General features: G+C 48.7%; 51 protein-coding genes and 1 tRNA gene (1 of these 52 running past the window's edge). 32 read left to right on the top strand and 20 right to left on the bottom strand.

Annotated elements, in window-relative coordinates; genetic code table 11:
- Nucleotides 1–93: 93 nt before the first annotated feature.
- The 5 genes from BBD38_RS04295 to BBD38_RS14920 all read right to left on the bottom strand — a co-directional run bounded on the left by BBD38_RS04295 (nucleotide 94) and on the right by BBD38_RS14920 (nucleotide 9,799).
- Complete coding sequence (locus BBD38_RS04295; protein WP_066520987.1) at nucleotides 94–1,716, bottom strand: putative polysaccharide biosynthesis protein; 1,623 nt, start codon at nucleotides 1,714–1,716, stop codon at nucleotides 94–96.
- A 116-nt stretch (nucleotides 1,717–1,832) separates the two neighbouring features.
- Complete coding sequence (locus tag BBD38_RS04300; protein ID WP_066684977.1) at nucleotides 1,833–3,707, bottom strand: putative bifunctional diguanylate cyclase/phosphodiesterase; 1,875 nt, start codon at nucleotides 3,705–3,707, stop codon at nucleotides 1,833–1,835.
- 195 nt (nucleotides 3,708–3,902) lie between these two features.
- Nucleotides 3,903–4,457, bottom strand: coding sequence for a flavodoxin family protein (locus tag BBD38_RS04305; RefSeq protein ID WP_066684979.1), 555 nt, complete (start codon nucleotides 4,455–4,457; stop codon nucleotides 3,903–3,905).
- A 183-nt stretch (nucleotides 4,458–4,640) separates the two neighbouring features.
- Entirely contained in the window at nucleotides 4,641–9,329 is a 4,689-nt protein-coding gene (locus tag BBD38_RS14655; RefSeq protein ID WP_066684981.1) for an MBG domain-containing protein, read from the bottom strand.
- Nucleotides 9,330–9,376: 47 nt separating this feature from the next.
- A complete protein-coding gene (locus BBD38_RS14920) occupies nucleotides 9,377–9,799 on the bottom strand; it encodes a hypothetical protein (protein WP_235829093.1) in 423 nt (140 codons plus the stop codon).
- A 339-nt stretch (nucleotides 9,800–10,138) separates the two neighbouring features.
- On the opposite strand from BBD38_RS14920, the gene BBD38_RS04325 reads away from it, so the two are divergent.
- The 6 genes from BBD38_RS04325 (at nucleotide 10,139) to BBD38_RS04350 (ending at nucleotide 17,150) form a co-directional block, all read left to right on the top strand.
- Nucleotides 10,139–10,354, top strand: coding sequence for a DUF6485 family protein (locus tag BBD38_RS04325; protein ID WP_066684986.1), 216 nt, complete (start codon nucleotides 10,139–10,141; stop codon nucleotides 10,352–10,354).
- 268 nt (nucleotides 10,355–10,622) lie between these two features.
- On the top strand, nucleotides 10,623–11,381 hold the full coding sequence (locus tag BBD38_RS04330) for a DeoR/GlpR family DNA-binding transcription regulator (protein ID WP_066684988.1): 759 nt from the start codon (nucleotides 10,623–10,625) through the stop codon (nucleotides 11,379–11,381).
- Between the two features lie 20 nt (nucleotides 11,382–11,401).
- Nucleotides 11,402–12,295 carry a glycyl-radical enzyme activating protein gene (locus BBD38_RS04335; RefSeq protein WP_066685410.1) on the top strand — a complete coding sequence of 298 codons (894 nt, stop codon included), beginning with the start codon at nucleotides 11,402–11,404 and terminating at the stop codon, nucleotides 12,293–12,295.
- A gap of 13 nt (nucleotides 12,296–12,308) precedes the next feature.
- Nucleotides 12,309–14,681, top strand: a complete 2,373-nt coding sequence (locus BBD38_RS04340; protein ID WP_235829094.1) for a pyruvate formate lyase family protein — start codon at nucleotides 12,309–12,311, stop codon at nucleotides 14,679–14,681.
- Nucleotides 14,682–14,696: 15 nt separating this feature from the next.
- Nucleotides 14,697–15,950: an MDR/zinc-dependent alcohol dehydrogenase-like family protein gene (locus BBD38_RS04345; protein ID WP_066684990.1), complete on the top strand. Its 1,254-nt coding sequence runs from the start codon at nucleotides 14,697–14,699 to the stop codon at nucleotides 15,948–15,950.
- The gene (locus BBD38_RS04350; protein WP_066684991.1) at nucleotides 15,951–17,150 is read left to right on the top strand and encodes a carbohydrate kinase family protein; all 1,200 of its coding nucleotides are present in this window, start codon (nucleotides 15,951–15,953) and stop codon (nucleotides 17,148–17,150) included. It begins immediately after the preceding gene.
- Between the two features lie 44 nt (nucleotides 17,151–17,194).
- Here the strand turns inward: BBD38_RS04350 and BBD38_RS04355 are convergent, their stop codons facing one another.
- The 4 genes from BBD38_RS04355 to BBD38_RS04370 all read right to left on the bottom strand — a co-directional run bounded on the left by BBD38_RS04355 (nucleotide 17,195) and on the right by BBD38_RS04370 (nucleotide 20,408).
- Nucleotides 17,195–17,692 (bottom strand): hypothetical protein, encoded by a 498-nt coding sequence (locus tag BBD38_RS04355; protein ID WP_066684993.1) that lies wholly within the window; start codon nucleotides 17,690–17,692, stop codon nucleotides 17,195–17,197.
- 241 nt (nucleotides 17,693–17,933) lie between these two features.
- Entirely contained in the window at nucleotides 17,934–19,430 is a 1,497-nt protein-coding gene (locus BBD38_RS04360) for a DNA-methyltransferase (protein WP_066684995.1), read from the bottom strand.
- Nucleotides 19,431–19,580: 150 nt separating this feature from the next.
- Complete coding sequence (locus BBD38_RS04365; protein ID WP_066684997.1) at nucleotides 19,581–20,165, bottom strand: BglII/BstYI family type II restriction endonuclease; 585 nt, start codon at nucleotides 20,163–20,165, stop codon at nucleotides 19,581–19,583.
- 24 nt (nucleotides 20,166–20,189) lie between these two features.
- A complete protein-coding gene (locus BBD38_RS04370; protein WP_066684999.1) occupies nucleotides 20,190–20,408 on the bottom strand; it encodes a helix-turn-helix domain-containing protein in 219 nt (72 codons plus the stop codon).
- Between the two features lie 643 nt (nucleotides 20,409–21,051).
- Between BBD38_RS04370 and BBD38_RS04375 the strand changes: the two genes are divergently transcribed.
- The 17 genes from BBD38_RS04375 to BBD38_RS04455 all read left to right on the top strand — a co-directional run bounded on the left by BBD38_RS04375 (nucleotide 21,052) and on the right by BBD38_RS04455 (nucleotide 40,516).
- The gene (locus BBD38_RS04375) at nucleotides 21,052–21,435 is read left to right on the top strand and encodes a hypothetical protein (protein ID WP_235829095.1); all 384 of its coding nucleotides are present in this window, start codon (nucleotides 21,052–21,054) and stop codon (nucleotides 21,433–21,435) included.
- Nucleotides 21,436–21,506: 71 nt separating this feature from the next.
- A complete protein-coding gene (locus tag BBD38_RS04380; RefSeq protein ID WP_066685008.1) occupies nucleotides 21,507–25,133 on the top strand; it encodes a SpaA isopeptide-forming pilin-related protein in 3,627 nt (1,208 codons plus the stop codon).
- A gap of 380 nt (nucleotides 25,134–25,513) precedes the next feature.
- Complete coding sequence (locus BBD38_RS04385) at nucleotides 25,514–26,326, top strand: DUF6017 domain-containing protein (RefSeq protein ID WP_066685011.1); 813 nt, start codon at nucleotides 25,514–25,516, stop codon at nucleotides 26,324–26,326.
- A gap of 85 nt (nucleotides 26,327–26,411) precedes the next feature.
- The gene (locus BBD38_RS04390; protein ID WP_066685014.1) at nucleotides 26,412–26,906 is read left to right on the top strand and encodes a PcfB family protein; all 495 of its coding nucleotides are present in this window, start codon (nucleotides 26,412–26,414) and stop codon (nucleotides 26,904–26,906) included.
- A gap of 2 nt (nucleotides 26,907–26,908) precedes the next feature.
- On the top strand, nucleotides 26,909–28,660 hold the full coding sequence (locus BBD38_RS04395) for a VirD4-like conjugal transfer protein, CD1115 family (RefSeq protein WP_147568091.1): 1,752 nt from the start codon (nucleotides 26,909–26,911) through the stop codon (nucleotides 28,658–28,660).
- Between the two features lie 44 nt (nucleotides 28,661–28,704).
- Entirely contained in the window at nucleotides 28,705–28,920 is a 216-nt protein-coding gene (locus BBD38_RS04400) for a Maff2 family mobile element protein (protein ID WP_066685024.1), read from the top strand.
- A gap of 6 nt (nucleotides 28,921–28,926) precedes the next feature.
- Nucleotides 28,927–29,796, top strand: a complete 870-nt coding sequence (locus BBD38_RS04405) for a VirB6/TrbL-like conjugal transfer protein, CD1112 family (protein ID WP_046442591.1) — start codon at nucleotides 28,927–28,929, stop codon at nucleotides 29,794–29,796.
- Between the two features lie 19 nt (nucleotides 29,797–29,815).
- Complete coding sequence (locus tag BBD38_RS04410) at nucleotides 29,816–30,217, top strand: PrgI family protein (RefSeq protein WP_066685026.1); 402 nt, start codon at nucleotides 29,816–29,818, stop codon at nucleotides 30,215–30,217.
- Nucleotides 30,120–32,627, top strand: a complete 2,508-nt coding sequence (locus BBD38_RS04415; RefSeq protein WP_082989478.1) for a VirB4-like conjugal transfer ATPase, CD1110 family — start codon at nucleotides 30,120–30,122, stop codon at nucleotides 32,625–32,627. Before BBD38_RS04410 ends, BBD38_RS04415 begins: the two co-directional genes overlap by 98 nt.
- Before the next feature lie 57 nt (nucleotides 32,628–32,684).
- Entirely contained in the window at nucleotides 32,685–33,170 is a 486-nt protein-coding gene (locus BBD38_RS04420) for a HEPN family nuclease (protein WP_066685027.1), read from the top strand.
- Between the two features lie 65 nt (nucleotides 33,171–33,235).
- Nucleotides 33,236–35,374: a C40 family peptidase gene (locus BBD38_RS04425; protein ID WP_147568077.1), complete on the top strand. Its 2,139-nt coding sequence runs from the start codon at nucleotides 33,236–33,238 to the stop codon at nucleotides 35,372–35,374.
- A gap of 14 nt (nucleotides 35,375–35,388) precedes the next feature.
- On the top strand, nucleotides 35,389–35,643 hold the full coding sequence (locus BBD38_RS04430) for a DUF4315 family protein (protein WP_066685030.1): 255 nt from the start codon (nucleotides 35,389–35,391) through the stop codon (nucleotides 35,641–35,643).
- Nucleotides 35,640–36,368 carry a CD1107 family mobile element protein gene (locus BBD38_RS04435; protein ID WP_066685033.1) on the top strand — a complete coding sequence of 243 codons (729 nt, stop codon included), beginning with the start codon at nucleotides 35,640–35,642 and terminating at the stop codon, nucleotides 36,366–36,368. Before BBD38_RS04430 ends, BBD38_RS04435 begins: the two co-directional genes overlap by 4 nt.
- Nucleotides 36,365–38,467 (top strand): type IA DNA topoisomerase, encoded by a 2,103-nt coding sequence (locus BBD38_RS04440; protein WP_066685035.1) that lies wholly within the window; start codon nucleotides 36,365–36,367, stop codon nucleotides 38,465–38,467. Before BBD38_RS04435 ends, BBD38_RS04440 begins: the two co-directional genes overlap by 4 nt.
- Before the next feature lie 141 nt (nucleotides 38,468–38,608).
- Nucleotides 38,609–39,910: an antirestriction protein ArdA gene (locus BBD38_RS04445; protein WP_066685036.1), complete on the top strand. Its 1,302-nt coding sequence runs from the start codon at nucleotides 38,609–38,611 to the stop codon at nucleotides 39,908–39,910.
- A 4-nt stretch (nucleotides 39,911–39,914) separates the two neighbouring features.
- Nucleotides 39,915–40,142 (top strand): transposon-transfer assisting family protein, encoded by a 228-nt coding sequence (locus BBD38_RS04450; RefSeq protein WP_066685039.1) that lies wholly within the window; start codon nucleotides 39,915–39,917, stop codon nucleotides 40,140–40,142.
- Nucleotides 40,139–40,516, top strand: a complete 378-nt coding sequence (locus tag BBD38_RS04455; protein ID WP_066685041.1) for a cysteine-rich VLP protein — start codon at nucleotides 40,139–40,141, stop codon at nucleotides 40,514–40,516. Before BBD38_RS04450 ends, BBD38_RS04455 begins: the two co-directional genes overlap by 4 nt.
- A 127-nt stretch (nucleotides 40,517–40,643) precedes the next feature.
- On the opposite strand, the gene BBD38_RS04460 is transcribed toward BBD38_RS04455, so the two are convergent.
- From BBD38_RS04460 to BBD38_RS04470, 3 genes are all read right to left on the bottom strand, one after another.
- Nucleotides 40,644–41,117 carry a DUF6050 family protein gene (locus BBD38_RS04460; protein ID WP_082989480.1) on the bottom strand — a complete coding sequence of 158 codons (474 nt, stop codon included), beginning with the start codon at nucleotides 41,115–41,117 and terminating at the stop codon, nucleotides 40,644–40,646.
- Between the two features lie 67 nt (nucleotides 41,118–41,184).
- Nucleotides 41,185–41,694 carry a hypothetical protein gene (locus tag BBD38_RS04465; protein ID WP_066685044.1) on the bottom strand — a complete coding sequence of 170 codons (510 nt, stop codon included), beginning with the start codon at nucleotides 41,692–41,694 and terminating at the stop codon, nucleotides 41,185–41,187.
- Between the two features lie 55 nt (nucleotides 41,695–41,749).
- Complete coding sequence (locus tag BBD38_RS04470) at nucleotides 41,750–42,691, bottom strand: hypothetical protein (RefSeq protein WP_066685046.1); 942 nt, start codon at nucleotides 42,689–42,691, stop codon at nucleotides 41,750–41,752.
- Between the two features lie 183 nt (nucleotides 42,692–42,874).
- Between BBD38_RS04470 and BBD38_RS04475 the strand changes: the two genes are divergently transcribed.
- Both BBD38_RS04475 and BBD38_RS04480 read left to right on the top strand, forming a co-directional pair.
- Nucleotides 42,875–43,189, top strand: a complete 315-nt coding sequence (locus BBD38_RS04475) for a helix-turn-helix domain-containing protein (protein ID WP_066685049.1) — start codon at nucleotides 42,875–42,877, stop codon at nucleotides 43,187–43,189.
- A gap of 423 nt (nucleotides 43,190–43,612) precedes the next feature.
- Nucleotides 43,613–44,023, top strand: a complete 411-nt coding sequence (locus BBD38_RS04480; protein ID WP_066685051.1) for a helix-turn-helix transcriptional regulator — start codon at nucleotides 43,613–43,615, stop codon at nucleotides 44,021–44,023.
- Between the two features lie 28 nt (nucleotides 44,024–44,051).
- On the opposite strand, the gene BBD38_RS04485 is transcribed toward BBD38_RS04480, so the two are convergent.
- The 3 genes from BBD38_RS04485 to BBD38_RS04495 all read right to left on the bottom strand — a co-directional run bounded on the left by BBD38_RS04485 (nucleotide 44,052) and on the right by BBD38_RS04495 (nucleotide 46,548).
- On the bottom strand, nucleotides 44,052–45,386 hold the full coding sequence (locus BBD38_RS04485) for a relaxase/mobilization nuclease domain-containing protein (RefSeq protein ID WP_066685055.1): 1,335 nt from the start codon (nucleotides 45,384–45,386) through the stop codon (nucleotides 44,052–44,054).
- On the bottom strand, nucleotides 45,347–45,679 hold the full coding sequence (locus tag BBD38_RS04490; protein WP_066685058.1) for a plasmid mobilization protein: 333 nt from the start codon (nucleotides 45,677–45,679) through the stop codon (nucleotides 45,347–45,349). Before BBD38_RS04490 ends, BBD38_RS04485 begins: the two co-directional genes overlap by 40 nt.
- 251 nt (nucleotides 45,680–45,930) lie before the next feature.
- Nucleotides 45,931–46,548, bottom strand: coding sequence for a hypothetical protein (locus BBD38_RS04495; protein WP_066685059.1), 618 nt, complete (start codon nucleotides 46,546–46,548; stop codon nucleotides 45,931–45,933).
- A 785-nt stretch (nucleotides 46,549–47,333) separates the two neighbouring features.
- Here BBD38_RS04495 and BBD38_RS04505 point away from each other — a divergent pair.
- From BBD38_RS04505 to BBD38_RS04530, 7 genes are all read left to right on the top strand, one after another.
- A complete protein-coding gene (locus tag BBD38_RS04505) occupies nucleotides 47,334–47,930 on the top strand; it encodes an RNA polymerase sigma factor (RefSeq protein ID WP_147568079.1) in 597 nt (198 codons plus the stop codon).
- 5 nt (nucleotides 47,931–47,935) lie between these two features.
- Nucleotides 47,936–48,646, top strand: a complete 711-nt coding sequence (locus BBD38_RS04510; RefSeq protein ID WP_066685063.1) for a DUF4367 domain-containing protein — start codon at nucleotides 47,936–47,938, stop codon at nucleotides 48,644–48,646.
- Nucleotides 48,647–48,727: 81 nt separating this feature from the next.
- Nucleotides 48,728–49,225 carry a hypothetical protein gene (locus BBD38_RS14450; protein WP_147568080.1) on the top strand — a complete coding sequence of 166 codons (498 nt, stop codon included), beginning with the start codon at nucleotides 48,728–48,730 and terminating at the stop codon, nucleotides 49,223–49,225.
- A 169-nt stretch (nucleotides 49,226–49,394) separates the two neighbouring features.
- The gene (locus tag BBD38_RS04515) at nucleotides 49,395–49,832 is read left to right on the top strand and encodes an RNA polymerase sigma factor (RefSeq protein ID WP_066685065.1); all 438 of its coding nucleotides are present in this window, start codon (nucleotides 49,395–49,397) and stop codon (nucleotides 49,830–49,832) included.
- A complete protein-coding gene (locus tag BBD38_RS04520) occupies nucleotides 49,816–50,049 on the top strand; it encodes a helix-turn-helix domain-containing protein (protein ID WP_066685069.1) in 234 nt (77 codons plus the stop codon). The genes BBD38_RS04515 and BBD38_RS04520 overlap by 17 nt, the downstream gene beginning before the upstream one ends.
- A 403-nt stretch (nucleotides 50,050–50,452) precedes the next feature.
- Nucleotides 50,453–50,683 carry a DNA-binding protein gene (locus BBD38_RS04525; protein ID WP_066685072.1) on the top strand — a complete coding sequence of 77 codons (231 nt, stop codon included), beginning with the start codon at nucleotides 50,453–50,455 and terminating at the stop codon, nucleotides 50,681–50,683.
- Entirely contained in the window at nucleotides 50,684–51,964 is a 1,281-nt protein-coding gene (locus BBD38_RS04530) for a tyrosine-type recombinase/integrase (protein WP_066685075.1), read from the top strand.
- Nucleotides 51,965–52,189: 225 nt separating this feature from the next.
- Here the strand turns inward: BBD38_RS04530 and BBD38_RS04535 are convergent.
- The 5 genes from BBD38_RS04535 to BBD38_RS04555 form a co-directional block, all read right to left on the bottom strand.
- Nucleotides 52,190–52,281: transfer RNA gene (locus BBD38_RS04535), tRNA-Ser, on the bottom strand.
- 322 nt (nucleotides 52,282–52,603) lie between these two features.
- On the bottom strand, nucleotides 52,604–55,072 hold the full coding sequence (gene leuS, locus BBD38_RS04540; RefSeq protein ID WP_082989482.1) for a leucine--tRNA ligase: 2,469 nt from the start codon (nucleotides 55,070–55,072) through the stop codon (nucleotides 52,604–52,606).
- Between the two features lie 149 nt (nucleotides 55,073–55,221).
- Nucleotides 55,222–56,298, bottom strand: a complete 1,077-nt coding sequence (locus BBD38_RS04545) for a M23 family metallopeptidase (protein ID WP_066685080.1) — start codon at nucleotides 56,296–56,298, stop codon at nucleotides 55,222–55,224.
- A gap of 19 nt (nucleotides 56,299–56,317) precedes the next feature.
- Nucleotides 56,318–56,926, bottom strand: coding sequence for a metallopeptidase family protein (locus BBD38_RS14240; RefSeq protein WP_082989484.1), 609 nt, complete (start codon nucleotides 56,924–56,926; stop codon nucleotides 56,318–56,320).
- Nucleotides 56,927–56,929: 3 nt separating this feature from the next.
- A protein-coding gene (locus BBD38_RS04555; protein ID WP_235829096.1) for an endonuclease/exonuclease/phosphatase family protein crosses the window boundary here: on the bottom strand, nucleotides 56,930–57,671 show its 3' portion. It continues 308 nt past the right edge of the window; the window shows 742 of its 1,050 coding nt (coding positions 309–1,050); the start codon falls outside the window, past its right edge; the stop codon is at nucleotides 56,930–56,932.

Consider the following 57,671-nt stretch of genomic DNA (forward strand, 5'->3'; position numbering starts at 1 on the left):
ACTCTATTCGATTAACTACAGTATAACATATCGTATTTTTTTGTCAAGAATTAACCCGGAAAATATTTATGCGGGCCGGTTCTTCCCGGCGAACTACCGCCATACATGGATTTTTTTCAGGACTCTCGTCAGCTTTTTCCCGCCGCGAATCTGTTCCAGCTCGCGCTCGTTTACTGCTTTCACAAGCACCAGCATGAAGAAATAAACCAGCAGTCCTACGACCGCGCATACGATCACGCCGACCGCATTGGAATACGGCGCGATCAGCGAATACACCAAATAGGCGACTGCCGCCATCACCGCCGTCGCGGCAATGGGTTTTAAGAGATGTTCCCCCCATTTGATCCGCACACCCGTATATTTTCGCACGTACAAATAGTTCATGACCGCGGCAATCACATAGCACATCACCGTTCCGATGACCGCGCCGTAGATGTTGATCTGCGGAATACTCATCAAAAACAGGCTCAGCCCAACCTTGACCACCGCGCCGACCGCAAGGGCGATGGGCGGCAGGTTTTGCTTGCCGATGCCCTGCAAAACGCCCGTCATGGTCTGCATGAAGGGCAGGAATACCGCGACCGAGCACATTGTCATCAAAAGCCCTGTCGCGAGCGCATGCTGTTCGGGCGTGGAGCTCGGATACAAAAACGAAAAAATCGGCGAGGCAAAAATGAAAAACGCGGCCGTCACGGGTACGCCTTCCAAAAACGCAAACTTGATGCCGTGCAGCACGTTCGCCCTGACGCGCTCATTGTCCTTTAGCTTGATCGCTTCGCTGATCGCGGGGACGACGCTCATTTGCAGCGCCTGCGAGACGATGGCCGCCAGGTTGATGATCGTGATAACGCCGCCCGAAAGCGTTCCATACATGCTGCGCACGGCGGTATCCGCATAGCCGATGGAGAACAGGCTGCGCGGGATGATGACGGAGTCAACAAACGAAACGATGGGCATGACCAGCCCCGCCACCGTGATTGGCAGCGCAAGCACGAGTACCTTGCCCAGCAGCGGCTTTACTTCCGCCCATGAAAGGCGGTGTTTATAGGCCGCCATCATATCCGTCGTCATTTGCCTCTTTTGCCTGCCATACGCGCCCATCGTATACAAAAGCGCGGCGGCTTCGGAAATCGATATTCCCAAAAGCGCGCCCATCGCGCCCAGTTCCATGCGTCCCGTCCACTTCAGGAGGAAATACGCGAGCGCGAGACCCGCGCCCACCTTGACGAACTGCTCGATGATCTGCGAAAGCGCGGTCGGCTTCATGTTCTGGAGGCCCTGGAAATAGCCGCGGTACGCGCACATTACGGAAACAAAGAACAGCGCAGGCGCAAGCGCCATCAGCGAATATTGCCCGCCCGGAAGCGCCTGGAGCCGCGTGATCGGCCCCGCGAGGCAGAACATGGCCACGGACGTGATCACACCGACGAGCACCAAAAAAGCGCGCGACGTTTTAAAAACGGCGTACGCCCCTTTATAATCCCCGGTGGTAACACGCTCGGAAACGAGCTTTGAAATCGCGATGGGAAGCCCCACCGTAGAAATGATGAGCAGGGCCGAATAGACCGGGAACGCCTGCTGGTAATAGCTCATCCCCTCGAGCGAGATGAAATCCGCAAGGACAATCCTGTAAAGCGCGCCGACGATTTTGACAATCACGCCGGCCGCGCCGAGGATCAATGTGCTTTTAATCAGGCTTTTCGTCGTATTGGACATACAAAACTCCAATCAAAATTCAATGTAATAGGCATGCCGGGCAAAAAGCAAACGCTCTTCCCCGGCATGCCTATTATTATACCACATCTTACAAAAATGAAAAGACGGTTAAATTTTTATTCGTTGCCTTCCGGCCCGGCGGATTCCTGCCCGTCAATCAGCGCTTCAAAATCCGCGACAGGCATGGGCCGGTAAAAATAAAAGCCCTGGACAAAATCGCAGCCTTCCGCCCGCAGGAAATCTACCTGGTCCTTATATTCTACCCCTTCGGCAACCGTTTTGATCTGCAGGGCACGCGCGATCGATATAATTCCCTTGAGCACGGTGTAGGTCCGGCTCTTTTCCGATTTGGCCCGGAAGAAAACCGCATCCAGCTTCAGGACGTCAATCGACAGGTCCTTTAATATTCCAAGGGAGGAATAGCCCGTTCCAAAATCATCCAGCGAGCAAAGGAAGCCGTGCCTGCGCATATGCTCTACATTCTGTATCATATAATCCTGGTTTTCAAAGGCGACCGATTCCGTGAATTCAATTTCCATCAGGCCGTCCGGGATTTTATAGCGGTCCTTGATTTTTGCATAGGTGGACACAAAATCCGAGTTGTAAAACTGGATACGGGAGACGTTTACTGAGATGGGAAGCACTTTAAGGCCGGCCGCAATGCGGTCGTGCAGCCAGATACAAATTTTTTCAAACACATACTGGTCGAGTGCGCCGATCACCTGGTGCTGCTCGAAAATAGGGATAAACGCATTTGGCGGCAGGACTCCCCTGCCGGGCATATCCCAGCGCACAAGCGCCTCCGCACGCTCGACCTGGCCGCTTTTGAGGCCCACCTTTGGCTGCAGGTACACCAGGAATTCGTTTTTTTGGAGCGCATCCTGCATCCTGCTTTTGATGGTTACTTCCTCGATCATCTTCTCCCGGATGCTCTCGTTATAAAACGCATAATGCCTTCCGCCCGAGGAATTTTTAACTGTTTTCTGCGCAAAATTCGCCCGGTCCAGCAGGGTCGCCATATCGCGCATGTCCCCGACGTCCTCCACGCAGCAGATTCCGTATACCAGGGTAATCATATATTTATTTTTGAGCGCGGTTGTCTGCTCGGTCAGGGCGTGCGCAATCCGCTCCTGCCGGTAGACCAGGTCTCCCTTTTCCTTGTAACGGTAAAGGGCCGCGAACTGGTCGGCCGTATTCCTGCCGAAAACCTCATTTCCGCCGAGGTCGTCCATTGCCAGCCGGGCATAAATCCGCAGGATATCGTCGCCGTACTCATAGCCAAAAACGTCGTTGACATATTTGAAATTTTCAAAATCGACGAAAACAACCGCAAACTTCTCCGCCGGGCTGCGGTCCATGACCGCCGCGGCCTCCTGCTTGAATTTCTCCATGTTATACGCGCCCGTAAGCTCATCCCGGAACGCCATATCTTCCAGCGTCTCGTTTTTACGCTTGAGGTCGAGCATTTTTTTGACATAGACTACGATTACAACGGCACACGCAACGATGCAGGCGGCCGTCATGATAAAAATCAGCTTGGATAAATCCGCCGTCTGCCGATTGGAATAATCTTCAATCGCAAATACGGTATCGTTGGCAACCTGGAACAGCTTTTCGCTTTCCGAAAGCAACGTCTCCGTATCCCCGCCGTTCCTGACTTTTTCTATTTCGTTTTTAACGACGGCCCATTGGCCCCCGAGATTGGACAAATCCGTTTGATATACGGTATCTGCCGGGATTACGAGGCCATACTGCCCCTTCCCCGTTCTCAGCTCGTCTATGATTCCGTCAATATAAGCAAGGAGCCCGTCATTGGGCAAGCGGTTGGTTTCGAGCTTAACCTCCCGCTGCGACGCCCCCCGCACAATGCCAACATAATTAATCAGCCTTCCGTAATTGCTGATATCCGAAACCAGCTTCACGGCAGACAGGCTGATTACGACAAGCAACGCACAAAGAATCAGGATCAAAAATTTTGCAGTCTTCTTCATACCGCCTACTCCCCTAGTATTCCCACCATTATATCACACTTTATTATATTATACTTTATTGGTTTTGTATTTTTTATAATATATACCCCGAAAATACCCTGTTTATATAAAAATTCCACGGTCTTCCTGAAAAAACCGTGGAATGGGAAGCATGCGTAAAATTTCGCCCGCCGCCGGATATACCGGACTTCCTGGCTAGATTTCCCTGCCGAATTCCTCCACCCGGCGAAGCGCATCCGTATTCAGGACGTCGTCGGCTTTTCCGAGGCCCCCCTGGACAATTACGCCCCGGTTATCCCAGCCAAGATAATCGCACATCAAACGGAACGCCTCCACCGCGGGCTTATATTCTATGTGCCCGGTTTCGAGTTCGCCGATCAGGATAAACGCCGCCTCCCTGATTGCCAGCGGCTTCGGGCCGCCGCTGCCGCCATAGGCGTACAGCCTGTCGATCGCGCCTTTGACCTGCGCGGGCAGGGCGCCCCAATAAAGCGGGGATACGAGCAGCAGTACATCGCTCGATTCATAATATGGCTCCAGCTTTTTAAAATCGTCTTCAATGACGCATGCCTCTCCCTTACTCCAGCACCGGTCACAGGCGGTGCAGCCCCCGATGTCCATGAAGGCGGCGTCAAAGCGGGTCACTTCGTTTCCTTTTTGCTGGGCCCCGGCTGTGAATGCCTGCGCAATTTTATCGCTGTTTCCATGCCGGCGCGGACTCGCGTTCAGCAGCATAATTTTCTTTCCCATAACAGCAGCCTCCTTTGGGATTTCCATTCTTCTTTTGCCTTAAGCCCAATATAGTACAATATACGGCATGATACAAGCATATTCTACTGAAAAGCATTCCTTTTTTATAAACAGAAACGGCGCGGCTGGCCGCCGCGCCGTTTCCATATCCGTTTTCCATCCCTTTTGGGCGATTTGTTTTATTTACGCATGCTCTGCATGAAGTTTGTCTTCGGGTTCTTCGTCTTCCTTGTCCTTGCGGCTCTTTTTCGTGAATACCGCGACCACAACCTGCACAACCGCGATCACCGCCATCAGCAGCGTCCATTGATCCGTCCAGACCATCGGGTTCCAGATATTCTCGGTCAGGATAAAGGCAACGATCGCAACGACCGTCGGGATGATGCTGAGCAGCCGCACGAGCCCCTTGCGCTTCAGCTTGCCTTCTTCTTCCTCTTCTTCCCTGCGCACCGTACGGGACTGCACCGTTTCATCTTCTTCCTCTTCCTTTTTCTTCTTTCCGAAGAAGTAGCCGATGAGCAGCACGATCATGATAATCCCCGTCGCTATTGCGAGCAGCAGGTTGAGGAGCGCCCATGACGCCTGTCCGATTCCGCCTGCAAGCGGCGTTGGATTATCTTCTATGGTAACCGGTTCCTGCCCCGTGCCGCCATCCGGGTTTCCGGCAAGCGGCGTCTGGTTATCCGGAATGGTCACCGTATCCGCCGGAGCCGCAGGCGCTGCGGGCGTCGTATCATCGACTGCCGCCGGAGCCGCAGGCGCTGTCGGTGCCGTGGGCGCTGTAGGCGTTGTAGGCGTCGTAGGCGTCGTAGGCGTTGTGGGCGTCGTGGGCGTCGTAGGCGTTGTGGGCGTTGTAGGCGTCGTGGGCGTCGTGGGCGTTGTAGGCGTCGTGGGCGTTGTGGGCGTCGTGGGTGCCGTAACCGCCGTAATGTTGAGCACCGCATCCAGCGTTTTAACGCTGTAATTTGGGTTGTCCCCCAGCGCGACACGGATGGCGTACGTTCCTACATCTTCCCCCGCATCACGGTTCAGCGCATAATTGAGCACATCATTTCCAACGAGTCCTTCAACTGTTGCCGTCAATACCGGATCGGCGGCGCCCGCCGTCTTTGTTTTGTCTTCCGCTGTGACGGTAGCAGGTTTCGGAGTTACCGTAAGGGCGCCCGCTACAAAGCTGATCTCGTAATTACCGGAGGCCAGGCCGCCCGGCGTAATGTCGTAATCGCCAACCGGCGACAACGCGCCTGCCGCGCAATCGTATGCCAGCGTGCCCGAAAGCACCGCTTCACTTTCGTCGTTTACCAGCCCGTCATAGGACACGGTGAATGCCGGGTTATCCTGCCCGTATACCTTGCTTTTATCATCTGCCGTAATGACGAGGCCTGCTTTGCCGATGCTCACGGTTACGGTCGTGACCGCGTCGTCGTAATTATCGGCATGGGCTTTCACGTAAACGGGATAGTCCCCCGCGTCCGTGAACCGCGGCATTTCGGGCGAATAGTTTACGCCGTCCGTGCTGTAGGTGATCGCCGCGCCTTCCACCGACGGGGGGAAGCCCGTGATTCCATCCTGAGCTGCTCCGTCGTAGGTTTCCCGGTACGGCGTCGCTTCCACCGTAAGCGCCGTGCTGTCGGCTATGGTCAGCTTGCCGTTTACATAGCTTACATTGTAATTCTTTGTTTCCAACGCGCCCGAAGGTACGATGTCGTACGGGCCAACCGGGGACGTTTCGTCCGCCGCGCAGTCAAGCGCCACAACAAGGCCGATCCCCTCTATGGAATCCGTTCCTTTAAGCCCGGACGGGGTGAAGCCGAACGCCGGGTTCGCTTTGCCGTACTCGCGCGTTTCATTGTTTGCCGTGATGGTAAGGCCTGCTTTGCCGATGCTCACCGTTACGGTCGTAACTGCGTCATCGTAATTATCGGCATGGGCTTTCACATAAACGGGATAACTTCCCGCGTCCGTAAACTGCGGCATTTCGGGCGAATAGTTTACGCCGTCCGTGCTGTAGGTGATCGCCGCGCCTTCCACCGACGGGGTGAAACCCGTGATTCCGCCATGAGCTGCTCCGTCGTAGGTTCCCTGGTACGGCGTCGCTTCCACCGTAAGCGCCGTGCTGTTGGTTATGGTCAGCTTGCCGTTTACATAGCTTACATTATAATTCTTTGTTTCCAACGCGCCCGAAGGAACGATGTCGTATGGGCCCACCGGGGACGTTTCGTCCGCCGCGCAGTCAAGCGCTACAGCAAGGCCGATCCCCTCTATGGAATCCGTTCCTTTCAGCCCGGACGAAGTGAAGCCGAACGCCGGGTTCGCTTTGCCGTACTCGCGCGTTTCATTGTTTGCCGTAATGACAAGGTTCTCCTTGCCGATGGTTGCGGTTACGGTCGTGACCGCGTCGTCGTAATTGTCGGCGTGTGCCTTCACGTAAACGGGATAACTTCCCGCGTCCGTGAACCGCGGCATTTCAGGCGAATAGTTTACGCCGTCCGTGCTGTAGGTGATCGCCGCGCCTTCCACCGACGGGGTGAAGCCCGTGATTCCGCCATGGGCTGCTCCGTCGTAGGTTCCGTGATACGGCGTCGCGCTGATTCCCAGCGTACCACTGTTGCGGATGGTCAGCGTGCCGTTTACATAGCTTACATTGTAATTCTTTGTTTCCAACGCGCCCGAAGGAACGATGTCGTACGGGCCCACCGTGGACGTTTCGTCCGCCGCGCAGTCAAGCGCCACCGCAAGGCCGATCCCCTCTACGGAATCCGTTCCTTTCAGCTCGGACGGGGTGAAGCCGAACGCCGGGTTCGCTTCGCCGTACTCGCGCGTTTCATTGTTTGCCGTGATGACAAGGCCTGCCTTGCCGATGACGGCGTTGACCTGCGTGATCGCCGGATTATAGTTCGGCGCTTCCGCTTTCACGTAAACGGGATAACTTCCCGCGTCCGTGAACTGCGGCATTTCAGGCGAATAGTTTACGCCGTCCGTGCTGTAGGTAATCGCCGCGCCTTCCACCGACGGGGTGGAGCCCGTGATTCCGTCATGAGCTGCTCCGTCGTAGGTTTCCCGGTACGGCGTCGCTTCCACCGTAAGCGCCGTGCTGTTGGTTATAGTCAGCGTGCCGTTTACATAGCTTACATTATAATTCTTTGTTTCCAACGCGCCCGTGGGTACGATATTGTACGGGCCAACCGGGGACGTTTCGTCCGCCGCGCAGTCAAGCGCCACAGCAAGGCCGATCCCCTCCACAGAATCCGTTCCTTTCAGCCCGGACGAAGTGAAGCCGAACGCCGGGTTCGCTTTGCCGTACTCGCGCGTTTCATTGTTTGCCGTAATGACAAGGTTCTCCTTGCCGATGGTCAGCGTTCCCGGAATATATATAACTTCATATTGGCCGGTTACGTTTTTACCGTTTGCATTTTTGATAACCGGGGCCTTTTTGGTAAACGTTACATTATAGGTTCCGGCATTCGTCCCGCTTCCCTGCGCCTGGACGCCGGTTATGGTCAGGCCTTCGGGTACGCCCGTATATCCGGTTACCGTTTGTACCGCGCCGTTATAGACTTTAGTATCGTCGCTGTTTGCCGTTAATGTGATTTTTGTGACCGGAACAATTTTTGCATATACGTCGAAGCTGGAGGAAACGCGTTCAAAGGAGGCGGAAACCACTTCCTTATCCGTCTTGGTACCGTCTTCCAGCAAATACCAGCCGTCGAACGCATAGCCCTCCGGAACATTGTAGGCATATTCCGTGACCGGGGCCTTATCTTCCACAGTTTTGGAATCGAGCAGCGAGGAACCGTCCGTATCATAGAACCGGACCGTATGCTCCACGGTTGTTTTATAAACCACGCCGTCTACATGGTAGCCGTCTGTGCCGTCGTACTTCACAACATACCAGCGCACCGCTTCGTTTTCGCCGACGAACCCCGAATAATCCGGGATATTCACCAGGTATTCCGCAACGCCGTCCCCGGAATTGTTATACACCGGGATTGGAGTAGATTTAAGAATCGTGCCCTTGCCGACCTTTTTATAATTCGCCGGCTTGTCCGGTTTTGCACTTCCGGGCGGGGTAAGGCCGTCTTTCAGGATATAATAGGTTGCGGGACGTGTTTCCACGGCTACCGTCGGGTCCGGGTTGATTTCCGGGAGCGAGGCCAGGCCAAACACCGCGTGGAAGGTCACATCGCTGTTTCCCATGATATAAGTATAGCCGCCGCGATAGAACCGTTCCGAAGCCACCAACTCCTGGTATTGATCGGACGTATTGACTATTTTATCCTTGTCGCTGGTGCTCCAGCCGATGAAAATATGCTTGCCGCTTTGGTCGTGCGTCGCCGTTTTATCGCCGTCCAGCACGGTTACTTTAACTCCCTGCGCATAGGTTTGGGAATCGCTGGGCGCGGTAAAATATCCGTCCGAATCATAGGTCACCGCATATTCCGCGGGCGCGGGGCCGCTTTGTCCCAGCAAATTCATCGCCGGGGGTTCCGCTCCGGCCGCAACGGCGGATTCCGTCGGGCCTGCTTCGTTTTGTGGTTCCTGCGTTTCCTGCGGCTCGGTCGGCTGCGGTTCTATGGTTTGTTCCGCCTCTGCTGTCGGTTCCGCAGACAATTCCGCCGTTGGTTCCGCGCTTTCGGATACGGACGGCTCTGCCGACTGCCCTGTCCCTGCCGCCGGGTCAACGGACGGCTCAATGGATGGTTCAACGGACGGTTCCGCATTTACCGCCGTTCCTGCCGCCGCGTCTTGTTCCGTAGCAAACGCTGAAATGTTAAGCGCCGATACGAAAAACACTACAGCCAGCGCAACCACCAGCATCTTTTTCCAATTAATTTTATATTTTTTCGACCTCTCTGACCTCTTTGCCCTCATCTTTGGCTCCTTTCCCATCGGTACACTGGCATGGTTCCCGATTATTGCTACAGGTTGCTCTCTTCCGCCGCGCTGTCTATCAGCTTAATCAGCTCGAGTGCACTCCGGAACTGTCTCGTTTCATTCTTTTCAGACCATACAACCTGCCCTTGCCAGGTTGCGTTCTGCCGGTACATGACCTGCACGATAAACGTGGCTTTTTTCCCTGTTGGATTGGTGTCCGTTATCTTATCCTGGTTCATCGTTTGCTCCGTTTCCTTTTTCGCGGCATTTCCCCAACTTTTCTTTCCGAACACACGGAATTGTGTAGAAGCGGCGGGATACTTGATTTTTTCAAACACATTTTCCAGGCTGGAGCACAGCTGATTGACATCTGAAAAGTGTACTCCCTGCCGGAGGGCCATATTGTAGGTTCTTCCTTCCAACGCGCCGCGGCCCCATGCGTCAATACAAACCCGAATTTTTTTCACTGCTGCTTCTAGCACGATGTAATACCTTACCTTTCTTATATGATTTATTTTAAGAACCGCCGGTCTCAAAACCGGTCTCAATTTCTACAAATTTTTCTTTTTTTTGACAATTTGCATGAAAAACCCGCAGAAAGCTTTCTTTCCGCGGGTTCCCGTCCTCAAATTCCGGATTTGCTTTTTTGAAAAAGGCAGGCGCCGGGGGGAAATGTACCCGGCTGTATTTTACCATTGAACCGAAGGGAAGCTTGCGATAGGATAGGGTATAGAAGTATTTCGGGAAATCCAGGGACCCGGCAAGGCCCCGGCAAACCGTTCCCGTACAACCTATGGAGGATAACGATGCGTAATTTAAGTGAATTTTGTACCTGCCGCGATATTGCCTGCAAGCTGCATCCAACCCGGCACGATAAAGGATGCGCGCCATGCATCCGTAAGAATCTTAATTCAAGGGAAATCCCTTCCTGTTTTTTTAATTTGCTGGATCATGCGGGACATCCGGACGGATATTCTTTTGAAGAGTTTGCGAACCTTGTATCGGCCGAACGTGCAAAATAGCCCGCCCGGTTCCGGGCGGCGAATTCCGGGCCTCTCTCCGCTATTGCGACGCTTATTGTGTTACATGGATTTCCAGAGCCAGAAAGGTATCATTTCTATGATGCCTTTCTTTTTTGTACACGACTCCTGTTTTCAGCCGGATAACTTTATTCCATAGTAATTTCTTTTCCCTTTTGCAAAATATTTCTTTTATTTTATTGTAATTATGCTATACTATAAAAAATAAATCAAATAAAATACACTTTTTTCGATTGGAATTTATTGTATTATGAAAAAAACAGCTTTGAACCGCAGAGACGAAATTGCAAAAGCGCTGATGCAGGACGGCGAGATCGGCACACAGGCCCTCGCGCAAAAATATGGGGTATCCGTGGAGACGATCCGCAAGGACCTTTTATACCTGCAGGAAAACGGCATCGCCAAAAAGGGATATGGCGGCGCGGTGGTCTGTTCGGAGTGGAACGAACAGAGCTTCGGGCAGAAGGCCGTCGAGCACCAGGCGGAAAAGGCCCGGATTGCCGGACGGGCGCTTGACTTCGTCTGCGACGGCGATATTGTCATACTGGATTCCGGCAGCACGGTGGCCGCGCTTGCAAAACAATTGTTTACCAGGAAGCGGCTTACTGTCTTTACCAATTCGCTGCATGCCGTCCAGGCCCTTTCTTCGGCGGACGCCAGGATTTATTTGCTCGGCGGCGCTTTGCAGCCTACGAGCAATGCATCAACCGGCCACTGGGCGCTGCAGGCGTTGGCGGAAATCAGGGCAAACGTCGCCTTCCTCGGCACGAGCGGCTTTTACGACAGGCGTGGCCCGTGCGTGGAAAACTTTGGTGAAAGCGAAGTGAAAAAGGCGATGATTCGTTCCGCAAACAAATCCATATTGCTTGCCGATTCCAGCAAGGCGCAGCAGGGGGCGATGATCCAGTTTGCCGGTTGGGAAGAGGTCGGCCTCTGGATCACGGACGAGGGCGTTGAACGGGAAACGCTGGACGAAATCAGCAAGGAAACCGAGGTAATCGTCATTTGAGCGGAAACCAATTACACGGAATGATTTTCGGGATACAGCGATTTTCAATCGACGACGGCCCCGGCATTCGTACCGCCGTTTTCCTCAAGGGCTGCAACATGCGCTGCGCCTGGTGCCACAACCCGGAAAGCCTGCGCGGCGGGCCGGAACTGCTGTACCAGGAATCGAGGTGCGGCCAGTGCGGCGCCTGCATGGCGGTATGCCCGCAAAAGGCGCACCTGGTGCAGAACGGCAAGCACACCTTTGACCGGAGCCTGTGCGTCGGCTGCGCAAAATGCGCCGCTGCCTGCACGGCAGGCGCGCTTGTTTTGGCGGGAACCATGGCCTCCCCTTCCGAGGTTGTTTCCGAGGCGCTGCGGGACATGCGCTATTACAGGACGTCGGGCGGCGGGCTGACCATTTCGGGCGGAGAGCCGATGTGCCAGCCCGCGTTTACCCTCGCGGTTGCAAGGCTGGCCAAAAAAGCGGGGCTGGACGTGGCCATCGAGACCAACGCAAGCGCCCCTTTTTCCGGCTATTCGGGGCTCCTGCCCTATACCGATTTATTCCTTGTGGATTATAAAATGACGGACGAGGAAATGCATTTGCGGTATACGGGCGTTCCGGCCGGGGCCGTGCTGGAAACCATACAAAAACTGGACAGGGCCGGGGCGAGAATGGTGCTGCGCTGCCCCGTGATCCCCACCCTGAACGATACCGACGCCCATTTCCGGGCGATTGCCGCGCTGACGGCAACGCACCAAAATATATTGGGATTTGAGCTGATGCCCTATCATAGCATGGGGCGGTCCAAGGCAAGGCGGCTGGGGGCCGCCGCGCCGGAATTTACAGTGCCGGACGGGGAAACGGTTGATTTTTGGAGAAGCAGGGTCCTTGCGTTCGGCGGAAAGGAATGGAACGGGGCTTATGAATGAACGAATCGAGGCTATGAGGAAAAACGTTGAGGCGCTGAACCATGCGGGCGTGAGAAAGACCTTTTTCTATGAGCTGGCTTACAGGTCTCTCGCCGCGACCCGCGGGGAAAGCATCCAGCTGCGGCGCGCCAAGGCGCAGGCATATATCCTGGACAACGCGCCGCTGGCCGTGCTGCCGTATGAGCTGATTGCCGGAAGCATGACGGGGCTGTGCCCTGTTTCCGGGGAAGAAATTCCTTACCCGGAGCAGCGCGCCATGGCCGCCGGTATCATCGAAAAATACCTCGCCGGGAAAAAGCAGGCGGAACGGGAACCGGCGGCAAAAAGGAACCGGGTAAAGACCTTTGAAGAGGAGTTTACCACCAAAAAGAGCCGCTGGACGCTTATGGGCCGCGTTTACCATGACGGCTGCATCACGTTTGAGGACCTGCAAAAGCTGATTGCCGATATGCAGGAGGAATTCCGGGACGCGGATATCGAAAAATATGAAATCGGGCGCGAGCTGGAACGGGGGTTCAAAATCGATTACGGCGAGGACGTGCGCCGGGAGATCGATTCCCTTCCGTGGTTTGCCGCCAACCACCTCAGCCTGAATTACGGGCGCATCATAAAGCAGGGCTTCGGCGCTCTGCTGTCGGAGATCGACAGGCTTACGCAGCGGGATACGCTAAGCGGGGAGCAGCGGGAATATTACCTTTGCGCAAAAACAGTTGCGGAGGCCGCCAGCCGCTTTATCGGGCGTTATGCCGCCGAGCTGCGGAAATGCAGCGGGCAGGAGCAGCAGCCGCGGAAACGGGAGCTTGCGGAAATGGCGGATATTGCGGACGCGATCACGCTCCGTCCGGCCCGTTCCTTCCGCGAGGCCGTCCAGTTTGTCTGGCTGCTGCACATCATGGCCAGTTTCTGCTGGAGCTCCGCGCTGTCGTTCGGGCGGTTCGACCAATATATGCGGGATTATTACGAAAACGATATTGCAAAGGGCGTAATCAGCGAGGACGAGGCAAAGGAATTGTTATGCTGCCTGTGGCTGAAAATCAACGAGCCCAAAATGCAGACCGTGCAAAGCATGACCCTGGGCGGCGTTACGGCGGACGGTGCTAACGCCGTAAGCAGCCTGACGGCGCTGTGCCTCGAGGTGACGCGCGAAATGCGGCTGCCCTACCCCAACATCGGGCTGCGCATCCACAGCCAAAACCCGGAATGGCTCTATGATTTGGCGATTGAGTCCATCAAGGCGGGCAGCGGCCAGCCGATGATCCTCAACGACGCCGTATGGATTGAAAACCTTAAGAAACTCGGCTATGCGGACAAATACGCCAACGATTACTACAACATGGGCTGCGTGGAGATCATGGTCCCCGGGAAGCAGCCAAACTGGGGCGTAACCGACCCGATTGCCTTTCCCATGCTGTTTGAAGAAGTATTTTCAAAGTACCGCGCCGGGGAAACGGCGCTTGCGGACTTCGATTCCTTCCGCCGCGAATACAACCGCGTGCTGGAAAAAGCCGTGCTTGCGGACAAATCCGAAGCCGACAGCAAAATTTCACAGATTCCCGGCCGCTGTTATGACCCGCTGGCTTCCCTGATGATAGACGGCTGCCTCGAAAATGGCCGTGATATGTTCCAGGGTGGCAGCGAGCTTGGCGCCCATTGGTCTTTTTACGCCTACGGGCTTGGAACCGCGGCGGATGCGATGGCCGCCATCAAAAAGCACGTATACGACGACGGGCGTTTTTCCATCGGCCAGATGGCGGATATTTTGGAAAGCAACTTTGCCGGGAACGAGGAAATCCGCCTGTTCCTGGAAAACAGGACGTCCCATTACGGCAACGACCAGAACGATGTGGACGCCATTGCCAGGGGCATCCTTTCGGAAATGAGCGACACGACGCTGCGGCTGAACTCCGCCTCCCAAAGGGATAAATATGTCAGCACGCTGTTCGGTTATTTTTTCCATATTTACCACGGGGAAATCACGGGAGCGACCGCAAACGGCCGGCGGAGGGGCGAGCCGCTCAGCGACAGCATGGGACCGTCGCAGGGGAAGGACGTGAACGGGCCGACCAACCTGCTTAACTCCGTCCTCAAGCTGGACCACGGAAACATTACGGGCGGGTATGCCCTGAACCTGAAGCTGAGCCCCGCGATCATCAAAAACGAGGCCGGAACCCGCGCCTTGAAGGCGCTTTTGCAGGCCTATATTGCGGACGGCGGCCCCCAGCTGCAGGCTTATCTTGTCGACGCGGAAGCGCTCAAACAGGCAAAGCGGGAGCCGGAGAAATACCGGAATTTGATTGTCAGGGTCGGCGGGTACTGCGAATATTTCGTGAACCTCGACGCCGCCCTGCAGGACGAGATCATTACGCGCACAGCCTACGGCTTTTAAAAAAGGAGCGGACAGATGAGAGTAAAAGCGGTTCGGTTATATGGGAAGGAAGATTTGCGGTTTGAAGAATTCGAGCTCGGGGAAATCCGCGACGATGAAATCCTTGCGCAGGTCATGACGGACAGTTTGTGTATGTCGAGTTATAAGGCGATGCTTATGGGCAGCGACCACCGGTGCATCCCGGAGGATATCGGCGAAAACCCGGTTATTATGGGGCACGAGCTGTGCGCGCGCATTTTGCGGACGGGAGGTAAGGTAAGCAAGGATTATAAGCCCGGCGGCGTATTTGCGGTGCAGGCAAAAATGTTTTTCGGCGACGCAATCAAATCGCCCGGATATTGCTATCCGGCCTACGGCGGCAACGCGACCAGCGTGATCGTTCCCGCCGAGGTGATCGGGGGCGGGTATATCCTGCCCTTCGGGGGCGACGCTTACTTTAAGGCGTCGATGGCCGAACCGATTTCCTGCCTTGTTTCGGCGCTGCGTTCCGCTTTTCACCTTGCCCCCAACAACAAGGACCACATTATGGGCCTAAAGCCCGGCGGCAGCATGGCGATTCTGGCGGGCTGCGGGCCGATGGGCCTAGGCGCGGCCGAGGTTGCCATGTCTATGGAAAACCGTCCGGCAAGGATCGTTTTAACGGATATCGACGAAAAACGTGTTGCCCGCGCAAAAGCTTTGCTGAAAAGCAAAAACGGCGTAGAACTGGAAATTGTGAATACGGAGGGCGCGGCGGATATTTCCGCGTTCCTCGGCAACGGGCGCAACCGGTTTGACGACATCCTCGTGATGGCCCCGGTTCCCGGCGTGATCGGTCAGGCCGATTCCCTTTCGGGGACCGACGCCTGTATCAATTTCTTCGCGGGCCCTACCCGGAAGGATTTTTATGCGCCCGTTAATTTTTACGACGTGCATTACAATTACAAGCATATTATCGGTACGTCCGGCGGGGACGTCGACGATATGAGGGAAGCCCTGCGGCTGATAGAAACCGGGCAGATCGACGTATCCGTCCTGATTTCGCACATTGGCGGGCTGAACTGCGCCGCCGAAGCCACAAAAAACCTTCCCCGCATTCCCGGGGCGAAAAAGCTGATTTACTGCAACGCCGACCTGCCGCTTACGGCCATCGACGAGTTCGCCGAAAGGGGCCGTACCGACCCGTTTTTTGCGGATTTGCACGATATCTGCGCCCAAAACAACATGCTGTGGTGCAGGGAGGCGGAGGAGTATCTTCTGGAGCATGCCACACCCATTTTGGAGGACTGAATGATGTGCGACATTATATGCGCGGGCCATATCTGCCTCGACCTTACCCCCGTGCTGCCACCCAAATTTGACCGCGCCGACAGGGTTTTCCTTCCCGGGAAGCTGCTGGAAACGAGCGAGCTTGTGTTATCGACCGGCGGAAGCGTGGCGAACACCGGGCTTGCCCTGGTTAAGCTGGGAATCAAAACCGCGTTGATGGGAAGGGTGGGAGACGATATTCCCGGGGATATTGTGAAAAGGCTGGTGGAAGAGCAGGGCGGGCAGCCGCAGTATTTCTCCACCGGCAAGGGCGAGCTTACATCTTACAGCGTTGTGCTTGCCCCGCCCGGATTTGACCGCATGTTCCTCCATAACCCGGCGGCCAACCATACCTTCGGGTTCGGCGATATCGATTTTGATTTGGTGCGGCGGGCAAAGATACTGCATATCGGCTACCCCACCTGCATGAAAACGCTTGCGCGGGAAAACGGGGCGGAGCTGCGGAAAATTCTGGAAAAGGGAAAGGAACTCGGCGTCACGACCTCCCTCGATACCTCTTATCCCGATGAAAATTCAAGTGAAAGCGCCGCAGACTGGGAAAAGCTGTTTGAAAATGTCCTGCCCTTTACGGATATTTTTATGCCCAGCGTTGAGGAAGCGCTGTTTATGTTTGACCGGGACGAATTTTCCCGCCTGAAAACGATGGGCGGGGATATTTTGGAAAACCTCGAGGTTGATTACCTCCCCCGCCTCGGCAAAAGGCTTTTGGCGATGGGCGCAAAAATTGTCGTGATTAAATGCGGCACCCGGGGATATTACGCAGTGACGCAGGGCCGGGAGGCATTCTCCGGCATGGGGCGCGGCGTTCCCGCCGATCCCGGTCAATGGGCCGGAAGGGAAATTTTTACCGGAATTTACCGCATTGACCATGTGAAATCCGCGGCCGGGGCCGGGGACACCAGCATCGCCGGATTCCTTGCGGCGCTGGTGAGCGGATATTCGCTTGCCGATTCTGTTGATATCGCCTGCGCGACCGGGGCCGCGTGCGTCACGGATTATTCCGCGACCGGAGGAATCGGGCCGCTCGATGAAATAATTGAAAAAAGCCGGAAGGAATGGAAAAAGGAACCGCTCGGGTATGCGGGGCAGTATTTTTGCATGGATGCGGAGCGGAATGTGTTAATCCGGAGGCAGCCGGAAACAGCGCGGAACGGGCGATAATGCGGCGTTACGGCAAAAGCGAGGGCTTTGAAACCGCGCTTTACTTATTCCGGCTGCCCCGCCGAGGCGAAAACAAAATCCATTTTTTTGTTTACCTCTTCCTGTGTTCCGTCCGGCAGTGTTCCCTCGCCATAGAAAGTGATCGCCATGCCCGTTTCCGAGAACGAATCGATCGAGCATTTTATTGCTTTTTGGCCGGGATACGTTTTTTCAAACCCATTCACTGTTTGATCTATTGTATCTATTGCTGTTTCGTAGCTGTCGAATATTTCCGGGTGTTTCTCCGCAAAATCTTCGCTTTCAAAATAAGCAAACGAGGAAAACTCAACAGTATTACTGCTGTCTTCGCTCTGCGTAAGTCCGACCGAAACAATACACTGCCCGCCGCTTTCGTCTAAAATAAATGAATTTTCATTTTGCCGCAAAAATCCATTTATCCTTTGCTGCCTGACCGCGGCTGGAACAACGATTGCCAGAACGACAACCGCGGCGGCAATTGCGCACACAATGAATATGGGCTTCTTTTTTCCGGTAGAAAGCATATTACTCCTTTCGCCCGCGCGGGAGCTTCCTGTGATAAAATGTTGTTGTCAGCTGCTGATATTATTATAATAATAGCGTGTTTGGATGTTTTTGAACACACCTTACCAATTTAACCACGTTTATGCCGTCTGCCGGACAAGCCTTGCAAAGCCCGGCCAACCCCGAATAGGATGCGTCGCGCGGAGTTGGCAGAACCTAAAATTCCACGGGTACGCAGCGACGCGCGCCATTGTTTGCTTCTCATACAAATCCATCATGAACAGTAATAGAATTCAAAACCATATCTATCCGGCGCAGCAACCCCTCTGAATAAACATCCCTATAACCTGCTTTTTTATACTCTTCCGCCGGCAATAACTCATAGTCGGCAGAATGTATTTTTATGTTCGATAATACAGGGCAAACATTTTTCTCTTTCAATTCGGATAATATACTATTATTTATCATATTTTCAAACTCAGCAGCGGATTCGATTTCTTTAAAATAATTATTGAAACTTGAACCGCTGTATAGGTATTGAGGAAATTTTAAGCTGTTAAGATGTTTTGAGAATTCATTATAGGGATAAACTTCAAAATTAGAAAGCACTCCATATTTTGTAAAAGGAGCCTTGGATAAAATCTCATTGATTTTCTGAGACAATATACTTATTTCCGCAATATCGTTTGTATCGACAAACAATTTGTAATTTACTTTTGCCAAGGTATATGCATCAATTTTATCATTTCCGCTGATGGGCTCGCTGTTTGCGATTACTATCTTAAAAATGTCGTATTCTTTTTGCTTTTTCATCAATGCGTAGGGATATTTCAAAGCTCGCAGTTTCGCAATATTTATTGCCATTAATTGCTTTAGCTTTTCCTGAATCTCGTAGTGGCGTTCAATATCATCCCACACGGAATCAACTAAAGGAATCGTAACTTTTTCAAATACTTCTTTATAAGTCTCGTTAATATCGAAAGCAATAAATTTCCTGTTTAATTTCCGGGCAACCGCTAATAAAACGCCGGTTCCTGCGAACGAATCAAATACAATATCCCCCGGATCACTCAACAATTTAATAACTCTTGCCATTAACTCAGGAGGAAATGGACAGGCATGCCGAAATTCTTTTTCCCCAAAATTTTGCTTACTCCCCCAGCTACCTTGGGTAGGTATTAAAAATTCCCAGATATTTTCAGGAACTTTCCCCTTGGGATTATATCGTTCAGGGTACCCGATCCACCATTCTTTCATATCCTCTACAACGCGTATTGAATCCATATTATATTTATATCTTTTTGTTTTGCTAAATATTAAAATATATTCAAAAACATTTCTCATCTGCCCTTTTCTTGACCAAGGCAATGTTTTAACTTTATCCCAAATAATTGTGTCTTGATGAATCCAGCCGATTTCCTCTAATTGCCGTGCGATATCATCAGGCAATCGAACCATCCGACCACCCTTTTTCAATGTATCAACTATTAAAACCAAGCTTGCCGTGGACTTGCTTATATCAAATACATTCTGAAAGGATTGTTTTACATCATGAAGATATTCATCATACGTTTGTCCAAAACCTATCTGTTCTTTGTTATTCTCATAATTTTTCATGTTCCAATAGGGCGGTGATGTGACTATCAGATCAATAAATGGTTCAACATTTTGGAAATATTTATCGATTGATTTCGAATTTCCAATCAAATATTTATTTATGTAATCCCTACTTAATGCTTGTTTCTTCTTTTTTCCCATAATTTCTCCTTACATCCAACTGTAATTATAGTTTAGAGTAACCATACTTTCAACAAAATAATGACCATGCCGATTAATTGTGCAGTTTGAAAAAGCCAACTCTTTCGTTGGCTTTTCATTGGTGGATTATAAATTCCTTTTTCTCAGTCCTTATGAATCTATACCAATCAGTAAAACAGGGATATCCAGGTTAGAGGCTCCCCGATTTTCTAAATCCCAAACTATCTGCTCAAAATAAGATACTCCCGTCGACATGGATTTTGACATTCTACGAACGGGCACGATCTCTACACCGGCATTAATAATCCTCCGATTATGTAAAATGACCATCTTCCCTAAAATATCATAGGCCATAAATGCATATTTCCCAAACTGGACTTCGACGCCAAGATCGCCTTTTACAAAATCTATTTCCCTTGTGGCTCCGCTAAATTTCGGTATTGACGATCCGTATTTATCTATATATGATTTTGTGTACAGGGCTGTAGGGTATTCGCATTTTAATTTGAAAGGTATCCAACCACCAGGATTTAATTTGTTTTTGATGGAGGTGTTTAATTCCTTTGGATTATACAGTAATTTATCTGTATTGGTTTTTTCTCTCCCTTTTTTGGTTTTAAGTTTTTCAGCGTCAATACTGAGGATTGCTGTATATAGCTCCTGTAAAAGCGAATCGTATTCGGATTCCATTATGTTATTCTTGTCGTTAAAAAAATATTTTGCTGCTATTATCATAAATATTACCCCCTCTGACAGTCCCTATTTTTTCGGGTATTGTTTTTTGCAATTTGTTAACCCAAGTAAATAGTCCGTGCTGACTTTGTGGTATTTTGCTAATTTAATTAAAATTGCAGTAGGAATATCAACATCGCCTCTTTCATAGTTGCTATATATTCGCTGACTGCAATTCAATATTTCCGCCATCTGTACTTGTGTCAGATCACTATCTTCCCTTAAATTTCTAATCTGTGGATACATAAAAATCCCTCCTTTAGCAATTGTAGAACAGCGAATAATTCGCTATTAGTTTTTAGCGAATTATTCGCTAATGCGATAATTATGTTCTCCGGCTCGAACCCCGTCTGGTACAAAAAATGGATTTGCGGCAAAAGGGGCCCCCGCTGAACTCGAATGACGCGCAGCATAATGAGTTCAGTGGGGATAAGGAGCGGCAGCGGAGCATGAAAAAGCCCTCGCAAAAGCGAGGGCTTTGAAATCGCGGAACTTGCTGTAACGTGTGTCGTTTATACAAAATAGATACATAAAACGGGGCCCCGACAAAGCCCAACGAAGAGAAGCGGAGTGGGTTTGTCGGGGAAAGGAGGAGGAATCGAAGCGACTAAAAATCCCGTCCTAAAAGGGCGGGATTATGGTCGCGGAGTTTCCTCCGACGTGGCGGAGCAGAGAGGATTCGAACCTCCGTAGCGCTATTAACGCTAACACGATTTCCAATCGCGATTGTTGCACATAAATCATTATAACTTCTTATATCTCTATACAAAAAAGCAGCAGATAAAGCGTTTTTTTCGTTTTTCCTGTATTTTTTCACGTAACCCTATTTATCCCCTATTAACTACTTTGGCACCATTTTGGCACCACGGGCACCATTTTGTTTACCCATTTGAAAGGAGCAAAAGCAATGCAAGAAAACCCCTTAACTACTAAAGGCATTATACAGCAAAACGGCGAGATTAGCAAAGACAAGATCAATCTTATATCCGGGGCGATTACCCCGCCATTTGCTGAAACAGTTTGGATATTCACCAACGGCGATATGGACACGATCAACCGCTTAACTCATGTATTTTTAGATATGGACACGGACAAAGACCGGGAGCAGCTTTTTAACCTCATACGCGCTTTATACGGTCTTACAGGTTTGCGGTTTTCAGATGAAGCCGTCCCGATAGCTTCCCACCCGCAAGCACTGGAATATTTCATATTCTCATTTCTTGCAGATTTTGGCGAAGTCATACAGGAATTACGCAACGAGGAAACCGCATAGCCCATATCTCCCCCGGCACCTGTTTTTTACAGGTGTCTTTTTTTTACCCAAAAACGAAAGGAATAGAATCAATGAAAAATGGAAAAAGGATAATTGCGTTTATCGTTATGCTGGTAATGGTGATCGTGGCGTTTCCGCTTTCGGCTTTCGCGCTGGACAGCGGGGCAACATTCCACTACACGCACCATAGCCAGTATGAATATACGTTCGGCCCCAGCTTCCCGCCCCCGTTTAACGTGACGGACGGATATTATAAAGAATGGTCTACATTCCATATGACAACGGACGCAGGAGACACGAAAATAGCATATTGCTTACAATATGGCGTAACGGTCGCGCAAGGCAGTAAATACGAATGTACGGCAGATTATGACGACCTTGCAGATTGGCAAAAGGAACTTATACGGCGAACGCTGGTTTTAGGATATAACGACCATACGGGCGCACTTTACGGCGGCGATTGGTTGGATAACGCAATGGCGACACAGGGCCTTATTTGGATTATTGCGTCAAGCCAGATCGACGACCCCAACGAAGAGAGGATTATTGATGCCCTTTTAGGTTGTAACCCGACAGCACGGGGCATATATGACGATCTGAAAAGCAATGTCGAAAATTACGACACTAAGCCCAGCTTTGACGGAAACGAAATAGAGTTGAAATATAACCCGGTCAACAAGCGTTTTGAAACGACGATCAACGACGCAAACGGCGTGTTGCGGTATTATGATTTTTCGGCGGGTGGCGTGAGTTTTACGCGCAGCGGAAACACGCTGCATATTTCCACGGCGAATATGTTTGACAATGTAGAAGCCACGGCGACAAAAACGCTCCCTACCGACGAATTACCCACGATCATAAACGGAAGCCCGGAGTATTGGATTCACAACAAGTACCAGAACCTTGTTTCCCTTTCCCCGGTATCAGAGGGCGGCGAAACAATGTCCGTGACTTCATCCTTTAAGCTAAAAACGGAAAAGGTCGGAAATATTCGAGTTGTGAAGCGTTCCGAGGACGGCGCGGTTGCTGGAATGCGGTTTCGCATTACCGGGAATGGTGTTGATCGGACAGTCACGACCGCGAATGACGGTACAATTACGACCGAGGGCCTTTTGGCAAACTTAGATTATACTGTTACCGAAGTTGGCACGGCTAACCGCTACGTCCAGCCCGCCGCGCAAACCGTCCGAGTATTGCCGGGACAAACAAGCAGCGTTACATTTTCCAATGTCTTAAAGAAATTTAATATTGTTGTGACTAAATCGGACGCAGAAACGGGAACCCCAAAGGACACGGACGCTACGCTTAACGGCGCGGAATATGCCCTATACGATAGCGCGGGGCGGCTTATAGATTACATTGTCGCCAACGGACGCACGGCGACCAGTAAACTAATTCCCCTGCAAACGGTCAAAGTCGTGGAGAAAAAGCCGCCGACCGGGTATAATCTCAATTCAAGCCCCTACACGGTAACGCCGAACTTTGCGGGCCAAACGATTGAGATCGGCAGGGCCGATGTGGGCGTGACTGATACGGTTATCAAGGGACAGGCGGCTTTTGTAAAATTTGCGGACGTTCCGCTTACCGGGGACAGCGACGACGGCGGTATAAAGCAGCCGCTTCCAAACGTCGAATTTAAGCTGTCCCTTGTTTCCACGGGGAAAGAGATTTGCAGGGTCAAGACTGACGAAAACGGTTATGCGATCACGCCCATGCTGAACTACGGGCGGTACTTGTGCGAAGAAATCCCCAGCGACGCAAACGCAGGGTATAAGCTGATAGACCCGTTTGAAATCGAGATCACGACGCAGGGCAAAATATACCGTTACATTTTGGAAGATGAAGCCTACAACAGCGAGGTTAAAATCATTAAGCGGGACGCAGAGACGGGCCAGCCCGTACAAGCTGAAACGAAATTTAAAATCATGGACAGTACGGATAATTGGGTCGTCCAGAAAATCAATTATCCTACGCCGACCGAGATTGACACATTCACGACGGCTCTTGACGGTTCGCTTGTGCTCCCGGAACCCTTGCGGCCCGGTGATTTTGAATTGTACGAGGTCGAAGCCCCCCACGGGTACACGATTAGTCCCGACCCCATACCCTTTACGATCACAGCAGAAAACCACGCCGCAGTTTTGGAAGTAGAAAGCCATAACGAACCCGTGAAAGGCACGATCACAGTTTTAAAACAAGGTGAAAGCCTAACGGGTTTCGCAGAAACCGAGGACGAGGAATACGGCACGGTATATAACCCGGTTTATTCCCTTGCAGGGATTCCCGGCACGGTGTATGACGTTGTTGCGGCGACGGATATTGTGACCCCGGACGGTACGACAAGGGCAAATGCCGGGGACGTACTGGACACGATCACGACGGGCGAGGATGGACGGGCCACGTCAAGCGACGATTGTTTATTATATATTGGCAGCTACCAGCTTATTGAAAAATCCGTCCCGGCCCCACTGGTGCTAGACCCTACCCCGATACCGTTTGAGGTCACATATGAAGATCAGGACACGCAGATTGTAGCGACAAAAGCGGAAACCACGAACGCACGGCAGAAGGCGGTTATTACCCTGAAAAAAGAGTGCGAAACCACACTGAACCAGACTTATGACCCTTACCCGGATATTACGCTGGGGCTTTTTAGCCGTGACGAGATCACGGGCGCGGACGGTGCGGTTTTACTTCCGAAAGACGCGCTTTTAGAAGTGGTAACGCTGGACGAAAACGGAGCCGCCACGATCAACACGGATTTACCTTGCGGCTATAAGTGGTATATCAAAGAATTACAGGCGGGTAAAGGTTATATTTTAAACGGACTGGAATATGATTTCTCGTTTGATTATGCGGGCATGGAAACGCCTACGGTAGAAATCGCGGTCAATGACGGCGACCCTATCCCGAATGATTTAATGCACGGCAGCATTAAGATTACAAAGGCCGCCGAGGACGGCAAGATCGAGAGTATACCGTTCAAGATCACGGGCGTATCGCTTACGGGCGTACCATATGAGGGCGTTTTTGAAACGGACGAAAAAGGCGAAATCAAAATCCCGGTGCTTCTCGCGGGCCGCTACAAAATAACCGAGGTACGCAACGAACGCACGGCAGGATATATTGAACCGGGAAGTCAAACCGTCGAAGTGACGCACGACGGGACGGCAGCGGCAAATTTTGAAAATATCCTGCTACATGGGAATGTTAAGATCATCAAAACGGACGAAGCGGACAACAGGCTTAACGGCGCGGTGTTTGGTCTTTTTAAGATCGAGGACACAGCCGAGCAACCCGAAGCCGAGCCTACGGCGACAGGGACAGCGGAGCCGACCAACGCACCAACCCCGGAAGCGTCCCCCACAGGAAGCAGCGGCGAACTGATTCAAGAATTTACGATCACGGAAAACGGGGAATATACGATCACGGGCCTACCTTACGCGCATTATTACATCAAGGAATTGCAGCCCCCGGACGAAAGCTACCAGCTTAACGAAGTGGAATATAAATTCGCTCCTGTTCAAGACGGCGAAACGGTGGAAATTACGGTCGTAAATGAGAAGATACCGCCGCACTCCAGCAATCCCCCTAAAACGGGCGACGACACAAATATTTTGTTATATATCCTGCTTGCGGTGATCGGCGGCGGTGCAATCGTAATCCTTATCGTAAAGAATAGAAAGCGCCGTGTTTAAGTGATATAATGTGCTTAAAAGATGCCGTAGGGAGAAAGTACGCAATGTCGGACAGGTTAGATTTACATAGCTATTATTTTACTTGGGATGAATTATCATTTAAGCTATTTAGGAAAAAACGTTGCCCTGCTTGCGGCGAAAAGTTGAAGTATTTGTATAAAGAACGGTATATCGGAAAAGGGAGCAGGAACCCGTGGGTGATTAAAGATGAACGAGATAATTATACACGGGATTCATGGTATCGTTGCGAAAGATGCAACAAGGAATATTCTTTGCAAGAACTAATGCGTGTTGCTTCCCAAAAAGAAAAATAAATCGTAATAAGCAGTTAAGGGTGTTTCAGTTGAAACGCTCTTTTTTGTTGGAAAGGAGTTGATAAGTTGGCAGTATACCGGGTCGAACGGACACGGGACTACACCGTTATGGCAAACTACCATTTGAGGGACACGGCCCTATCCCTCAAAGCAAAGGGCCTTTTGTCTCTCATGCTGTCATTGCCCGATAGCTGGGATTATACGACACGGGGCCTTGCGGCTATATGCCGCGACGGTGTGGACGCGATCAGGGCCACGGTGCGGGAGTTGGAGCGCAACGGGTATGTTATTCGCCGCCGTATCAGGAACGCGCAGGGGCAGCTAACAGTTACGGAATATACGATATTAGAGCGGCCCCAGCCTAAACGGGAAAATCCAGTCTTGGAAAATCCAGTGCAGGAAAATCCAGCATTGGGAAAACCAATACTGGAAAATCCCACACAATCAAATACTAAGAAATCAATTATACAAGAATTAAGAAATGATGAATCAAAGAAAGATCAATCTATCAATCCTACGGACGAGATCGAAACGATTGAAAAATGTCGGGCGCAGCTTTGTTCAAATATCGAATATGACACTTTATGCGAGCGATACGGCCCGGAGCAGGTAAACGAGATCGTGGAGCTTATGACTGAAACGATATGCAGCAAGAAAGACCACATACGGATTGCCGGGGAAGAAAAGCCCGCCAAGTTGGTAAAGGAACGGTTTATGCAGCTTAGATTTTCGCATATGGAATACGTCTTAAACTGCATGAAGAATAACACCACCAAGATCAGGAATATTAAGGGCTATCTTTTGACGGCTATATTTAACGCCCCGGCGACGATAGATAGCTTTTATCGGGCCGAGGTCAACCACGATCTATATTTGTAAAGGAGTGATGAAGTATGATTATGTGCATTGAATCGCTGGGAAAGGCCCAGCAGGAGCAAGCGGACACGGGCGGCGGTGATGACGATTGCAAGAATCCGTAACAGAAAAAACGATTGCGTTTATTATCCGGGGCGAACAAATGACCGCTAACCTTTTGAGAAACGCAATCCAGCAATACCAACAGAATCGCCAAATCTCAAAGGCGAATAAGGCGCGGAAGCCGATGCAGGAATATAAAGGGAAACAGAGCCTAAAGAAACTCAAAGAATCGGCAAACGGGAATATTTCAGATATTGAGATCACGGACAAAAATATAAAGGCGTTTGACCGCCACGCTCGGAAATACAAGGTTGATTACGCGCTGAAAAAGGATAAATCCGTTGACCCGCCCCGTTGGTTGGTGTTCTTCAAGGCTAAAGACGCTGATTCTCTGCAAGCTGCTTTCCGGGAGTTTACCGCCCGGAAGCTAAAGAAGCAGGAGCGGCCCTCTATCCGGGAGCAGCTACGGAAATTCAAAGAACAGGTTAAGACGTTCACAAGAAACAAGGTTTTGAAAAAGGATAGGGGGATTGACCGATGAAGATTCCCCCGGAACTGAAAAAACGGCTTTTGTTACTAATTCCGTTCGGCCTTATATTTTGGATTACAGATAAGCTGGGAATGGTCTATCGGTTGTCAGCCGGGACGGGCGCGGTCAAACTCTCAAACACGGTGCGGAATTTACCGCACCTTTTTGATTTCCCGGTAATTAGTCCGCACGGCAATGATTTATTGTTTGCGGTGATCGTTTCGGCGGTCATGCTGCTTGCGGTCTATCTCAAAAGTAAGAACGCGAAAAAGTACCGCAAAGGCGAGGAATACGGTTCGGCCCGCTGGGGAACCCCGGCAGATATTAAACCGTTTATGGACAAAGACCCACGCAAGAATGTGATATTGACACAGACCGAGGGACTAACCATGAACAGCCGCCCCAAAAACCCGAAGTATGCGCGGTCGAAAAACGTCATTGTGTACGGCGGGAGCGGGAGCGGGAAAACGCGCTTTTTCCTAAAACCCCAGCTTATGCAGCTACATTCAAGTTATGTCGTGACGGATAGCAAAGGTACTGTGATTTTGGAATGTGGCAAGCTGCTTGAACGGGCCGGGTACCGTATCAAGATTTTTAACACGATCAATTTTTCAAAATCCATGCACTATAACCCGTTTGCCTACATTCACAGCGAAAAAGATATTTTGAAGCTGGTTAATACGATCATCGAGAACACCAAAGGCGAGGGAGAAAAAGCGGGCGAGGATTTTTGGATTAAGGCCGAGCGGTTATATTACACGGCGTTGATCGGATATATCCATTACGAAGCCCCGGTGGAAGAACAAAATATGATTACCCTGCTTGAAATGATCGACGCTTCCGAGGTGCGCGAGGACGACGAGAATTTTAAAAATGCGGTTGATTTGATGTTTGATCGGTTGGAAGAAAAAGACCCGGAGCATTTCGCGGTGCGTCAGTACAAGAAATATAAACTTGCTGCGGGAAAAACCGCAAAATCAATTCTTGTATCATGCGGTGCGCGGCTGTCCCCGTTTGACATTGCGGAGCTACGCGAGATCATGGCCTACGACGAATTGGAGCTTGACACGCTGGGCGACGAAAAAACCGCCCTGTTTATTATCCTGTCCGACACAGACGGGACGTTTTCATTTTTGGCGGCCCTCATATTCTCCCAGCTATTCAACCTTTTGTGCGAAAAGGCCGACGATATATACGGCGGGCGGCTCCCGGTTCATGTGCGGTGCTTGATCGACGAGGCCGGGAACATTGGCAAAATAAACCAGCTTGAAAGGCTGGTAAGCGTCGTAAGATCGCGGGAAATCAGTATTTGCCCTATCTATCAAGCCTATTCGCAATGTAAGTCAACCTACAAAGACAATGCGGAAACGATTATTGCGAGCATGGACAGCACCCTATTTTTAGGCGGGCGGGAACCGTCCACGATAAAGGACTTAAACGAAGCACTAGGCCGTGAGACTGTTGACTTGCTCAATGAAACGGAAAACCGGGGGCGCGAGATCACGCACGGGCTTAATTATTCTAAAGTCGGAAAGGAGTTGATGAGCAAGGACGAGATTGCCGTTATGGACGGTGGAAAATGTATTTTACAAGTGCGCGGGGTACGTCCGTTTTTTTCGGATAAGTACGATATTACGAAGCACACAAATTACAAATACCTGTCCGATTACGACAAGAAAAACACATTTAGCATTGAGAAGTTTTTAAGTACAAGGTTAAGGGTCAAGCCTGATACGGTGTTTGACCTGTACGACATGGGGCCGTGAAGATCACGGCCCCTTTTCTATTTCAGGAAAGGATGATTTAATACATGGAATTTTTCAGCGAAGCGGTAAACGTACTGCAAATGCTTGTAATCGCGCTGGGCGCGGGTCTTGGGATTTGGGGCCTTGTCAATCTCTTAGAGGGCTACGGCAATGACAATCCAGCGGCGAAGTCGCAAGGGATTAAACAGCTTATGGCGGGTGGCGGTGTAATCGTTATAGGCATTACCCTTGTTCCGACGTTAGCCGGACTATTCGGGTAATCGCCTATGGGTTGGATATTTGAACAGATCGGAAACGCGATCAAGGAATTTCTAAAAGGCGTTGTTGAGGGAAACTTAACGGATATGTTCAATGACGTAAACGAGAAGGTCGCCACCATTGCCGGGGATGTTGGACAAACCCCGGTCGGCTGGAACGGTGAAATATTCGCCATGATAAAGAACATATCCGATACGGTGATTGTTCCCGTTGCGGGCATGATAATCACGTTTGTGCTGGTGTACGAATTGGTGACGATGATAACCGACCGAAACAATATGCACGATTTTGATACGTTCAGCTTTTTCAAGTATTTTCTCAAAGCCGGGATTGCGGTATTTATCGTCGCCAACACAATGACAATCGTTATGGGAATTTTTGATATTGCGCAATATGCGATCAATGCCAGCGCGGGCGCGATTGGCGAAAATACGGCAATCGACATTGCCGCCGTATTGGAGCAGATGCAAGCGGGTCTAAACGCAATGGGAATCGGTGAACTGCTGGGGCTTGTCCTTGAAACGTATATTATCAAGTTTGCAATGCTCATATTCTCATTGCTCATAACCTTAGTAATCGCGGGCCGTATGATTGAAATTTATTTGTATTGCAGCTTGGCCCCTATCCCCTTTGCGACGTTCACCAACAAAGAATGGGGCAGCATGGGCACAAACTATTTACGGGGACTTGTGGCCTTAGCATTTCAAGGGCTGTTAATCATGGTGTGCGTGGGGATTTATGCCGTCTTGATTAACACGTTGACCGTCACGGAAAACATTCATGCGTCTATCTGGATGATTGCGGGCTATACCGTGCTTTTGTGCTTTGCCCTTTTTAAGACAGGGACGCTCTCAAAGAGCATCTTTAACGCCCACTAAGGAAAGGAGTTGATTATACATGCCATACGTACCAGTACCAAAGGACTTAAACAAGGTCAAAAGCAAGGTAGCCTTTAACCTCACGAAACGGCAGCTTATATGTTTTGCGATTGCCGGGGGCGTGGGTATTCCGTTTTACCTTTTGACAAAATCCCATATTGGAACATCTCTAGCGGCTTTTATTATGATCGTGATTATGGTTCCATTTTTCTTTCTCGCCATGTACGAGAAGGACGGACAGCCGCTTGAACGGATTTTGAAAAACTATATTGGGTCGCACTTTATCCGCAAGCGCAAGCGGCCCTACCAGACACGCAATTTTTATGCGGAACTTCAAAACGAGATCGACGAACGAAAGGAGAAACAAAGTATTGTCAAACGTACAGAAAAAGCCAAAAAAGGCGCAAGCCGCAAGCACTAAAACAGGGCTTAAAATTTTGAGCGGTTCCCCAAACAAGAAACTACCCCAGCAGGAAAAGAAGCGGTTCGTTACCGCGATGAAAAAGCGCAAGGCCGCGAACCCTCAAACGGCCCAAGATACGATTCCCTATTTACGCATGTACCGGGACGGAGTTTGCCGGGTAACGGAAAGGCTCTACACAAAAATGCTTGAATTTCAAGACATCACATACCAGCTTGCGAACAATGAGGACAAGACGGTGATTTTTGAAAATTATTGTGATTTCCTAAATTACTTTGACAGCAGCATTACGGTACAGCTTACATTTATCAATCAATCCGTCAATATGAAAGACTATGAAAAGACCATTGATATACCGCCGCAGGGCGACGGATTGGACGACATACGCAACGAATATGCGGGTATGCTCAAAGATCAACTAGCTAAGGGTAACAATGGTCTGCAAAAGCATAAGTACATTACATTCGGCATTGAAGCAGACGACCCTATTATCGCAAGACAGCGGCTTGAACGTATTGAAATGGACGTAAAAAACAATTTCAAAGTGCTGGGCGTGCGGGTATCTCCCTTGAACGGGTACGACCGCCTAAAGGTACTACACGACATTTTCCATGCCGACAGCAAGGAACCATTCATCTTTAATTGGGATTTAACCTATCAAACGGGTTTATCCACAAAAGATTTTATCGCACCCACATCGTTTAGTTTCCGTGAAGATCGGACGTTTACAATAGGCCGTAAGATCGGCGCGGTATCGTATCTGCAAATACTCGCCCCGGAACTGTCAGACCGTATGCTTGCGGATTATCTCGATATTGACACGGATTTGATCGTCAATATGCACATACGGTCAATCGACCAAAGCGCCGCCGTTAAGCTGGTAAAGCGCAAGATAACGGATTTAGACAAAATGAAGATAGAGGAACAGAAAAAGGCGGTTCGCAGCGGGTACGATATGGACATAATACCATCAGACCTTTCAACCTATGGAGATGAAGCAAAAAATTTGTTGAAAGATTTACAGAGCCGCAATGAACGAATGTTCCTTGTCACTGTGCTTGTGATGAATACGGCAGACGATAAAAAGAAGCTGGACAACGCCATATTTGCGGCGGCTGGTGTCGCGCAGAAATATAACTGTACCCTAAAGCCGCTGGACTTCCAGCAGGAAAACGCACTTGCAAGCAGCTTGCCGCTGGGCCGCAACCTTATTCCGATTCAAAGGGGCCTTACCACGTCCAGTACGGCAATTTTCGTGCCGTTCACCACGCAGGAACTTTATTCTCGCAGTAAGCAAGCCCTTTATTACGGACTTAACGCCTTATCTAACAATATGATAATGGCAGACCGCAAGGAACTGAAAACGCCGAACGGCCTTATTTTGGGAACGCCCGGTGCAGGGAAAAGTTTTTCGGCAAAACGCGAGATCGTAAATGTGGTGTTGCTCACGAACGATCAAATAATGGTTTGCGACCCTGAAAGTGAATACGGCCCGTTGACCTTGAAGCTGGGCGGTCAGGTAATCGAACTATCCCCGAACAGCAAGCAGTTTATCAACCCGCTGGATATTAACCTTAATTATTCGGAGGATGATAACCCGCTTACCCTCAAAAGCGATTTTGTGCTTTCGTTCTGCGAACTCATTTGCGGCGGCAGAAACGGCCTTGAACCAATCGAAAGAACGGTGATTGACCGTTGCGTTAGTCTCATTTACCGAGACTATATTGCCAATCCGAAGCCTGAAAATGTCCCGGTCTTGGGCGACCTTTACCGGGCGTTGCGCGATCAGCCGGAGCCGGAAGCCCAGCGCGTCGCTACGGCCCTTGAAATGTACGTCACAGGAACGCTTAACGTATTCAATAACCGCACGAACATTACAGGGCTTTCTGACAAGCGCATGATTACATTTGATATTCGACGGCTAGGAAAGGCTTTAAAAAAGTTGGGTATGCTCATACTGGAAGATCAGGCGTGGAACATGGTTACGGTAAACCGTTTCGAGGGACACCGGGCAACCCGGTTTTACATCGACGAATTTCACTTGCTTTTCAAAGACCCACAAACGGCGGCCTATTCGGTTGAGATTTGGCAGCGATTCAGAAAGTGGAACGGCATACCGACCGGGATTACCCAAAATGTCAAAACGCTGCTTTTGTCCCCGGAAATTGAAAATATTTTCGACAATTCGGATTTTGTGTATATGCTCAATCAAGCCCCCGGAGATCGTAGCCGTATCAGTAAAGCTTTGGGTCTTTCCCCGCAGCAGCTTTCCTACATCACGAATAGCAACGAGGGCGAGGGCCTTTTGTATTTTGGCGATACGGTTATCCCGTTTGCCGATCACTTCCCGAAAGATACGCTGCTTTATACGACCATGACAACAAAACCCGACGAGGTAAACCAACAATAAAATACGTGACAAAAGGGAAAAGGTGGGATAAGATGAAAATAAAAAGGGGATGATAAAATGGAATATAAGAAACCGTTCGATGTGGAATTTCTAAACCGTACACAAGAATTGATTAAGGACGCAGGTAAAACAAAGTATGAAGTGACTTTTTTACTTAATTGCTTATTAGGCTTGATTTGCTTACCAATCGAAATATACAAAGAGGATATAAATAGTAGCTTTCGATTAGAAAACGATGAGGTTTTTAGTGCGCTTACTGATAAGTTAAATTGCTATGTGACGATAACCGAGGGAAAGGACTACATCACCCCGTATACGAAATTGCGGTGTTTACGCAATGGAATTGCACACCTTGCAATGGAGGCTTTCCCCAACGACGAAGGGAAAGTGGACAAAATTGAAATTAAAGGGAGTACAAGGGGAAAAAATCATTCCATAAAATGTATTTTTAATTTTTCGGTTGATTCTTTAAAAGACTTTGCGGCTTTTTCAGCAGAACAATTACAAAATTTCATTGAATCGAAAACAAAGAAGATACAGTAACTAATATCTATCAGAAACCGCCTTGATTGGCGGTTTTTTTGTACCCGAAAATCGGAGGTGAATATTTGCAAAGAAAAGAATTTGAGTTAAAGGCAAAAGATAAGGTTGTCCAAAAAATGACCCGTGACGGGCTGGTTGATGAAAACCTTGCGGACGGGACGACTAAAAAAGCAAGGCCCGGAGATCCGACCCAAGAGCAGGAAACGGGAAAAGCAACGAAGCCAACCCCGGAACCAAAGCCACGGGGCCAGCCCAAACGCCGGGCCGCGCCCCGAAAGCGTCAAACACAACTACGCACAGAACCCCAACCGCAGGGCAAAAAAGCTGCTAGGCCGGGAAAACTGGACGAAAAACAAAAAAAGGCATACAAAAGTAAGTTGCATTTTGACGATCAGGGAAAGGCCCCGAAGCTCGCGCCGGTTACAAAGCCGGCAGGAGCCGCCGCAATGTATTTTAAAAGCAAGCTGTATCAAAGGACGGATGATGATAATTTAGCGGTAAAAGCGGCGCAAAGGACGGAGCAGCAGACGGAATCGGCAGCGGTCGTAACCGGGCGCACGATCAGGAACCGCACCAGTACAGCAAAAGCCCGCCGAACGCTGGGCCTTGACCGCCGCACGGTCAGGACACAAACAAACCGCATTTACCGCTGGAAAGCGGAGAGCAACGCGGCAACCAAGAACGCCCCCGCGATCAAAAGAGCCATGCAAAAACACGCAATCAAAAAGCAATATGCAAAGGGAGCGCGTAAGGCAGCAAAGGCGGCGGCAAAAACAGGGGGAAAGGCCGCGAGGACAACGGCACGGACAGCGGGCGTATTGATGCGTCATCCCGTCGCCCTTGTCATTGCCATTGCTGTAATCGTGATCGTTATTTTCATAGCGTCTATTGTGGCAACCGTGGGGGCCATGATTACGCAGAGCAGCACGGCAATGATCGGCACGGCGTACCTTGCGGAAGACCGGGACATTAACGAAGCCGAAAACTACTATTGTCAAAAGGAAGCTGAGTTATTGCAGGACGCACACAGCTTAGAGGGCCAAAATCCCGGTTATGACGAATACCGATACAACATAGGCGAAGTGGAACACAGCCCTTACGAGCTTATGGCGTTTTTGACGGCTGTTTACAAGGATTTCATTTTTGAGGACGTAACCCCCACACTTGACGAGCTTTTCAATGAGCAATACGAGCTATGGACGGAAATTACAACCGAGACCCGCACCCGTGAGATTGAAACGACCGACCCAGCCACAGGCGAGACTGTTAAGTCAACCGAAGAATACGAAGTCAGGATTTTTAATATCAATGTGACGGTCAATATGTTTTCAGGAATTGCGGCGGGCCGCATGGACGACGAGCAGCGCAATCTGTATGACGGGTATGTAAAGAGCCGAGGGAGCCGCCAGCATTTCGGAAAGCCGATTGATTGCGATTGGACGCTATATATCACGACCCCTTACGGCTATTCGTATAATGGCGGCGTTTTCTATTCGGACGGCGCGACGCTTTCTATTCCATATGGTACAACCGTTCTTGCAGCACAACCCGGCACGGTCACGGAAGCAGGGAGCCGTCTTGTGGTCGATTGCGCGGACGGCTTGCGATATATCTATGACGGGCTTGCCAGCGTGAGCGTGTCCGAGGGGCAGGAAGTGAAAACCGGGGACGAGATCGGCACGAGCGGCGGCACACTGTACCTTGAATATTCGCAGGACGGCGAAACGCTAAACCCATATTTTTTTGTAGAGTGTGGCAGCGGCGGGTTGAACGGCGCACCGGGTGGCGGCGGTATGGGCGGTTATCCCGGCGAACCCTACGACGACGAGACCTACCAGCGGCTTTTAGCCGAAGCAACAAAGTATATCGGCTATCCGTATGTATGGGGCGGCAGCACCCCGGAAACGTCCTTTGACTGTTCGGGGTATGTTTGCTGGTGCCTTAATGCTTCCGGGGTCGCAAGCGTGGGCCGCACGAACGCGCAGGGCCTATACAATATGTGTACCCCTATTTCCCGTGAGGAAGCCCATCCCGGCGACCTTATATTTTTTACCGGAACGCACAGCGCGGGCCACCCTGTAACCCACGTCGCATTTTACGTCGGAAATGGAATGATGCTTGAAGCTGGAAAGCCCATAGGTTATTCGTCATTTGAAACGCCATACTGGACGAAGCATTTTTATTCGTTCGGTCGGCTTGCATAACGGAAAGGAGCAATATGGACAAGATACCCAAAATTGAAAAAGAAATTACCAAGACAAAAGCGCAGATTGCGGGCGCACAAAAGAAGCTAAAGGAGTTGGAGCAGCAGAAAACGCAGGAAGAAAATTTGCAGATCGTACAGGCGGTACGGGCTATAAAAATGACCCCGGACGAATTGCGGCGATTTTTGCAAAAACAGAAAGCTCCCAAGATCAAAGACGACCAGCCGGGGAACCCGGCCCATGAAGAAAGCGAGGAAAACAATATATGAGGATGAAAAGGAAACATAGAATCACGATCAGCATTTTATTGATGCTTATTGTCGTTATCATTGCCATGCTTGCAATGCCAACCGTGGCGGCGGCCCAAGCGGACGACCCCGCGGCAGGAACCCCGACCGCGGAGCCGATACCCACGGCGACAGTTGAAACAACCGCCAATAGCGCGACCCCACCGAGTACGGCGACGGCAAGTACGACCAGCACAGATCAGGACGGCGGCGGCAGCTCCACGGACAAGGCCGAAGCCCCGGAAAAGGAATTTTTCACGATTGAAACCAAGAGCGGCAAAGTGTTCTATTTGATTGTGGATAATAAGAAAGCGTCCGAAAATGTATTCTTGCTTACCGAAGTTACGGAAAATGATTTGTTGAATTTTACCGAGGACGAGCAGGACAAAAACATTTTTGGTGGAGTAACGACCCAGCCTACCCCGGAACCGTCGCCCGAAGCGACGGCAAGCGTGGGGGCGCAGGAGGAAAGCCCGACCCCGACCACTACCCCGGAGCAGCCCCAGCCTGTCAATAATAACACAATTATGATGATCGGCGCGATTGTAGTGATTGCCGTAGTGGGCGTAATCGCATTTGCTGTGAAGAAGCGCAAGGCAAAAAAGGCGATAGGCAGCATGGACGATCTGGAAGATTATGCAGACGATTTCGACGAGGACGACACGGACGAGATCGAGGACAAGAAAGATCAGGAGGATAACGAATGAAATTAGTGATTGCGGAAAAACCGAGCGTCGCCCGGACGATTGCAGGCGTGATCGGCGCGGATGAATTGAAGGACGGATATTGTGAGGGTAACGGCTATCTTGTATCGTGGTGTATCGGTCATTTGGTGGAGCCAGCACACGCCGAGGTGTACGACCCTAAATATGCCAAGTGGACAAAGGAAGATTTACCAATCATCCCTGACATATGGCATTACGTGATTTCAAAGGCAAAGCAAAAGCAATATTCCATACTGAAAGAGCTTATGCGGCGGGCAGACGTCGAAAGCCTTATTTGCGCGACAGACGCCGGACGCGAAGGCGAACTTATTTTCCGTTTGGTCTACAAGCAAGCGGGCTGTAAAAAGCCGTTTTCCCGCTTGTGGATTTCCTCAATGGAAGATAGCGCGATCAAACAGGGCTTTGACGCGCTCAAAGACGGCACGGAATACGACAATCTTTACGCTTCCGCGCTGTGCCGCTCTAAAGCTGATTGGCTGGTGGGTATCAACGCAACCCGGTTATATTCTGTGCTCTATAACGGTTCTTTAAATGTAGGGCGTGTGCAATCCCCGACCCTTGCAATGATCGTACAGCGGGCCGAGCAGATCAGGGACTTTGTAAAGGAAAAATATTACGTTCCGCATATCCAGTGCGGCGAGATCGACGCGACCGGGGAAAAGATATTTGACCCAGCAGAAGCGGAAAAGATAACGGCGGCTTGCGACAAACAGCAAGCCGTTTTACGTTCCCTCATTTCCGAGAGCAAGACGGCCCGCCCGCCGAAGTTGTACGATCTTACGAGCTTACAGCGGGACGCAAACCGTATCTATGGATATACGGCGCAGCAGACGCTTGACTATGTGCAAAATCTATACGAAAAGAAACTGACAACCTACCCGCGCACGGATAGCCAGTATTTGACGCATGATATGACGGACACCGCCGCCGAGATCGTCAAGGTGGTTTTGCTGAAACTGTCCTTTGCTGAATCATTCCGGGAAGAACTGAAACCCAACGTTTCGCAGACGGTCAATGATAAAAAGGTTTCCGACCACCACGCAATCATACCGACCGTGGAACTAGGAGCCGCAGACCTTACCGCCCTACCAAGCGGGGAACGCAACCTTTTATACATGGTTGCGTCCCGCCTGGTATGCGCGGTAAGCGGCCCACATACTTTTGAAGCCGTAACCGCTGAATTTGATTGCGCGGGCCATGCGTTCGCGGCGAAAGGGCGGGTCGTTACCGCCGAGGGCTGGAAAGCGGTTGACAGGGCTTTCAGGAGCAGCTTAAAAGAGAAGCCCGACGACGAGGAAAAGGAAATGCCGCCGCTTCCCCAGCTTACCGAGGGACAGGCGTTTGACAATGTGCAAGCGTCCACGTCCGAAAGCTGGACAACCCCGCCGAAGCCTTACACCGAGGACACGCTGCTTGCAGCAATGGAACGGGCCGGGAATGAGGACACCGACACCGAAGCCGAACGGCGCGGGCTGGGAACCCCGGCGACCCGCGCGGGCGTGATCGAAAAGCTCGTACAAAAAGGCTTTGCCAGCCGCAAGGGCAAGCAGCTTATCTCGACCGAGCGCGGCGCGGCCCTGATTTCCGTACTGCCTGAAAAACTCACTTCCCCGAAACTTACGGCAGAATGGGAAAACGCCTTAACCGAGATCGCGCGGGGCAAGAGTGGAGCCGCCGAGTTTATGGACGGTATCGCGGCTTATATCCGGGAGCTGGTCGAGACTGTCCCCGAAGTGACCGACGAGCAGCGGAGCCGTTTTAATTTTGATAAGCCCGTGATTGGCCTTTGCCCCCGGTGTGGCGGGAATGTCCACGAGAGCCGCACGAACTTTTATTGTTCCAATAAAGATTGCGGTTTCGTCATGTGGAAAAATGATAAGTTTTTCCGAGATAAAAAGACGAGCCTTACCCCACGAATGGCAACGGAGCTTTTAAAGTCCGGGCGGGTGAAAGCAAAGGGCCTTTACAGCGTCAAGACCGGGAAAAAGTATGACGCGCAGATCGTCCTTGCGGACACGGGCGACAAGTACGTTAATTTCAAGCTGGAATTTGAGCAGAAAGGAAAAGCCACAAAGGGCTAAATCCGGGTAACGGTTTCTTAGCAAGCATAGGAAGTGTATTAACACTTCCATCCTTTGCCCCGACCCCCGCACGGGGTCGGGCGCAAAGTGCTTGTTGAGGGGCAAGCCCCCAAACCCCCGGAAAGAAAGGAGCAAAAACACTTGAAAGAAAATTGCGCTTTTGAAGCATATATAACCAATTTAGGGAAATATAACGAGGGCGTGTTAATCGGTGAGTGGGTAGGTTTCCCTGCTACTACGGACGAAATGAAAGACGTATTAGATCGCATTGGTATAAACGAACAATACGAAGAATTGTTCATTACCGATTATGAAATGCCGATCAGAGGAATGCACGGCGCACTGGGAGAATATGAGAGCTTGGATGAACTCAATTATCTTGCTTATAAAATAGATGATATGCAAGATTACCAGCGGGATATATTTGAAGCTGCTATTGAATTAGGAGATTATACCAGCAGCGCGAAAGACCTTATAAACCTCACCGAAAACCTTGATAATTACGATCTTCTCCCCGGTGTTCAAGATGATTCAGATTTAGGCTATTACTGGATAGAGGAATCAGGCATTTATGACCTTTCCAATATGGGAAACCTAGCGAGTTATTTTGACTATGAGAAATTTGGACGGGATATACAGCTTGACGAATACGGGACATATACAGATAGTGGGTATGTCCGCAGGACAGGGGACGACTTCTACGAGGAATACGACGGCGATCTTGACAATATCCCGGACGAATATCGTTTGACGGCTGAAAATAATGTCCTTTCCATTTCTCCAAAATCCCATGAAACGGAAAAACAATCACAAGGGCGAACACTTGACAGCCCCGGTTCCTATTCAATTTACCAGCTTAAAGGCAGCGATAATCTGCACTATTATCGTTTTGCCAGTTATGACGAATTGAAAAACGCAGGGCTTACGGTTGATCGTAAAAATTATAACGAGGTTTACAGTGCAGAACTACCTAAGCATTTCACGGCTGATGACATTTTTATGAAATTCAACCTTTACCCGCCCCCGGAATTTGAAGGACATTCGCTTTCAGTTTCAGACGTGATCGTTATGCGAAAAGACGGCACGGAAAAAGCTCTATATGTTGATATTGCAGGATATAAGGAAATCCCGGAGTTTTTAGAGCCGATAAATAGCATTGAAACCGCCGAGAAGTCCACCGAGCAGAATTATAACATGATCGACGGGCAGATCAACAACACGCCCACGGTTGACGAACTGGAAAAGCGGGCAAAGGCCGGGGAGCGTATCTCTATCACGGAGCTTGCAGCGGCAAGCAAGGTGGACAAGGCTCATGCCGCCAGCAGAAACGAGAAAAAGCCGTCTATCCGGGCGCAGCTTAAAAAGGACAAGCAGGAGATTATGAATGCTGAGAGCCGCCCGGAACGTGAACCCAAACAAAAAAACGAGGAACGCGAGGTATAATCATATGGAATATTTCACAGTAGAAGAAACGAATCTTATTTGCATTTACGATATTCGGACACGGGCGGGATTGTTGCGCGATCTACGCTCCGCCCTAAGTGACGTTTACGACCCGGAGTTAAAAGAGATTTTCAGAACGGCAATTCGTAAGCTGGAGCATTTGACAGACAGCGAATATCTGGAGCTTGCCCCCGGTCTTGTCCCTGCTGATGATTTAGAGGTCGAAGCATGAAACAGTTTACCGCGCAGCAGACGAAACAGGTAAACGCCCTTGTCCGGGCCGAGTGCTGCAATTTCTTTCAAGGAAATTGCGACGCGCTGGACGCTGGGGAGCCTGTACCCTGCCCGCAAATAGCGTCTCAATCAATGCTGTGCTTATGGTTTCAAAAGGCGGTGTTGCCGATTGATAAGGTGCTTTGCGCGGAGCTTGCGCCCCCGGACACGCAAAAGCATTGTGTAAGGTGTGGGGGTGTGTTTCTTTCATCATCACACAGCGTAAAATATTGCAGAGCTTGCGCCCGAAAGGTACGCCGGGAACAACAAGCAAAATTCGCACGGGAAAAGCGAGCTAAAGCATCGACAAGTAAGGCAAAAAAAAGCCTTTAACCATGCGGTTTTTACAGCCCGTATTCGATAGGTTAAGGTGTTTATACCTTAACCCCCGAAAAAGGCGTTTAGAATGTCGATTTTTTCAAATAAAAAGAGCGTGGCAGCTTGCGATTTTTCGCGGCTGTCACGTTCTTTTTGATTGGGGTATGTTAAACTTCCATAAGTTCGATCTTTTTTTGTAGCTCGCGATCTTAACGGCGGCAATGATCGTTTTGACGATATACACGACGGCCTTTATAAGCTGGTAAGCCAGCACGACCACGCCGATCACAGCCCCGACAATGATATTGAGGGCGAATATCCCGATTGTCCCGGCAAGGTCGTGACCGACCGGAATAATCCAAAGGAACATACGCCGTATGCCATAAGGCACACCCATAAATAATAACGTGTACGCTACCCGGTGTTCGCTGGTCTCGAAAATAAGCGTTGCCAGCCAGTAAAGCACAAGGGCAAGCACAATAGGCAACACGACGAATTTAAGAAACTCCTTGCGCGTCTTTTTGACGGCGCAATCGTGGCACAACGGAATTTTGAAAATGTCCGGGCAAGGTGCGCCGCACTCTGCACATTCGGTTATATATATGCCGCTTTTCATGGCAATTACCACCCTTTAAGTATAACCTATCACAATGAGTAAGATATGTAAATGACTATTTTCAACCTCACAAGGCAGAAACAATTTTTACATGATGGTCCCAGCTTTTAGACAAGTCCATAAGCCATTCAAACGTAAGCATATCGGGATAAGGTGCATATCCAACTATAAGGTGTTTGCATACTCTCTGCATTTCCGACGCACATTTTTTATATGTTTCTTCGGCGTTTTTACAAGGCTCATTGTCAACAATATGGCACCAATCCATATTATTATATGCGTCAAACCAAAAATCACCGTCATTGGTATGTTGGCTAATAAATTGTTGATAAGGTAATATCCCTATTAAACCTGTGTAATAAGTTTTTTTAAATTCTAATGCGATTTCCATTGCAAAAGTATTCCCATACCCCAAAAAAGGCAATACAAAGGTTTTGCGTTCCTCTGTTAATGACTTTTCCATTTGTTTCGTAAGATTATTTTTTAAATTTTGATTTTTTTCTTTAATATCACAACACCATATCCCTGTTATTTTATTTTTGTATTTGGCGAAACTCAAATCTTTTATCAATTCCATAATAATATACTCCTAAAAATAACTTCAATAATTCAACTTTAAATGCTCTGCTTAATCATCTTTTCGATTGTCTTTGAACCGCAAAAATAGCCTGTTTCAGAATTTTCCAATATTGGGCTGCATCAATTTTCGCATTTTTTACCTTTTCCCGCCCGCCATTTTCCATTTCTGTTGATAAAATGTCGTTTAAAAGGTCGTCCTTCTTTTTCCAATTCCAGTAATGCTGATTGATCGCGTCGTCGTTAAGATTGAGGATACTTTCAAGCAAATCACATTCTTCATTTAATTTGTTGGCTTCCAGAGTATATTGTTTTAGCAATTTACTATTCGCTTCTTGTGTATTGGGGCGTAAAAGGGTTTGCATTGTCTTTAAATATGCCTGCTTCTCTAAAAACTCAACTCTCTTTTTCTGTTCCAAGTATTCACGTTCAATATCGCTTTTCGCAAAGATCGCATTTCGCAATTTGCGGCTTCCGCGCGTCCCGCTCGCGTTCTCAATCGTAAATTCCATTTCCACCGGGTTTAGTAGATGTATTTCTTTTCCAGCCTTTACCGCATATTTGTAATATTTAGATTCACGGTCTTTGTCCATGAGCAGGAGAATATCTGAATTGTGTATAACCGCCCTGTATAGCATTTCAAAAACTGCGGGGTCGGTCGTTGCCCTTTTCCTGATATACACCACTTCATCGACAAGCAGCTTGACGGCTTTTGATTCATGCGATTTGTCCCATACATAATCCCTGCAAGGTGAAAACAGGTATAACATCGGCTTGTCTAAATCAAGGTCATATAAAGTGTTTTCAAGAATTTGCAGAAAATACAAGTTGACTTCGGAATTGTCCATAAGGGTATAAACGCTTACGCCAATGCTGTAAAGATACAAAATTTCGAGACGTAAAGCGTCAACCGTTTTTCTAAAAAAAGAATGATTGTGCTCGTAATCGCCGTCAACTAAATTATCAATAAAGGAACAAAATTTTTTTTCTAATGTCATTTTGTGCCCCCTTTCATGCTGTGCATTACGACATTATATTTTTCAAATTCTAAAAAACGTAAATTAGTAATATTCAAAACGTTATAAAAATCAATTTATAATATTCGAATTTATATAATCAATCAATTAAAATCGAATATAGGGCCTGTGTAATCACCTATAATAGAATAAAGGTGGCTATATATGAATTTTGATTATATAAGTGAGCGTATCGCGCGTTTAAGAATGAAAAAAGATGTATCGCAAAGGGAAATGAGTTTAGAGCTGGGTCAAAGCATTGGTTATATTAACCGCATTGAAAACAAAAAGGCTTTGCCATCTATTCCTATGCTGCATTATATTTGTGAATACTTTGGTATCACGCTAAAAGATTTTTTCGATGAAGAGATTGAATATCCTGTTTTGCTAAATGAATTGATCGAAGAAGAAAAAGACTTAGACGAGCAAAATATTTTGACCTTGCTTAGTCTTGCCAAACAGCTTAATGCACGAAAATAAAAAAAATAACAGAGCGTGAATTTTTGCGGATGTTCAGTCCGCTTTTTTGTATGCTTTTTTCAATGTACGTGGCGCACCCGGGGGAACGGATATAGGCTCTCTTATATCCCGTTCCCCGTGCGCCCGGTACATCCCCTACATGTACCACTAGATTTATCAACAAAATTGCATTAAATTTTGTTGCAAACCGCTTGATTTAACCCAACGATAGCGCAATAAGGTGTAGACTGAAAATATAGGGATGGGGATTTGGATTATGGTTGTGTATGGGTACACAAGCCTACACCTTTTGCGCCGTTGAGAGTGGGTTCTGTGATTATTATACTCTAAAAAGAGTAAGGCGACAATTCTTTTACGTTGTAATTGGTAAAATAGAGAGATTTAGGTTAATTGCGGTGTTGGTGATTGAATTATACTGATAATATGAATGAAGAAAGCCAAGAATACATAAAGAAATTTGTTGCCCAAAGGGTAAACGAATTGATGATCGAAAATCAAATAACGAACAGGAAAGCTCTTAGTCACTTGATTGGATATAATGAGCATTTTATATCTGATTTGTTAAACAAGAAACGTAATCCGTATATAGTTACTGTTTACGATTTGTGTGATTTTTTCGGTATCACACTTGAAGATTTCTTTCGTGTGGATTACAGTAAGGATAAATCGGTTGCATCAGTTATGAAGTTGCTAACGGATAACTACAAACCAGAAGAGTTATCTTTACTATATGATATTTTAAGTCATGTTGATAAGGGAAGCATAATTACATTGCTTTCAAGTTATCGAACCTACTTTGATTCTAAAATAGAAGATAAAAACGAGAAAATTTGAGCAAAGCGCGGTTCCCCGCGCTTTTATTTTACCTCTCTTTTTCTATGTGCCGTTCGGGGCCGTGCGGCTCCAAAAGACTATTCACATTGGCCTGTATGGTTTCAAGCTCACGGGCTTCCTTTTTTTGCGCCCTGTAAGAGCGGTACAGGCTGTCTTTCTTATTCTGCAACTTCTCATACTCCCGGTGCAGATCGGCGGGGGACGGGGCGCGTCCTTCAACGCCAAGATCGGCAAGCCCCTTTTTCGCAGCGGAAAACAAAATCAAGCTGCTTTCATGCTCCGCATAAAAGCGGCTCTTTTGTTTTGCCGCGCAGTACTTGTCATAGATCGGTTTCATGCGGCGGTAATTCTCTAAATGCTTCATGGTAAGCAGAACGTCCGACGCTCTCCGCTCAATGGCTTTCAGATCGGCGGTAGTCTTTTCAAGTTTCGCGGTCGCTTCCTCAACCTTTGCTGTAAGCTGTCCAAGATCGGAAATGTTATGCTCCGCAAGGTAATTGATAGCCTTTGCTTCCTGTTGCAAATTAAATACTTTCGCCCAGCGTTTATAGCCCTCGCTTTCCTGTGCTTTTTGATTGGTCGGAATGTCAATGACGCTCTTTATGCCTTGATCGTCACGAATAGGATTGCGTGACGCACCTCTCGCGATACGTTCCCTTATACGCATTTCAGTGTAATCGTCATGACCCCGTGTGAATTTGTCTTGTCCCGCCGCACGGAATTTAAGAATCTTTGCCGTGCAGGATATTTCATAGCCCGCCGCTTTGATTTCCCGCAAAAATTCATCAAACGTTTTTACCCGTGGAATCGTATCATCAATCAATTTATATAGTTTGGCTTTCCAGCCGCGCCCCTCACGGGCGGCGTGGTACTCCTTGCCGCTCTTGCTCTTGGGATTGCGCCCCTCTGCCTTGATAACAGACAAGCCATGCTCACGGCAAAGATCGTCACTCATGCGGCGTATCTGTGCAAGGGTGCGCTTGTTGGAAACGTATTTATGATGATCGGCAAAATTAGTCGCACAAAACATAATGTGATTATTAACACAACGGCTGTCCGTATGTGTTGCGATCACATATTCATATTTACCCTTTAGCACCTTTTCAGCCCACTCCTGACCGAGCTTGTGCGCTTCTTCCGGGGTCACTTCACCGGGGGCAAAGCTCTGTATCATGTGATGGGCGAGGTTATCCCCTTTGTTCATGCCTTGCGAAATGGTGTAGAGAAATTCCACGTCTGCCGTTTCCGGGGTACAACCGTAAGAGGACACAAGCCGTCCACCGTCCGTCTTTTCGGGTTTTGTGATATAGTCAAGTGCTTTCTTTAACGTTGACTTAATAGGGTGTATCTCACAATACGCCATATCTCATTCATTAACTCCTTTACTTCCCGCACATCGTCGGCATACAGATTGCCCGTTGCATTTGTGCGGGCCGTAATCTGGTTGATATTGCGGCCTATCCCGCCGATCTCACGCGCAAGCTCTTTGATCGGCGCGTGATCTATCTGTATCACATAGCCGTCAATCAGCATTTTGCGGGCATATGCGCTAAAATTGTTTGCACTCCCGGCAAGCTCCATTTTCCGTTGTATTGTTTCCCGCTCGTCCTCTGTCACATAGACGATCAGCGGGATTTTCCTTTTACGATCTGCCACCTTTCCGCTCCTTTCTTTTGGGGGTTTGGGGATTCTCCCCAACAAGCATTTTGCGACCAGGCCAGCTTTGCGGGCCGGGGCAAAATTCGGAAGTGTTAATACACTTCCTATGCTTGCTAAGCTAACTAAGCTAACAAAGCAAAAAAAACTTTTTCTCATACTAACAACCCATAAGCGGCTGGAAAGGACAAAAAAAGCTACCTCATGGTAGCTTTTTTTGAGTAACTTATTTTGTTAAAATGTGAATTACATTATTTTATTGTATAGGTTGCAACCGCCGTGAAATTAGGATTATAAATTGGAGCGCACCCAAGCCCCGGCTGGGAACGAAGCAACCCTTTTTGTTTTACAACTGCTGTTTTATTCCCGTTTGAGAAAGTTTTACTAAATCCCATAGGAGCTTCAAAAATCATCCCCGCTCTTCCAGATGATTTGCATGATGTTATTGAAGCAAATCTTAATGGATTGCTCTTTGTTGTATACGTGATTGTCATATATACTCCGCTATTGTTATCTGCAACTTTGCCCCATGAATTACTGCGGGGCATTATATCAGGCGCGAATGCTACACCTGCTGCAACTTTTTCGTCTATTTCTGCTTCTTTTGCTTTAGCTTCTTCGGAAATTTGAACCATTTCGTTAATAGACTGTTTCACACGTTCAACCGACGAGGCCGCGATGTCACTGTCGTATACATATAAATCCAAGTCATATTTTACATTGATTTGGTCAATATATGCTTGAACCTCGGAAATTTTTTCGAGATCAGCTTGCGAAAATGCCATATCGTTTTCCGCTGCAAAGGCTACGGAGAAACAAGAGAACACCATAGCAACCGCTAACACTACTACTACTAACTTCTTTTTCATTTTAAATCTTCCTTTCTTTTACCTATTTATTGCGGGTTAGTCAATACAAATTTTTACCTCCTTTTTTTATATAAGAATTTATACACTAACAAATAATTGATTGCATATATCAATAACGGTATTTGGTAAATAAGAGTAATGAGTATTCCATTTTTGAATGTAAGTATACCGCTAAAAGCATTTGTATAGGAAGAATCCAGAAATATTGCGACAAAACACAAAATAATAAAATTGATAAAAGCCATAATAATAAATGCTTTTTTGCCAGTTTTATTGAAAGTTATCCAGCAGGGGAAGAACAAAGAAGGAATCATAACAAAAATAATAATTGAATAAAAATCTGTTTGTTCTATGCTTAAAAAACCATTTATCAAGCATAGCAAAATACTAATGATTGGAAAACTAAGTGCAGCCATCCAATAAAAAAATATATTGCAAATAGTTTTACTATCTTTTCGCTGAAATGATGTTTTGATCGAAAATACCACTATTGAGAACACAAGGAAAAATAAAACAAGCACGTGGACATAACCATAAAAATTCTGGAATTTAGAGATAGTGCCCTGTTCTTGAAAAGCTATATTGATAATCGTTGTAATAGCAAGAAAAAAATATGCACAAAACAGACAGATTGATAAATACAGCAAAAATGAATAAACCGATTTTTCCTTCATACTAAATGTTCCCTTTTCCTTTTGCTCTGTATAAATAAGAGCGATTTAAAAGGAAAAACGTTACACTGTTGCTGAAAATAAAAATTGTATCAGGTAGATATAATTTGTGATATGATAAAAACAGTAGGGAATCTTTGGATTTTGGTGTTTGATATGAATGGAGAACAAAGGGTTAAATATGAACAGTTTTTAAAATTATACAGACCTTTAGAAAACGATTTGTTCAATTATTTAAAACTCATGACTAACAACGAGGCAATGGCACGTGATATACAAGAAGATTGCTTAATTATTGTTTTTGAAAATTTTAGCTCTTTAAGGGATAAATCAAAATTCAAATTTTGGCTCTGGAAAATTGTTAAACGCCAAGCAATAGCATATATGAAAAAATATAAAAGAGAAATGCCAATTAGTGAAATCCACGAGAATGAAGAAAAGAATATATTGTTTACGAGATCAGAAATATCTGAAATCGAACGTGTAATATTCCAGATAGATAATAAAAAGTATATACAGCATATATTAAGTGGTTTAAGGGAAAAAGATGTTTTTTTTATAACGTGCTATTATTTTAATAACTTATCTTATAAAGAAATTTCCAAAATTACAGGGGATAGCTGTCAAAATTTGAGGGTAAGGCATCATCGAATTTTAAAGAGATTACGTGACAGAGCGGAAAAAGCGATTGATATGATTGTTGGGGAATAATAGGTATGAATACAAAGAAGAAAATTAGGAAAATCTTTGAAAAAAATATAGGCGTAATTATTGACGATCATAGCGACAATGAAGAAAATCTTCGTCGTATTTCTGATAACTTTGAAAAAATAGTATTTGATAAAGATCAAAAATCAGAAACTGTAAGGAAATGGAAATACTGTTTTCCTATTGTCGCTGTAATCGTTGTCTGTGTTTTAATCGGCTCTTTTATTTTGGCGGATATACCAGTAGTAAGGGCATTAAAGTCAAATATTGAGAATTATTTACAATCTGTCTTTAATGATAACAGTTCGTATAGTGAAGACGGTCAGTTAGTAAAAAACTTTGACAGCCTAGAGAAATTGTATCAAAATTTGGGTTATACTCCACTTGAATTTACATGGATTCCTGCTGGATTTGAGCTTGTAAGTATTCAAACGACCAATGATACCAATAATAATTTGGGGATATTCTACGAATATATAAAAAGCAACACTAACCAATTTATAAGTATCAGTATAATGCCACTCTCGGAGGTTGACGGCATATCAGGATTTTCATATACTGACGGTTATGAAAAAATCAAATTAGGTGATATGCAGGTTTTTTTAAGCAAAGAGTCCCCTTATAATGCCATTTTAGGTTATCATGGGGTATATGAGATAGGTATAAATACTGATGTAGAAAAGCAAGAGTTATTAAGACTTATTGAAGGAATCAAATAATTAACTGTAACAATAAATGAATTAAATACCTCTTAATTATAGGAACACTTAATGACATGTACGCAATAGGAGGTATGATTTATGCGTAAGATTTTAATTTTTATTGTCTGTATCATTTTGGCTATATCCTTTAATAGCGTTGCATTTGCTGCTTATGATAAAGAGATTAGCACACCTACGCCCGCAGAAGTATCTGAAAAAAGTTTCGGCAGTAGTGGTTTATTATCCGCTGCCGATTATGGCATAACGCCTTTTTCGGTAACGACCATTAAAGCATGGTCAAATAGTATTTCAAAGGTGAATTCTGGAAGTGTTACCTGCAAAGCCTATACGACCGCATCCGGGCTTGCTGATAAGTTACAGGTAAAATATACTTTATATCAATATAAAAATGGTGCGTGGCACTCGTATAAGAATATAACCCACACCAAAACAAGAACATCCCTTATGAACGATGCAGCCAGCTTTAGCGTAGCAAGCGGTTATTCGTATTATGTGACAACGACACATCGAGCATTTACAGGGGCAGCTTGTACTAGCTCAAAAACCGCTTCTTCTACAAGTATATCCGTTTCATAAAGTAATATCATTTTTTAAGTATTCCTATACAAAAACCTTTGTGTTTTTTTGCACAAAGGTTTTTTTTTGAATTTTTAAAAAATAAACTGTCCCAAAAATTATTTTTCGGGCAGATAGATATGAAGGGGGAAAATCACCCGCCTTTGCGGAAGCGAAGGGAGGTGAACAAATGAAACCTCATATCCACGATCAGAAAGGACGTATACCCTGCCAATTTGATAGCTTTTGTAAAAAGGTTATGCGGTACGAAGCAAGGCACTATTTTAGAGATCAAAAAAGGCAACGGGCGCATGAAATATCTTTTGAAGAGCTATCGCAACAGGAAATAGAGCAGCTTGTAACCACAGATGATTACTTTTCTGGTGAATATGTTTTTAATGTCCTTGGCGACGAAATTATTGTGAGAGATAATGAAATTGCCGAAGCGTTGGCAAACTTGCCAGACAGTAACAGGGAAATTGTTTTATTATCCTATTTCTTGGGCTTAACAGATCGTGAAATTGGAGAACGGCTAAATATGATACGGAGAACTGTATCGCGCCACCGTTCTAAGACACTTGCAAAACTAAAGGAGATATTGGAGGAAAACAATGGACAAGAAGAATAGCAGACTACTCCCTTTTTCTCTCATTGCAGCGGCTTCAAAGGGCGATATTGACGCGATTAACGCCGTAGTCAATCATTACAGTGGCTATATCGCTGCCTTGTCTGTAAAAAAGCTCTTTGACGGACAGGGCAAGCCCTATATGTGCATTGATGAAGAATTAAGACGCAGATTGGAAACAAAACTTATCACAAAAATTCTTGATTTCAAAGTAGCTTAAATCTATGCTCGTGACCGGGCGCGTGTCCCCCTTTCCACGCTTCCCGGTCGCGGGCTTTTGTTTGCCATTCTACAAGAGCGCATTTTACAAGTGCGGTTTTATAGGCTGACATTCAGCAGTACATTGATAATTTCATAAAGCAATCAGATACATTCGGTATGCTGGGAGCCAGCCGGGAAATGCGCCATGATACGAGCGACAACGTTTTGCCGGGAACAAGTGAGCCAGCTTGTGCGACGATCAGCAGACCGCAATAATGATACTCCCGCCTTGAACGCTTCACAGCATTGGGCGGCTGCATGAGAACCATGCAGGGGGGCGACATAACCCCGTGGAGCTGCCCGGCCCGCAGCCGTCCGATTTGCTTAGATTTTTTAATCTATCAAAAAGGAGATGTTGCTATTTGGCAAAAAAAGAAGATAATCCAAAACCCGCAATGCTGCCTATGCTGAAAACCCCGGAACTTATGAGCCGTGTTAGCGGCATTGGAGAAAATAAATTGCGTGATCTTATGGATAATGGCGAGTTGGAATACTTGCAAAACGGAAACCGTCGCTTAATTGCCGACGCTGCCATTTGGGACTATTACGAGCGAAACAAAATTGTTGCTGAAAATCAAGAAAGGGGGGACTAAATGGCGGTACAAGCAAGAAAAGTAAAGAACCGAAGAAATGCCGACGGTATTTTGACAGGAAAACCGGGGACGGTATATGACGTTAATATCAAATACCGAACCCCTGACGGATTAAAAACATATTCAAAAAAGGGATTTGCTACACAGACTCTTGCAAAGAAGCATGAAGCCGAAATGAAAATTAAGTTGAGCAATCCCGCCTTTATCCCGGCTGTAACGGCACAAGGTAAGCAGACCGTTGAAGAATATCTGCGGGGCTGGATAGAATCGTATGGAGAAAAAAACTTGCGCCCTGCTACATTGCGGGGGTATAAATCAAATATTGAAAATCATATTATACCGCTCATCGGACATTTAAAAATCAATGAAGTAACTCCTCCCATTGTTGACGATATGCTGAATAAACTGTTTGATAGGGGTTATGTGCAAAACACAGTGCGCTATACTTGTTCAACCCTTAATATTGCTATGGAGCACGCTCGAAAATATCACTATATCGAATACAACCCGGTTCGAGATACCACAACAAAGTTTACAGGGAGGGGGGAAATCCCGCCGCCTTATACTGTGAAACAAGTACAGCAGCTTATGAGTAATATCGTTGGTACAAAATGGGAAATGCCCGTTATTTTAGGTGGGCTTTATGGTATGCGACGCAATGAAATACTTGGATTACGATTATCGAATATTGATCTTGATAAAAATGTTTTTGGTGTTGTTGAACAACTACCCTTTAAACTGCCAAAGGGAACGCATATTGTAAAAGAGATGGCACCCCCTAAGTCGCTAAGCAGAATTTTACCAATTACAAAAGAGACACGCTCGTTTTTCATACGACATTTTGCTATAATTGAAGAACAAAAGCGGTTGGCTGAATTGTCCGGGAAGCCCTATTATGACAACAAATTATTGGTCGCCCAGCCGGACGGTACCCCCATAAATCCCTCTATTGTTTCTAAAGGCTGGGCACAGTTGTTGCGTCGTCTTGAAATGCCACATATGCGTTTCCATGATCTACGGCATACAGCGGCAACAAACTTGCACGAACTCACAGGCGATTTTTTCACTGTTGGCGATATATTGGGGCAGTCCTTAAAAGGAATAGGACAGGAATTGCATATATCAGGTAATCTTGAAGCCGTTACTGAACGATATATAAATGTACGATTAAAACGAAAAGAAGAGGTTTTAGAAAAATATCATAGTGAAGTATTTTTGCAAGAAAAAAAGGAGGATACGACAAAAAAAGAAAAAGGGGAAATTATTGAAATAGGGCTGTAATTACAAATATCATTACATCTTTACACAACTGTTTATAATGTTTTATGTTATCTTGGCACCATTTATGGCACCATTTATGCAATCAAATTGTATAAGGATTTTAAGTGAAAAAATAGTTTATGGTGCCAGAATCGGAGCTTTTTGGCACCATTTTTATATTCGACAGGAAAAAAGCAAGAAGAAATTGCAAAAGAAAAACCCCACAAACCGTATGGTTGTGGGGTTTGGCGGAGCAGAGAGGATTCGAACCTCCGTAGCGCTATTAACGCTAACGCGATTTCCAATCGCGCGCCTTCAGCCATCTCAGCCACTGCTCCATGTGTATATTAAGGCTGGTTTTATACGCTGTATATGCGCTTTTTTGAATAAAAATACTATTTCCAATCGTGCGCCTTAAGCCAACTCAGCCACTGCTCCAACACAGATTCAATTTTCGGAAGGTGGTTCCATCCGTTACAGCATTAATGATTTTACCACAAAAATTTCGTGAGGACAAGGCATTTTTATTCTTTTCTTTCGCCAACAGCCCTTTTCACCTTCCAGGCAAACCCCGGCACCGAACGGCGGCCTGCCCGCCGCCGTTCCATGCCGTTTTCCGAGAAAAAACCGGGGCTTCGTTTGACGCAAACCCCGGTTTTTTTATTTGACTACAATATTTACGATGCGGCCGGGAACCACGATAAATTTCACGATCTCCTTCCCCGCCCACAGCTCCGCAAACTCGCCGCGCACATACTGCTCGACCTCTTCCTTGGAGGCATCCGCGGCGATATCGAATTTCGCGCGCACCTTTCCGTTCAGCTGTACCGCCATATTCACAACCGGGCGCTTCAGGGCGCTTTCGTCGCACACCGGGAAATCCTGGTTGAAGATCGAATATTCCCCGCCGAGGCGCGACCACATTTCCTCCGCAAAATGCGGGGCGAACGGCGCGAGGAGCAGGCACAGCTTTTTTGCCACCTCCCGCAGGAACGCCGCGTCCGGCTGGCCGTCCATATATTTATACATCGCGTTCACAAGCTCCATAATGCGCGCGACCGCCGTATTGAACGAAAACTGCGGGATATCCCGCGCCACGTTTTTGATTGCATAGTTAAGCTGGTAATTCACGTCAAAATCCGGCTCTCCGCTGCCGCCCTGCATGGGGGCCACCGCGTCTACAAGGCGCTCCACACGCTCGAGGAAGCGGTTCACCGCCTTGATTCCGTCATCGTTCCATGGGCCGCCTTCCACATAGTTGAAGCCGAACGCCAGATACATGCGCAAGGTGTCCGAGCCGTATTTTTTAATCAGTTCGTCCGGGGAAATGACGTTGCCCCGGCTCTTGCTCATTTTTTCGCCGTCCGGCCCCAAAATTACGCCCTGATGCACGAGGGACGAGAACGGTTCGTCAAAATCGACATACCCCATATCCTTGAACGCCTTGGTGAAAAACCGCGCGTACAGCAGGTGCATGCACGCATGCTCCGCGCCGCCGATATATTTATCCACGGGAAGCATACCGTCGATGATTTCCTTGTTCCACGCTTCCTTTTCGTCCTTATTGTCGGGATAGCGCAGGTAGTACCACGAGGAGCAGACAAAGGTGTCCATCGTGTCCACGTCGCGCTTCGCCGGGCCGCCGCAAACGGGGCAGGTGGTGTTCACGAATTCCTCATGCTTCGCAAGGGGCGAGGTGCCGTCCGGCGTGAAATCCACATCGTACGGGAGCTTCACCGGGAGCTCGGATTCGGGCACCGGCACTTCCCCGCATTTTTCGCAGTATACCATCGGGATGGGCGCGCCCCAATAACGCTGGCGGGAAACCAGCCAGTCGCGCAGGCGGTAATTTGTTTTAAAGCCGCCGCGTTCCTCTTTTGCGAGGTCTTCGAGGATCGCCTTTTTGCCCTCTTCGGTGGTAAGTCCGTCGTATTTTCCGCTGTTTACGAGAATGCCGTATTCCGTATAGGGGAGCGCGTCGTCCGAGCCGTCCTTCGATTTGATGACGCGCTCTATGGGCAGGTTATATTTTTCCGCAAAAGCATAATCGCGCTCGTCGTGCGCGGGAACCGCCATCACGCAGCCCGTGCCATAGCTTGCGAGCACGTAATCCGCCGTCCAGATCGGCACCTTGCGTCCGTTGATGGGATTGACCGCATATGCGCCCGTGAACACGCCCGTTTTTTCGCGCGTGGTGGACAGGCGGTCTATTTCGCTGGCGCGCGCCGCGTATTCCTGGTATTCCTTTACCGCCGGAAGCTGTACGGAGGTGGTGATCTGCTCCACCAACGGATGCTCGGGCGAGATGACCACGTAGGTACAGCCGCAGAGCGTATCCGCGCGGGTGGTGAACACGGTGAAATCCCCGCCGCCTGCAATATCAAACTTCACTTCCCCGCCCTGCGATTTGCCGATCCAGTTTTTCTGCATCAGCTTGGTCTTTTCCGGCCAGTCGATGCGGTCGAGGCCTTCCAGGAGCTGCTCCGCGTAATCCGTAATTTTAAAGAACCACTGGGTCAGGTGCTTTTTGGTGACCTGCGTCCCGCAGCGTTCGCACTCGCCGTCAATGACCTGCTCGTTCGCAAGCACCGTATTGCACGACGGGCACCAGTTCACCGGGGCCGCCTTGCGGTAGGCAAGGCCATGCTTATAGAGCTGCAAAAAGCACCACTGCGTCCATTTATAATAGTCGGGCAGGCAGGTGACCACTTCATAGTTCCAGTCCCACGTGCCGCCGATCGCCTTTAACTGCTCCTGCATGGTTTCGATATTCTGCATGGTGGAATCCTGCGGATGGATGCCCGTTTTGATCGCATAGTTTTCCGCGGGAAGCCCGAATGCGTCAAAGCCCATCGGATGGAACACGTTATAGCCGTTCATGCGCATGAAGCGCGCATAGGTATCCGAAAGGCTGTAGTTATACCAATGCCCCACGTGCAGCTTCGCACCCGAGGGATAGGAAAACATTTCCAGTACATAATGCTTGGGCTTTTTGCTGTTTTTATCGTATTTGTAAATGCCCGTCTCCGCCCATTTTTCCTGCCATTTTTTTTCGTTTTCTGTGAAGTTCAACTTGCTTTCGCCTCCGGCAATCAATAAATTTCGATATACCTTTTTATTATCGGCCATTTAGGGCGTAAAGTCAATTGGCGATATGCATGGAGGGAACGCAAAAATACCCCGCGCGGTTGGGGAAATTCCTGCGTATCAGGGACGCGCGGGGCATAATCCGTGGAATGCGGGAATGCATTTCACGCAAAAAACATGCCGTTCAGATATCAGATATTTTCCGCATCGACAAGGTACGGATACGGATTCACGTACACGCCGCTTGGCGCGATAATGGCAATGTGCAAATGGTTGGCGGTGCTGTTGCCCGTATTGCCCGCAAGGCCGATGGGATCGCCGCGTTTCACCTCGTCCCCCGGCGCCGCGAGCTGCGACACCTCCACCATATGGTAATAGTGATACTGCGTGCCGTCCGCGCCTTCGAGCACCACATAGTTTCCCGTCCCTTCCCCGCCGCCCACGGCAAGGATTGTTCCGTCCACACAGGCAAGCTCCGGCGTGCCCTCCGGGCACAGGATATCCGTTCCCGTATGCCGCCGTGCGCCGCCGTCGCGGTCGTCGTACCAGCAGTCGTTGAAATCGTAGCGTTCTTCAAAGGGGAAAGTGATCTGTTCGGAAAGCTCTGGCAATGTCCCGTTGTTTTCAATGACCTCCCCCGCTTCGTCATAGATGGTCAGCAGGTAGGTGCTTGTGAAAAATGCGGAGGGAATTGGGTCGCCGACCCGGGCCGAGAGGGGGAACGCCTCCTGCGGGGTTTTCGGAGTCAATGCAAATTCAAAATTCATACGCTCTTCCCCATCCGCAATTACGCCGACGGACGGGGTGACGAGCGCCGGAAGCATAGAAATAAATTCCGCGGGCGTTTCGCACGAAAGCGCCGCCGCGGCAAGCACCTGCCACGCGGGCACCCGCGTTTCGCTGCTGCCGCCCCAAACGCAATCCCCGTAATAGGCTTTGAACTGCCGCCCGCAATATTCCGATACTCCGGCCATCCATGCATCACAGGCCTCTATGAGGGCGGCCGTCACTTCCGGATGGTCCAGGACAATTTCATAGCCTTTTTCCCCATCCTGCGGATAGAGCGCGGTCAGCGAAGGATATTCAAAGGGAAATTCCGCCGCCAGCTTTTCCACCTCCGGCGGGGGCGCCGTAGGCTGCGGCGCGGGACTGGGCGTTGCCTGCGCCTCGGTCCGCTCCGGCGTGGGTTCCGCGGTGGGAAGGGGCTGCGAAGAACACGCGCCGAGCATCAATGCCGCCGCCAAAAGCAATACGATCAATTTTTTCATAGAGAGACTCCCCCCCGTTTTATTTTCCGCCCCGCGAACGCAGGTAATTCTGCAAAAAAATCTCATCTTCCACTTCAAGGCCGTTTTCGCCGCACAGGGATTCCACATGGTGGCGGAATTCGTGCCGCAGCGTTTTGCGCAGCTCCCTGCGAATTTCCTCCCGCGGCGCATGCGGAAAAACGCGCAAAAAGGACCCGTAATAAATTGCGATATAACGGCCCATTTCCCCGCCGGAAAAATAGCAGCCGAGGGTATACAGGCCGCCCTGCCCGCGCGGATGGCGTTCCGTCTGCGGAAGCAGCACAATGCCCCCGTTCAGCTCGCGGAAAAACACCTCCGGCAACTCCGCCGCAAGCTCGTCAAGCATTTGCTCCATTTCATCGAGCGTCACCGGGCCTTGCCCGGAATTTTCCCGCTTGGGCGCCAGCGCATCGGAAGCGCTTTCCCGCCCGGCAGCCCCGCCGCCTGCGTAATCATCGTCGGGTGCCACCGGGCCTTGCCCGGAATTTTCCCGCTTGGGCGCCGGCGCACCGGAAGCGCTTTCCCGCCCGGCAGCCCCGCCGGGTTCTATCGGTTGATTTGAAGGTCCCGGGGCCTGCCCGGGTTGATTGATATCGTTTCGATCCATGTTTTATTGTAACTCCACATCCAGCATGACCGGGTTATGGTCTGCATATTCAAAGTCGAGGTCAAGGGTCTGCACGGAATTCAGGAACACATTGGGCGACAGGATGAAGCCGTCGATCACATAAAGCTGCGTTTGCTCGCGGTCGCCGGTGTACGGGCCGGAAAGAAGCCTGCAGGTGGGCGAGGATGCATCCACCGCAAACTGCCAGCCTTCGGGCAGCATGTCTGCATCCAGAACCCCGGGCGCCCAGTTTTCCGTATCGATCGCGGGATACTGCGCGATATCCGGGAAGGTCTGGTTGAAATCCCCGCCCGCGATCACATAATTGCCCTTCTCATATTCTTCGGTCAGAAAATCCATCAGCATATTCGTCTGCGCGATCTTTCCTTCCCCGTCGTCGTATGCTTCAAGGTGCAGGTTCACGAGCACCAGCTCGCGCCCTTCATAGGGCACGCGGCATACGAGCAGGCAGCGCTTCAGGTTGCAGGTGCTGACGGGCCACTTGAAGGGAACGGGCAGCGCCACGCGCGAGGCGCTTTCCACCCCGTAATCCGTAAGCGTAAGGAGCCCGCCCTCCACCTTCCCGATCATGGGAATGGGATAGGGCACAAACGCGGCCTTGAAATTATATGCAAGGGCGGCGTTTTTCCCCGTGAGGCCCGCGAGGTATTCCGCTTCGTCGATATTATACGAACGGTGCGAATCGACGTCCGCTTCCTGTACGAATACGGCGTCCGCCGGGTTT

The sequence above is a fragment of the Christensenella intestinihominis genome (assembly GCF_001678845.1).
GTDB lineage: Bacteria > Bacillota > Clostridia > Christensenellales > Christensenellaceae > Christensenella > Christensenella intestinihominis.

Bases quoted from the DNA above. Each gene is read 5' to 3' on its own strand.
- BBD38_RS04295 (WP_066520987.1), bottom strand. From the start codon at position 1,716: ATGTCCAATACGACGAAAAGCCTGATTAAAAGCACATTGATCCTCGGC.
- BBD38_RS04300 (WP_066684977.1), bottom strand. From the start codon at position 3,707: ATGAAGAAGACTGCAAAATTTTTGATCCTGATTCTTTGTGCGTTGCTT.
- BBD38_RS04305 (WP_066684979.1), bottom strand. From the start codon at position 4,457: ATGGGAAAGAAAATTATGCTGCTGAACGCGAGTCCGCGCCGGCATGGA.
- BBD38_RS14655 (WP_066684981.1), bottom strand. From the start codon at position 9,329: ATGAGGGCAAAGAGGTCAGAGAGGTCGAAAAAATATAAAATTAATTGG.
- BBD38_RS04325 (WP_066684986.1), top strand. From the start codon at position 10,139: ATGCGTAATTTAAGTGAATTTTGTACCTGCCGCGATATTGCCTGCAAG.
- BBD38_RS04330 (WP_066684988.1), top strand. From the start codon at position 10,623: ATGAAAAAAACAGCTTTGAACCGCAGAGACGAAATTGCAAAAGCGCTG.
- BBD38_RS04335 (WP_066685410.1), top strand. From the start codon at position 11,402: ATGATTTTCGGGATACAGCGATTTTCAATCGACGACGGCCCCGGCATT.
- BBD38_RS04340 (WP_235829094.1), top strand. From the start codon at position 12,309: ATGAGGAAAAACGTTGAGGCGCTGAACCATGCGGGCGTGAGAAAGACC.
- BBD38_RS04345 (WP_066684990.1), top strand. From the start codon at position 14,697: ATGAGAGTAAAAGCGGTTCGGTTATATGGGAAGGAAGATTTGCGGTTT.
- BBD38_RS04350 (WP_066684991.1), top strand. From the start codon at position 15,951: ATGATGTGCGACATTATATGCGCGGGCCATATCTGCCTCGACCTTACC.
- BBD38_RS04355 (WP_066684993.1), bottom strand. From the start codon at position 17,692: ATGCTTTCTACCGGAAAAAAGAAGCCCATATTCATTGTGTGCGCAATT.
- BBD38_RS04360 (WP_066684995.1), bottom strand. From the start codon at position 19,430: ATGGGAAAAAAGAAGAAACAAGCATTAAGTAGGGATTACATAAATAAA.
- BBD38_RS04365 (WP_066684997.1), bottom strand. From the start codon at position 20,165: ATGATAATAGCAGCAAAATATTTTTTTAACGACAAGAATAACATAATG.
- BBD38_RS04370 (WP_066684999.1), bottom strand. From the start codon at position 20,408: ATGTATCCACAGATTAGAAATTTAAGGGAAGATAGTGATCTGACACAA.
- BBD38_RS04380 (WP_066685008.1), top strand. From the start codon at position 21,507: ATGAAAAATGGAAAAAGGATAATTGCGTTTATCGTTATGCTGGTAATG.
- BBD38_RS04400 (WP_066685024.1), top strand. From the start codon at position 28,705: ATGGAATTTTTCAGCGAAGCGGTAAACGTACTGCAAATGCTTGTAATC.
- BBD38_RS04405 (WP_046442591.1), top strand. From the start codon at position 28,927: ATGGGTTGGATATTTGAACAGATCGGAAACGCGATCAAGGAATTTCTA.
- BBD38_RS04410 (WP_066685026.1), top strand. From the start codon at position 29,816: ATGCCATACGTACCAGTACCAAAGGACTTAAACAAGGTCAAAAGCAAG.
- BBD38_RS04415 (WP_082989478.1), top strand. From the start codon at position 30,120: ATGCGGAACTTCAAAACGAGATCGACGAACGAAAGGAGAAACAAAGTA.
- BBD38_RS04420 (WP_066685027.1), top strand. From the start codon at position 32,685: ATGGAATATAAGAAACCGTTCGATGTGGAATTTCTAAACCGTACACAA.
- BBD38_RS04430 (WP_066685030.1), top strand. From the start codon at position 35,389: ATGGACAAGATACCCAAAATTGAAAAAGAAATTACCAAGACAAAAGCG.
- BBD38_RS04435 (WP_066685033.1), top strand. From the start codon at position 35,640: ATGAGGATGAAAAGGAAACATAGAATCACGATCAGCATTTTATTGATG.
- BBD38_RS04440 (WP_066685035.1), top strand. From the start codon at position 36,365: ATGAAATTAGTGATTGCGGAAAAACCGAGCGTCGCCCGGACGATTGCA.
- BBD38_RS04450 (WP_066685039.1), top strand. From the start codon at position 39,915: ATGGAATATTTCACAGTAGAAGAAACGAATCTTATTTGCATTTACGAT.
- BBD38_RS04455 (WP_066685041.1), top strand. From the start codon at position 40,139: ATGAAACAGTTTACCGCGCAGCAGACGAAACAGGTAAACGCCCTTGTC.
- BBD38_RS04460 (WP_082989480.1), bottom strand. From the start codon at position 41,117: ATGAAAAGCGGCATATATATAACCGAATGTGCAGAGTGCGGCGCACCT.
- BBD38_RS04465 (WP_066685044.1), bottom strand. From the start codon at position 41,694: ATGGAATTGATAAAAGATTTGAGTTTCGCCAAATACAAAAATAAAATA.
- BBD38_RS04470 (WP_066685046.1), bottom strand. From the start codon at position 42,691: ATGACATTAGAAAAAAAATTTTGTTCCTTTATTGATAATTTAGTTGAC.
- BBD38_RS04475 (WP_066685049.1), top strand. From the start codon at position 42,875: ATGAATTTTGATTATATAAGTGAGCGTATCGCGCGTTTAAGAATGAAA.
- BBD38_RS04480 (WP_066685051.1), top strand. From the start codon at position 43,613: ATGAATGAAGAAAGCCAAGAATACATAAAGAAATTTGTTGCCCAAAGG.
- BBD38_RS04485 (WP_066685055.1), bottom strand. From the start codon at position 45,386: ATGGCGTATTGTGAGATACACCCTATTAAGTCAACGTTAAAGAAAGCA.
- BBD38_RS04495 (WP_066685059.1), bottom strand. From the start codon at position 46,548: ATGAAAAAGAAGTTAGTAGTAGTAGTGTTAGCGGTTGCTATGGTGTTC.
- BBD38_RS04505 (WP_147568079.1), top strand. From the start codon at position 47,334: ATGATAAAAACAGTAGGGAATCTTTGGATTTTGGTGTTTGATATGAAT.
- BBD38_RS04510 (WP_066685063.1), top strand. From the start codon at position 47,936: ATGAATACAAAGAAGAAAATTAGGAAAATCTTTGAAAAAAATATAGGC.
- BBD38_RS14450 (WP_147568080.1), top strand. From the start codon at position 48,728: ATGCGTAAGATTTTAATTTTTATTGTCTGTATCATTTTGGCTATATCC.
- BBD38_RS04515 (WP_066685065.1), top strand. From the start codon at position 49,395: ATGAAACCTCATATCCACGATCAGAAAGGACGTATACCCTGCCAATTT.
- BBD38_RS04520 (WP_066685069.1), top strand. From the start codon at position 49,816: ATGGACAAGAAGAATAGCAGACTACTCCCTTTTTCTCTCATTGCAGCG.
- BBD38_RS04530 (WP_066685075.1), top strand. From the start codon at position 50,684: ATGGCGGTACAAGCAAGAAAAGTAAAGAACCGAAGAAATGCCGACGGT.
- leuS (WP_082989482.1), bottom strand. From the start codon at position 55,072: ATGGCCGATAATAAAAAGGTATATCGAAATTTATTGATTGCCGGAGGC.
- BBD38_RS04545 (WP_066685080.1), bottom strand. From the start codon at position 56,298: ATGAAAAAATTGATCGTATTGCTTTTGGCGGCGGCATTGATGCTCGGC.
- BBD38_RS14240 (WP_082989484.1), bottom strand. From the start codon at position 56,926: ATGGATCGAAACGATATCAATCAACCCGGGCAGGCCCCGGGACCTTCA.